Here is a 56,658-nt window from a genome sequence, read left to right as displayed (position 1 = left end):
CCTATATCGAGCTGCCGGCACGCGGCTTTCCGATCTGGCCGTCGGGCGACTGGCAGCGTATTCGCGCGGTCACCGTAGGCTACGGACATGGGATCGCAGTCACCCCGCTTCACCTTGCGAGCGCCTATGCCGCGATGGTCAACGGCGGCATCTGGCGTCCTGCAACGCTGCACATGGTGAAGCCGGGCGAAGCCCCGCGCGGTCGCCGCGTGTTCAAGGAGTCTACTTCGTCACGCATGCGGCAGCTTTTACGGCTGATCTCTAAATACGGGACCGGCCGCAGTGCCGACGCGACGGGCTACCGCGTCGGGGGCAAGACCGGATCGGCGGAAAAGCCGGGTGCGGGCGGATATCAGCGCAGCAATCTCGTCTCGACCTTTGCCGCCGCTTTCCCGATGGACCGCCCTCGCTACGTCGTCGTCGCAATGCTTGACGAGCCGCGCGGCACGGTTGCGAGTTCCTACCAGCGGACCGCCGCATGGAATGCCGCGCCGATCGTCGGTCGGCTGGTACCGCGGGTCGGACCGATGCTCGGTGTGCGGCCCGACGAACACCGCGACGTCGACATTTCCGACCTGCGCGCGATTGTGCCGGAAGCCAGCGAATGAAGCTGACGCGCCTCTGCGAAATGGCGGGTGTTCCTGCGCCCGCAAGCGATGCCGAAGTGTCCGGCTTCGCGATCGACCACCGCAAGGTTGCGCCGGGCACCGTGTTTGGCGCGTTTCAGGGGCTGAGCGTCAATGGCGAAGACTTCGTCGCCGATGCGGTGAAGGCCGGCGCGGCGGCGATCGTCGCGCGTCCGGAGGTCAAGGTCGATGGCGCCCCGCATATCGCCGACGCCGCGCCTCGGCGCGCTTTCGCCGTGCTGGCCGCCCGTTATTACGCACCATTTCCGAAGCACATCGTCGCTGTCACCGGCACCAACGGCAAGACATCGACCGTGGAAATGACGCGGCAGATCTGGCGCATGAGCGGGGAGCGCGCGGCCAGCATCGGTACGCTCGGTGTCACGACGCCCGACGAGAGCGTCTCCACCGGCCTTACGACGCCCGATATCGTCACGTTCCTCTCGAACATGAGCGGGCTGGCACGCGAGGGCGTGACGCACGTGGCCTACGAAGCCTCGAGCCACGGCCTGTCCCAATACCGCAACGAAGGCGTTCCGGTATCCGCGGGCGCTTTCACCAATTTTAGCCGAGACCACCTCGATTACCATGCAGACATGGAAGACTATTTCGCGGCGAAGATGCGGCTCTTCACCGAGGTTCTGCAGCCCGGCGCAACCGCCGTAATCTGGGCCGATAGCGGTGATTGGGCAAAGCGCGCGACCGAGATTGCACAGGATCGCGGGCTAACGATCTTCTCGGTCGGCGAAAGCGGCTCGGACCTGAAACTTACCGCGCGCAATGCCACGCAGCTCGGACAGGAACTGACGATCGAGTGCGGCGAAAGCGAAGTCAGCTTCCGTTTGCCGCTCATTGGCGAGTACCAGGTGGCGAACGCCTTGACTGCAGCGGGCCTCGCGCTCGCGACCGGGACCGAGCCGCCGCGCGTGTTCGATGCCGCGGCGCGGCTGCAGCCGGTGCGCGGGCGGCTCGAGCGGGCCGTCATCACCGCGAACGGCGCGCCGGTCTATGTCGACTACGCACATACGCCCGACGCTCTCGAAGCGGCGATCGCAGCCCTGCGCCCGCACGTAGCGGGCCGGCTCATCACCGTATTCGGCGCTGGAGGCGACCGCGACCGGGGCAAGCGCGCTCCTATGGGCGAGGCGGCGGCGCGCGCATCCGACCTCGTCATCGTAACCGACGACAACCCGCGCGGCGAAGAGCCGGCAGCGATCCGCGCGGAAGTGATGCAGGGCGCGCCCGAGGCACGGGAAATCGGCGGACGGCGCGAAGCCATCGCCGCGGCCATCGCCGAAGCGAACGCGGACGACATCGTCCTCGTCGCGGGCAAGGGTCATGAGCAAGGACAGATTATCGGCGCGGGCGAGAACGCCCGCATCCTGCCGTTCGACGATGTCGAGGTAGCACGCGAGTGCGCGGCGGCCGGGGGAGACAGAGCATGATTGCATACGAAGCGCTGCGCGAGTGGCCGGCCGATCCGCGAAGGGAGCTTCCCTTGGCGCTGTGGACGTCAATGGCGATTGCCGAAGCCACCGGCGGTTCGGCCAGTACGGAATTCGAAGTGGCAGGGGTCGAAACCGACAGCCGCTACGTGCGCGAGGGCGACCTGTTCGTGGCGCTGAAGGGCGAAGCGATGGACGGCCACCGCTTCATCGACAAGGCGTTCGAGAACGGCGCGATTGCCGCGCTGACCGATCGCGAAGTGCCTTACCCGCATATTCGCGTCGCCGACACGAGCGAGGCGCTTGCCGCGCTGGGCCGGGCGGCTCGCGAGCGGGCGCAGGCGAAGTTCATCGGCGTGACCGGATCGGTCGGCAAGACCGGCGTGAAGGAAGCGATCTTCGCCGCCCTAGAACGCAGCAGCCGCGGCGCGGCGCACCGTTCCATCAAGAGCTACAACAATCACGTCGGTGTACCGCTGTCGCTTGCCCGGATGCCGGCGCGCAGTCGTTTCGGCGTATTCGAGATGGGTATGAACCACGCGGGCGAGATCGCCGGGCTGACCCGTCACGTTCGCCCGGATGTCGCGGTGATCACCACCATCGCCCCCGCGCATATCGAGAACCTCGGCAGCGAAGAGGCGATCGCCGATGCCAAGGCGGAGATCTTCGAAGGCGTGAAAGCAGGCGGCACCGCGGTTATTCCTGCCGACAGTCCGCATTTCGAGCGCCTCAAGGTCGCTGCCGAAAAGCAAGGCTGCAAGATTATGTCCTTCGGGCGCGCCGCGCACGCCGACATGCGCGTTCTCGACGTCATCCCTTCGGCCAACGGCGGGTCGCTGATGACGGCCCAGTTCGGCAATGGCCGGCTCGTCTACACCGTCGCTGAACCGGGTGAGCACTGGGTGCTGAACTCGCTCGCGGTAATGGCCGCGGTGCTTGCAGCGGGCGGGGACCTCGCGGCGGCAGGTATCGCACTTGCAGAGATGGGCGGCCTCGCCGGACGCGGAGCGCGTCACCGGATCGCCGCACCGGGCGGCAAGGCGCTGGTGATCGACGAAAGCTACAACGCCAACCCCGCGTCCATGCGCGCAACACTCGGCCAGCTAGGCCAGACGCCAGCCTCGCGGCGGATCGCGGTGCTTGGGAGCATGAAGGAACTGGGTGATTTCGCGCCGCGCTTTCATGCAGGGCTGGCAGGGCCGCTTTCGGAAGCGAAAGTCGATTATGCCATCCTCGTGGGCGAGGAAATGCGCAGTCTGGCGAGCGAACTCAGGCAGATATTGGGGAAATCCGGACAGGACGCGCTTCACAAGGTGCCGCGCTTTGTTCATTGCAGTAATCCTGCCGAGGCCTTGGACAGCCTCGCGGATTACGGGGTCGTGGGAGGCGATGCGATCCTCGTCAAGGGATCGAACTCCATCGGTCTCGGGAAAGTGGTCGCAGAACTTATCCGCCGGGATAATTGAATGCTGTATTTTATAGCCGAATGGATGGAATTCGAGGGTGTCTTCAACCTCGTGCGCTACCAGACGGCCCGTGCCGGGGCGACGCTGCTGACGGCGCTCATCATCGGGCTTTTCATCGGACCGCGTTTCATCTCCATGCTGCGTATCCGGCAGGGTAAGGGCCAGCCGATCCGCGAGGACGGGCCGCAGACCCACCTTTCCAAGCGCGGTACGCCGACGATGGGCGGGTTGATGATCCTCGTGTCGCTGGTCCTCGGTTTGCTGATCTGGATGGATTTGCGCAATCCATTCGTTTGGGCGTGCCTCGCCGTGACCGTAGGTTTCGGCATCATCGGCTTCCTCGACGATTACGACAAGGTATCGAAGAACAGCCATAAGGGCGTATCGGGCAGGACCCGCCTGCTGCTCGAGTTCATCGTGGCGGGCGTCGCGGCGTTCATCGTGGTCGGCCAGATCAACACCTACCTCTACGTGCCGTTCGTGTCCGACCAGGCAATTCCGCTCGGGCCGTTCTACTATGTTTTTGCCGCCGTCGTCATCGTCGGGGCCGGCAATGCGGTGAACCTGACGGACGGGCTGGACGGGCTCGCGATCATGCCGGTCATCATTGCGTCGGGCACTTTCGCGATCATCGCCTATCTCGTAGGCCGCGTAGACTACAGCGAGTATCTCGGCATTCCGCATGTCCCGGGCGCGGGCGAGCTGGCGATTTTCTGCGCCGCGATCATGGGAGCGGGGCTCGCCTTCCTGTGGTTCAACGCTCCGCCTGCCGCCGTGTTCATGGGCGATACCGGCAGCCTAGCCCTGGGCGGGGCTCTTGGCGCGATCGCCGTCGCCAGCCATCATGAGGTCGTGCTCGCCATTGTCGGCGGGCTGTTCGTGTTCGAGGCGCTCAGCGTTATCATCCAGGTGTTCTGGTTCAAGCGTACCGGCAAGCGCATCTTCCGCATGGCGCCGATCCATCACCATTTCGAGCAGCTCGGATGGAGCGAGAGCACGGTCGTCGTCCGTTTCTGGATCGTGTCGATCGTGCTGGCGCTGATCGGACTGTCGACGCTCAAGCTGAGATGATTACCTCGCCCGCCTGGAAGGGGAAGCGCTACGCAGTGCTCGGTCTTGCGCGGTCGGGTAGAGCAACGGTCCGCGCGCTATTGGCGAGCGGGGCGGAGGTGCTGGCGTGGGACAGCGACGCGGGAAAGCGGGAAGCATTCGCGGGGCAGGTCGAACTGGCCGATCCGGTGGAAGCGGATTTGAGCGGGTTTGCGGGCGTGATCGTCAGTCCTGGCGTGCCGCTCAATACCCATCCGATCAAGCCGCATGCCGACAGCTACGGCGTGCCGGTCATCGGCGACATCGAGCTTTTCGCGCAGGCGAGGGCGGATTTGCCGCCACACAAGGTCGTCGGCATCACCGGCACCAACGGCAAGTCGACCACCACCGCGCTGGTCCACCACATCCTCAAGACCGCAGGCGTGCCGACCACCATGGGCGGCAACATCGGTCTGCCGATCCTCGAGCAGGAGCCGCTCCCGGAAGGCGGGGTATATGTGCTGGAGCTGTCGAGCTACCAGATCGACCTCACCTATTCGCTCGATTGCGATGTGGCGGTGCTGCTGAACATTACGCCCGATCATCTCGATCGGTACGATGGGGACTTCGAGAAGTATGCGGCGAGCAAAGCGCGGCTGTTCGAGATGCAGACCGGCGAAAAGTGTGCTGTCTGCCGCGCTCAAGACTGGTGGCATGGCCAGAAAGTGGGCGAGAAAGCTGGCGGGAAATATCTCGAAGTGTTCGATGATGTCTTCCACCAATGGCAGGATGTTCCGAGTGCGATCGGAATTCAGGAGCAATCTCGCTGGCACGCTCTGCAAGGCCCGCATAACTTGGAAAATGCTGAAGCGGCTATCGCTACGGGGTTTTTACTCGATTTGTCGGCGCAGCAAATCCGTCAAGGCCTTGAGACCTACCCCGGCCTTCCGCACCGCATGGAGCGGGTCGCCGAAATCTGCGGGGTCGCCTACGTCAACGACAGCAAGGGCACCAACACCGCCGCTTCCGCCCCCGCACTCGCGGCGTTCGACAACATCCACTGGATCCTCGGCGGGCTCGCCAAGGAGCCGGGCTTGGGCGAGTGCGAGGCGCAGCTCGGTCATGTCAAAGCCGCCTATACCATTGGCGAAGCGGGCGAGATGTTCGCGCAGGCCTTGGAGGGTGCACAAGTGCACCTAGACGGGGTCGAGCGATGTCTAACGCTGGATAAAGCGATCAAAAGCGCGGCTGCGAATGCCGAAAGCGGCGATACCGTTTTACTCTCGCCGGCCTGCGCCAGTTTCGACCAGTTCCGCGATTTCGAAGAACGCGGGGATCGCTTCCGCAGCCTCGTCCAAGAGCTTTCCGAAAGACCCGCCGCATGAGCGAAACCGGCGTCTTCATCCCGCACCACGCCCGCCGTCTCAACGAGCGCGCGACGCAGCGGTCGAGCTTCCTGTCCGAAGCGAAGATCTGGTGGCGCGAGATCGACCGCGTGCTGCTGATCCTGATCCTCGTCCTGATGACCATCGGGACCATTGCGGTCGCAGCGGCCTCTCCCGCCAGCGCGCGGCGACTATCGACCGCAAGCGAGCAGCTTCCCGACCTCTATTTCTTCTACAAGCATATCGCGTGGCAGATCGTCGGGGTTGCCGTCATGATCGGCGCCTCGATGCTCACGTTGGAGAATGCGCGGCGGGCGGGCCTCGTCCTGTGCGTCGTGATGCTGTTCTTCCTGACGCTGGTGCCGTTCATCGGTTCGGACGTGAACGGGGCGCGGCGCTGGATCGACATAGGGATGCGCTTTCAGCCGTCCGAATTCCTGAAGCCCGGCTTCGCCATCGCGCTCGCGTGGATATTTTCCTGGCGGATGCGCGATCCCAACCTGCCCGTGCTGGCGACGGCGACGGCGCTGCTGGGCTTCGTCGTATTCTTCATTGCCCTCCAGCCCAATTTCGGTTCGGCGATGCTGCTGGGGGGCATCTGGTTCGTAATGGTGCTTCTGTCCGGATTGTCGGTCGCGCGGCTCGGTTCCGTCGTCGGCGGAGGCATCGCGCTCATCACCGCGACCTATTTCCTCTACGACAACGCGCGGCACCGGATCGACAGCTTTCTGGGTGGCGGAACGGCTTTCGACCAGGTGGACCTCGCGCAGCGCACGCTTCTGGCAGGTGGGTGGACGGGAACCGGCTTCTGGCTCGGCCTGAAAAAGATGAACCTGCCTGAAGCGCATACCGACTACATTTTCTCCGTGATCGGCGAGGAATTTGGCCTTCTCGTATGCGCGGTGGTCGTATGCCTTTATCTCGCCATCGGACTGCGTATTCTTGTGCGCATGATCGATGAGGACAATTACTTCACCATGCTCGCCGCGACCGGGCTGACCACGCTGCTGATTGGGCAGGCGTTCATCAATATGCTCGTGAACCTGCGGCTGTTTCCGTCCAAGGGTATGACGCTGCCGCTGGTAAGCTACGGCGGGTCCTCGACCATCGCCGTCTGCCTTGCCGTAGGACTGCTGCTCGCCATCACCCGCCGCAATCCGTTCCTGAAGCGCCGCACGGCGGGTCTGGCGCAGATGCTCGGCATGGGCGAGGAGCGGCGCGAACCGAAGGTGGAGCACCGTGCTGGAACCTACCGCCAGGGGGGCGAAGCATGACCGGCTCGAACAGGCATTACGTTCTCGCGGCAGGCGGTACGGGCGGCCATCTGATCCCCGCCTTCGCGCTGGCAAGCGAGCTGGAGCGGCGCGGGCATCATGTCGCACTGGTCACGGACGAGCGCGGGGCGAACATTCCAGGAAAGCCCGACTTCCTGCCCGCGCATATCATCCCGGCGGGCCGCTTCGGCAAGAACCCGCTCAAATGGCTTGAAGGATTGCGTGCAGTGCTGGAAGGCCGCGCGATGGCCCTGCGCCTGTTCAAGAACTTCGCACCCAGCGCGGTCATCGGCTTCGGCGGATATCCGGCGTTTCCAGCGCTGCTCGCCGCCCGGAAGGCGCGCATCCCGAGCCTCATTCACGAACAGAACGCCGTGCTCGGCCGGGTGAACCGCCTGCTGGCGCGGCAGGTCGATGCGATCGCGACCGCCTATCCCGACGTGAAGCGTCTTAAGCCCAAATACGCGGAGAAAGTCCACCTCGTCGGCAATCCCGTACGCGCGAATGTGATGGCGCTCCGCGACGAGCCCTTTCCGCACCTGTCGGAAGACGGTCTGCTGCGCGTGCTTGTCACCGGCGGTAGCCAAGGCGCACGCATCCTGTCCGAGGTCGTGCCCGACGGAATGGCGATGCTGCCGCCCGCGCTGCGCCAGCGGCTTCAGATCACGCAGCAGTGCCGCCCGGAAGACCTGGAGCAGGTTCGCCGCCGCTACAGCGAGCACGACATTCCGGCCGAACTCGCGAGCTACTTCGATGACATGGACGAGCGCCTCGCCGACACGCACCTGTACATCGGGCGCGCCGGTGCCTCGACCATCGCGGAACTTACCGCCGTAGGCCGGCCCGCCATCCTCGTGCCGCTCGCTATTGCGACCGACGATCATCAGGCTGCGAACACGCAGGAGATCGTCGCGGCGGGCGGGGCGCGCAGCATTCGCGAGACGCGCTTTACCGCGAAGGAACTCGCCAAGCAGATCAAGGCGCTCGCCGAACAGCCGCAGGCGCTGGCCACGGCGGCCCATGCCGCGTGGAATTGCGGACGGCCCCATGCCGTGAGCGACCTCGCCGATCTCGTCGAAAGCTTCGGCGGCGCGGACATGATGGACGTCATCAAGGTCGGCGGGAACAACGCGCGCGGCGCCTCGCAGGGCGCGGCGGTGGCTCAGGGAGCCGCGACATGAGAGGCGTTTCCACCGATATCGGCGTCATTCACTTCATCGGTATCGGCGGCATTGGCATGTCCGGCATCGCCGAGGTCATGCACAATCTCGGCTACAGTGTGCAGGGCTCCGACATGCAGGAAAGTGCCACGGTCGAGCGGCTCCGCGAACGCGGCATCGCGGTGAAGATCGGGCACGAGCGCGAGAACGTGGAAGGCGCGGCGGTTGTCGTGACCTCGACCGCGGTCAGGCGGACCAATCCCGAAGTTGCCCACGCGCTCGAAAACCGTATCCCGGTCGTGCGCCGCGCTGAAATGCTCGCCGAGCTGATGCGTCTGAAGCGCACGGTCGCGGTCGCGGGCACGCACGGCAAGACCACGACGACCAGCATGATCGCAGCGCTGCTCGATGCGGGCGGGATCGATCCCACGGTCATCAACGGCGGGGTCATCAACCAGTACGGCTCCAACGCGCGGATGGGCGACAGCGACTGGATGGTCGTCGAAGCCGACGAGAGCGACGGCAGCTTCCTGCGCCTCGACGGACAGATCGCGGTCGTCACCAACATCGATCCCGAACACCTCGACCATTACGGCGATTTCGAAGGGGTGAAGGACGCCTTCGTCGAATTTATCGAGAATGTGCCCTTCTACGGCGTGGCGGTGCTGTGCATCGACCACCCCGAGGTGCAAACGGTCATCTCCAAGGTCCGCGACCGGCGCGTGCTGACTTACGGTTTCTCGGCGCAGGCCGATCTGCGCGGCGAAAACATCCGCACGCAGGACGGGGGCAACCTGTTCGACGTTACCCTGCGCGAACGGGACGGCACCGTGCGCCAGATCAACAATATTCACCTGCCCATGCCGGGGCGGCATAATGTGCAGAATGCGCTCGCCGCCGTGGCGGTCGCGCTCGAAATGAACTGCGACACCAACATCATCCGCAACGGGTTCGCGAAGTTCGGCGGCGTGAAGCGGCGTTTCACCAAGGTTGGCGAGATTGCGCTTCCCGGCGGGCACGCGACGGTGATAGACGACTACGCCCATCATCCGGTCGAGATCCGCGCAGTCCTCTCCGCGGCGCGCGAGGCAGCGGGGAGCACTGCGAACAAGGGGCGCGTCATCGCTGTCATGCAGCCGCACCGCTACACGCGGCTTAACGATCTGATGTCCGACTTCCAGACCGCCTTCAACGACGCCGATATCGTCCATGTCCTGCCGGTCTACGAAGCGGGCGAAGACCCGATCGAAGGCGCAAATGCGGAGGCGCTCGTTACCGGGCTCAAAGACCGTGGTCACCGCGACGCCGATGCGCTTGCCGGACCCGAAGAACTGACCGAAGCGCTCGCGGAAGAAGTCGAGCCGGGCGACCTCGTCGTCTGCCTCGGCGCGGGCGATATCACGAAGATCGCAGCAGGTCTGGCGGACGCGGTCAGCGCCGCGCGGGCGAATGCTGCGAAGGCGGCGGAATGACGATGAACCAGCCGGACGACTGGGCCATGTACGATCACGGAGCCGCCCCGTTCTCCCACATCGAGGAAGACGGCGAGGAACTGTACCTCAATCAGGACGATGCGCGCGGCGACATCACGCTCAACGCGCCGCTGTCGAAGCTCGTCTGGTTCAAGTCGGGCGGCGCGGCGGATTACCTGTTCGAGCCGGAAGATACGGACGATCTGCGCTCGCTCATCTCGCTTGTCGCAGGGCAGATGCCGGTCATGGCGCTGGGGCTGGGGTCCAACCTGATCATCCGGGACGGCGGCGTTCCGGGCGTGGTCGTGCGGCTCGGTAAACCCTTTTCCTATGCGAAGCGGGAAGGGGAAGAGGGCGACGCGGCGCTTACCCTGAATTGCGGCGGCGGGACGCCGGGTATCCTCGTCGCCAGCGCGGCGCGCGATGCGGGGATCGCGGGGCTCGAATTCCTGCGCGGTATTCCCGGCACGGTCGGCGGCTTCGTGCGCATGAACGGCGGCGCCTACGGACGCGAGGTGGCCGACATACTGATCGACTGCGAGGTCGTGATGCCGGACGGTACGCTGACGCGCCTTCCGGTCGAGGATCTTGGTTATAGCTACCGTCATTCGGCCCTGCCCGAAGGCGCGGTGGTCGTCTCCGCGCGGTTCCGGGGCGAGCCAGGCGATCCCGAGGAAATCGGTGCGGAAATGGACCGGATCGCAAAGGCGCGCGAGGAGTCGCAGCCGCTGCGCACCAAGACCGGCGGCTCGACCTTCAAGAACCCGCCGAACATGAAGGCGTGGCAGCTGGTCGACGAAGCCGGTTGCCGCGGCCTCATGAACGGCGATGCGATGGTGAGCGAGAAGCACACCAACTTCCTCATCAACACCGGCGATGCCTCGAGCGCAGAGATCGAAGGGCTGGGCGAGGAAGTACGCGCCCGGGTCTACGCCAAGTCGGGAATCGAACTCGAATGGGAAATCCAGCGAGTAGGACGGGTATGAAAAGTCTCCCCAAACTCCACGTCGCGGTCCTGATGGGCGGCTGGGCGAACGAGCGGCCCGTGTCGCTCATGTCCGGGAAGGGCGTCGCCGATGCGCTCGAAAGCAAGGGCCACCGCGTCACCCGCATCGACATGGACCGCGAGGTCGCCGCACGCATTGCCGAGGCGAAACCCGACGTCGTGTTCAACGCGCTGCACGGGGTGCCGGGCGAGGACGGGACGGTGCAAGGCATGCTCGACCTGATGGGCGTTCCCTATACGCATTCGGGCCTCGCAACCTCGGTCATCGCGATTGACAAGGAACTGACGAAGCAGGCGCTAGTGCCCAAGGGCATTCCGATGCCGGGCGGGCGGATCGTGAAAAGCAGCGAGCTTTACGAAGGCGACCCGTTGCCGCGCCCCTATGTGCTCAAGCCGGTGAACGAAGGTTCGAGCGTCGGAGTGGCGATCGTCACCGACGAGAGCAATTACGGCAATCCCATTTCGCCCGAAGCGAAGGGCCCGTGGCAGGATTTCGAAAGCTTGCTTGCCGAACCGTTCATTCGCGGACGCGAATTAACGAGCGCGGTGATCGACGGGGAGGACGGTCCGCACGCACTCGCGGTCACCGAACTGAAGGTCAAATCCGGCTTCTACGATTTCGAGAACAAGTACACCGATGGCAAGACCGAGCATATCTGCCCCGCCGACCTGCCGGAGAACATCGAGAAGCTGTGCCTCGAATACGCGGTCCGCGCGCACAAGGTGCTGGGCTGCAAGGGCACGAGCCGCACGGATTTCCGCTGGGACGACGAACGCGGAGAGGAGGGGCTCTTCGTGCTCGAAACCAATACGCAGCCGGGCATGACACCGCTCAGCCTCGTGCCCGAACAGGCGCGCTATGCGGGCATGGAATATGCCGATCTGGTCGAGACGATCATCACGGCTGCCTTGCGCGACCACAAGGCCCGGGACTCCGATGGCTAGGATCAAGCGTGGCGGAAAGGGCGTTAGGCGCTCGGCGGCGGCACAGAGCCGAAGCACCCGCGCGCGTAACGCAAAGGCGCGGACGAGCAGCTTCCTCGACGGGGCGGTTGCCATGCTGCCCTTCACCGACGAGCAGCTTCACCGCATCTTCCTGGCGGTCATTCTCGGCGGCGCGGCGGCGCTCGCGTGGTTCGTCGCGAGCCTTGCAGGCATTCCTGCAATGGCGCACCAGCAGATCGCCTATCTCGCCGCGGACGCTGGCTTCGAAGTGCGCCACGTGACAGTGTCGGGGACCGAACGGATGAACGAGCTGCGTGTCTACGAGCGGGCGCTGGCGGAACGCGATCGCCCGATGCCGCTGGTCGATCTCGAAGGTCTGCGCGCCGAGCTGCTGGAACTGCCGTGGGTGGCCGATGCTCGCGTTTCAACTCAGCTTCCCGATACGCTGGCGGTCGACATCGTGGAGCGCCGCCCGCACGCGGTGCTGCAGAAGCCGGGGCGGCTGATGCTGATCGACGGCGGAGGGCATGAGCTCGAGCCCGTCGCGGAGCAGGATGCCGAGGAGATGCTGCTCATCACCGGGCCGGGCGCGAAGATGCAGGTGGTGCGGCTGACGCGGCTGCTCGATGCCGCCCCTGCGCTTAAGGAAAAGGTGCGCGAAGCCGAATGGGTCGGCAACCGGCGCTGGAACCTGACCTTCCGTACCGACCAGGTGCTGGCTCTTCCCGAAGGCGACAGCGAGGCGGCAAGTGCGCTCGTTTCCTTCGCGCGGATGGACGGGGCGAGCCGGCTCATCGGAGGGAAGGTCGCGGCAATCGACATGCGCGTGCCCGACCGGGTTTATTTCAGATGCCCCAAATGCCGCGAAGAGGAACTCGCGGCAATGGGCCAGGACTAAGGGGCGGCGGGGCTAAATCAGGATGGCAACACCACGGTTTCGGCGCGTAATCGGCGCCGTCAATATCGGATCGTTCCGTATCTCGGCGATGATTCTCGGCGTAACCGAGACGAAGGAAATGGTCGTGCTCGGCTCGAGCCACCGCGCGAGCCAGGGGATCAGGCGCGGCTACATCACCGACATGCGCGCCGCGACCTACGCGATCCGTGACGCAGTCGAGCGGGCGGAGAAGAACGCCGGAACGAGCGTATCGGGCGTATGGATCGCGTGTGCCGGGGCGGGTCTGGGTAGCCGCGTGTCCAAGGTCGAGATACCGATCGACGGCCGCCGCATCGAAGAAGACGATATCGAGCACCTCCTTTACGCGGCGCGCGATCACATCCAGCCGGACGGACGCATGGTGCTTCACGCGCAGCCCGCGCATTACACGCTCGACGGCGCGCATGGCGTGACCGATCCGACCGGTCTTCATGCGGAATCCTTGGGCGTCGATGTCCACGTCATGCTGGCCGACGGAGCGCCGGTAAAGAACCTCATTGAAGCGGTGCAGAGCGCCCATCTCGACGTGGAAGGGGTCGTCGCTTCTCCGCTCGCCGCAAGCTATGCCTGCCTTACGCGCGAACAGCGCGAACTGGGCGTGGCGCTCATCGAGGTGGGCGGCGACGTCACCAACATCTCGGTTCATGCAGGCGGAATGTTGCTCGGCATGAAAGCGCTTCAGCGCGGGTCCGCCGACATTACCGATGCGATCGCTTCCTCCTTCGGCATCCGGCGCTTTCAGGCGGAGCGGCTGAAATGCGTGTCAGGCTCGGCCATCGCGACGCCCAGCGACCACCGCGAGATGATTCCGGTCGGCGGACCGGGCGACGACGAGAAGGCCGTGTTCGCCCGCGGGGCGGACGACAAGAACCGAATCGCCCGCGCCGAGCTCGTTTCGGTCGTCACCGGGCGGCTCGCGCAGCTGACCGATGAGATCGGCAAGGCACTGAAGGAAATGGGTTTCGCGGGCAGCAAGGCCGGGCAGGTCGTCATTACCGGCGGCGGCGCGGAACTCGCGGGCATCGCCGAATATGCGCAGAGCGCACTCGGCCATCCGGTGCGGATCGGCAAGCCGCCCGCGCTGACCGGGCTTCCTGAAGCGCACGCGACGCCGGGCTTCGCCACGCTTGCCGGTCTGTGCCTCTATGCCGCCGACGATCCGGTCGACATCCGCTCCATCGGCCCGCGCTACCAGCCTACGGCGCGTTACAGCGGAACGGTGAAATTCACCCGCGTTCTGAAGGCGCTGAAGGAATATTTCTAGTCTGCGCCACCCAGAACGGACGGGGGGTGGCGCGCTTTGTGGATAATGCTTAATAGCCTTTGCACGTAAATTGCGCTTCGGGCAGAATAAAGCGCACGAATTTGGACGAGGGTTCGCGGGGGTCTTCATCGCAGCACCTCGAACTTGGAAATATCACCCCTCGGAAGGGAAACTGGAATGAGTATCAATATCGGCCCCGCACCGTCTGACGACATGCGTCCCAAAATCCTCGTCGTCGGCGTCGGCGGAGCGGGCGGCAACGCCATCGCCAACATGATGGATTCCGAGATCGAGGGCGTCGAGTTCATCGTCGCCAATACCGACGCGCAGGCACTCGCGAATTCGACCGCGGAAAACCGCATCCAGCTCGGCCCGGAAATCACCGGCGGCCTCGGCGCAGGGGCGCGTCCCGAAGTGGGCAAGGCCGCGGCGGAAGAGACTGTCGGCGATATCGAAGCCGCGCTCGAAGGCGTGAACATGTGCTTCATCGCGGCCGGGATGGGCGGCGGCACCGGTACGGGCGCAGCGCCGGTCATCGCGGAAGCGGCGCGGCGCAAGGGCGTGCTGACCGTCGGCGTCGTGACGAAGCCGTTTATGTTCGAAGGCAGCCGACGGATGCGCGCTGCCGAAAGCGGCATCGACGAGCTTCAGGCGCATGTCGATACGCTGATCGTCATTCCGAACCAGAACCTGTTCCTCGTCGCGAAAGCCGACACGACCTTCAAGGAAGCGTTCCAGCTTGCCGACGAGGTGCTGCAGCAGGGCGTACGCTCGATCACCGACCTGATGGTGATGCCGGGCCTTATCAACCTCGACTTCGCCGACGTGCGCTCCGTCATGCAGGAAATGGGCAAGGCGATGATGGGCACGGGTGAGGCAGAGGGCGAGAACCGCGCGCTTGAAGCGGCGGAACGCGCCATCGCCAACCCGCTGCTCGACGGTGTTTCCATGCAGGGCGCGAAGGGTGTCATCATCTCGATCATCGGCGGCGAAGACATGCGCCTGCTCGAAGTGGACGAGGCTGCAAACCACATCCGCGAACTCGTCGACGACGATGCCAACATCATCTGGGGCAGCGCGTTCAATCCCGATCTCGAAGGGAAGATCCGCGTATCGGTCGTGGCGACCGGCATAGATCACGATGCCGCTGCGCCGGTGCCTTCGCCCTCGACCAAGCCGTTCGCATTGTCCGACGCCAAGCCACCGAAACGGCCGGTCCTCGAACTGTCCAAGCAGGACGATGAGGAAAGCGACGACGACACGCTCGACCTGACGACTGCCTACGGTAGCAGCGGCGACGACGAACGCGGCGAATCCAGCCTGTCCGAGCCGGTGATGTCCGATCCGCTCGGCGCGCGCGACCTCGATGACGAGGACGAAGAGGATTACGAGGATGTCGACGGTATCGTGGATCCGCTCGCCGGACTGCGTAACGACGACGAAGACGATTTCGACAGCTCGCAGCTCGGCGACGCCGCACGCGACAAGGAGCATGCGAACGTAGGCGAAGGCGGCGGCTTCGGCAGCGACGACGACGACGATACGCTGGACCTGACCGATCCCGTCTCGCACGACGACGGCGGCAGCCGCGGTTACGGCAACCGGCAGGATTCCTTCTCGCTCGATGACGAGCAGCCGGAAAGCCCGCTCCGATCCAAACCGGCGCGGCGCGGCGGTTCCGAAGGCGGCATGGGCGGAAGCGGCGGCGGTGCGCCTGCAGGCGGCGCCTCGGCCGGTGGTTCCACCCTGTTCGAGCGGATGGCCAACCTCTCCCGAGGTTCGGCGAGCGACGATGACGATGATGACGACGACGAGAACGGCTCGGCGCTCAACATCCCGCGCTTCCTTGGGCGGCAGAACAACCAGTAAGCTCAAACCTGGCTCGTCTCGGCTTTCGGGTAATGAGCGGTTAAGCGTGTCTGGCTAGCCATTCTGCCTCCATGACACGAAAGCCAAACGACTGATGCATATGGCGAAACTCTCGCTTTCGGCGCCGCACTACCTGCGCTCTCTGCTCATGGCGGCGGGCGCGGCGGCGGCTCTTTGCCTGCCATCCGCACCGGGCTCGGCGCAGTCGGGCCGGGCGGTCGTGCAGGCGCTTCCGACCGAGGAAGTCGCCGATCTGAACGAGGCGCTGCGCCGCCTCGCGACCAATCCGCGCGACGTACGCGCCCTGATCGAGGCCGGGTCCGCCTCGCTGGAACTGGGCGATCTAGAAGCAGCGATCGGCTTCTTCGGGCGTGCCAGCGATCTCGACGGCAACAATCCCGATGTGCTGAACGGCCTCGGCACAGCCTATCTCAGGACCCAGCGCCCGCTCGAAGCTTTGCAGCGCTACGCGCGCGCCGAATCGGCAGGAGCGGACGTCGCGCTGATCGCGGCGGACCGCGGACTTGCGCTCGACCTGCTCGGCGACAATCTCGCGGCGCAGGACCAGTACCGGCTCGCGCTGACCCGCGGCGACGATCCGGCAGTGCGGCAGCGTCTTGCGCTCAGCTACGCCATTTCGGGCAAGCGCGATGCGTTCGAGGAAGTGTTGCTGCCGCTGCTGCAGGCGCAGGATAATGCGGCCTTTCGTACGCGGGCGTTCGGCCTCGCGATCATGGGCGACGAAGCCGAAGCGCTGTCGATTGCCCGCGCCGTCATGCCGGCGCGGCTGGCCGAGCGGATGGAGCCATACCTGCGCTCGATGAGCAAGCTGACGCCGGTCCAGCAGGCGAGCGCCGCGAACATGGGCACGTTCCCCGCGGCAAACGAGATCGGCACGGTAAACCGGCGTTTTGCAGAGGCGCGGCAGGAACGTGCTGCGGTCACTGCGCCTGCGCCCGCTCCGCAGCGCACAGGGAGGCTCGCCCCGCAGCGGGCGGATACGCGGCTTGCGCCCAGCGGTACGCCGTTGGGGCGCACCACGGAGCGGCCTTCGGCGACGATCGGGGTGATCGAGAGCCGGCCCGGCGTTGTAGAGCCTTCGCCGCAGCCGTCCGGTCCGCAGAGCTTGCTGCCCGCGCGCGTTGCGAACGCTTCCGCAGCGCCGCTTCCGGCTACCGAACCTGCACCTAGGCAGCGCGTCAACATGGCAGAAGTCTTCGCCGATCTCGATACGCTGCCCAGCAGCAGCGAAGCCCGCGCCCCGGGAGCGGTCGATATCGCCTCGATCACGCCCGCGCGCGAGATGCCGGCGCCGAAGCCGGTTCAGGCCAAACCCGCACCGCAAAAGCCGGCACCGGCGGAAAAAGCCGCGCCCGCGCAGCCCGCCCGCATCTGGGTGCAGGTCGCGACCGGCCAGGACCGCAAGGCGCTGGCTTTCGACTGGCGCAGGCTCGTGAAGAAGGGCGGCGATACGCTGGAGGGCAAGGGACCGTTCGTCGCGCGGTGGGGCGGGACGAACCGCCTCCTTGCCGGACCCTTCAGCAGCCGCGATGCCGCCAAGGGCGCGATCGCCGCGCTGAAGGAAAAAGGCATCGACAGCTTCCGCCACGACAGCAGCGAAGGCGCGGTCGTCGAAAAGCTGGACTAGGCGCGCCGGTGTGGAAAAACGCGTTTTGCACAAGCTTTTAACAAGCGAGAGCACTTCTCCCCAGCGGCCACCACGTCGGAGTTTGCGTTAACCATTTGCCTCGCGGCATTGCTGCCCGAGTGATGAATGGACGGGAATCAACTCGATGAGCGCGACCTTGCGCAGTATCGCGATGGGCGACGGCACCGCGCCGGTCGACATGCTGGCGGCGTTGTTCGAGGCGCGCGGCTGGCCGTGCAGCGCTGACTCCGCGGAAGAGATTTCGGGCGAGATACAGGGCAGCTGGGCGACCTATCAGGTGCGCTGTGTGTGGCGCGCGGAAGACCGCGTGTTGCAGCTGCTTTGCCTGCCCGACATTCGCATAGCGAAGGAGAAGCGCGCACCCGCGACGGAGCTGCTCGCGCTTATCAACGAACAGATGTGGCTCGGCCATTTCGATATCTGGTCGGACGGGGGAATGCTGCTCTATCGGCATGGCGCGATGCTGGGTGACGACGGCCTCCTGACCCTTTCGCAGGCGCAGGCGCTGGTCGAAGCGGCGATCGAGGAATGCGACCGTTTCTACCCGGCGTTCCAGTTCGTGCTGTGGAGCGACAAGTCCGCGCGCGAGGCGCTCGACAGCGCGCTGATCGACGCCGCCGGAGAAGCGTGACAGGCGCGGACACGTTGCAACGGCGCGTTCGGACCACTAGGTCGCACGCCATGACATATAATTCATTCATGTTCGTCGGCTGCGGCAATATGGGCGGAGCCATGCTCGATGGCTGGCTCGCCGCCGGTCAGCCCGCTTCCACCTTCACCATCAGCGACCCCTACCGCGAGGATGCGCCGGACGGCGTGACGCTGGTAGACAAGCTGCCGGAGAAGACGTTCGACGCCGTTCTCCTCGGCATCAAGCCGCATATGCTCGGCGATCTTGCGGACGACATCGCGAAGGTCATCGGCCCCGAGACGGTCGTGTTCTCGGTCCTTGCCGGCACGCAGCTCGAAACGCTGGACGAGCATTTTCCGAGCAGCGCCGCGCGTGTGCGCGTGATGCCCAACCTCGCGGTCAAGATCGGCAAGGCGCCGCTCGCTCTTGTCGAAAGCGGACTGGACGAAGCCGGGCGCAAGCGCGCGACCGAGTTCTTCAGCGGTATCGGATCGTGCGAATGGCTGCCCGACGAAAGCCAGTTCGACCTTGTGACGGCCCTGTCGGGGTCGGGTCCGGGCTTCGTCTACCGCTTCATCGATGCGCTGGCATCGGGCGCAGCGGCGCAGGGGCTGGACGAAGCGCAAGCGCAGCGTCTCGCGGTGCAAATGGTGGAGGGCGCAGCCGCGCTCGCCGCGCAGTCCGAACATTCGCCGGCAGAGCTTGCCCGCCGCGTCGCCAGTCCGGGCGGCATGACCCAGAAGGGGCTCGACGTGTTAGACGAGAACAACGCGCTGAAATCGCTAGTCGAAAACTGCCTCGTCGCCGCTCGCGACCGAGGCGCTGAAATGGCCAAGGAAGCCCGCAGAAAAGGCTAACTGTTCATTAAGCGTTCCGGGCAAAGTGTTATACCGGTTTTGCTTGAATTATCGGCCCCATATGCCGATATTGGCCAGACAAGGCCCGGAGCTTTCCGGTCCATAACCCAAGGAGTGAATATACATGGCGGATTGGAAGGACACCCAGCGGCCGAGGACCGGCTTCGGCTCGGTTCCACGCACGGGCGATCCCGTTGCTCGCCGCGAGACCTTCGACGCGGGGCTGCGCGCCCATATGCTGTCGATCTACAATTACATGGCATCCGGTGTGCTGCTGACGGGCATCGTCGCCCTGCTCACGGCCCAGTCCGGCCTTGCCTACAGCTTCGCGAGCGGTCCGCTGATGTGGATCGTGGCGCTGTCGCCGCTCGCCTTCGTGTTCGCAATGAGCTTCGGCGCGAACAAGTTCAGCAGGGCAACGCTGCAGATGATGTTCTGGGGCTTTGCGATCGTGATGGGTCTGTCGCTCTCGACGATCTTCCTCGTCTATACGCAGGAAAGCATCGCGACGACGTTCTTCGCGACGGCTGGCGCCTTCGCCGGTCTGAGCCTGTGGGGCTACACCACGAAGAAGGACCTGTCGGGCTTCGGCACGTTCTTGGTGATGGGCGTCATCGGTCTGCTTATCGCGATGGTCATCAACATCTTCGTCGGGTCGAGCACGCTGGCGCTTGCCATCAGCTTCCTCGGAGTGCTGATCTTCGCCGGTCTGACCGCCTACGATACGCAGCGTCTGAAGCGCGAGTACGACTATCTGCGCGGTACCGAGTTTGCCGGCAAGGCGATCATCCTCGGCGCGCTGTCGCTGTACCTCGACTTCATCAACATGTTCCTCTTCCTGCTGCGCTTCATGGGTAGCCGCGAATAAGGAACTCGGCGGGCCGCGCCTTTACTGAAGCAGCCAACCGCAGAAGAATGTTTTTTGAGCGTGCCCGGAGTGCAATTGCACTTCGGGCACTTTTCTTGCGCGCGCAATGCGTTAAGGCATGGTCCTTCACCGCAGGCTCAGAATTGATGAGGCATCCTGCGAGAAATTACGAAATCCGGAAGGGGTGCGGGGAATGATCCGCCTGACATATTCGAAACTTCGCGGCATCGCCGCAGCCACGACCATCGCGGCTCTCGCCGCTTGCGCGACACCGCCGCCGCCGCCCCCTCCGCCGCCGCCCCCGCCGCCGGTGCGGATCGATACGCCGCCCATGCCGCAGCCGCCTCGCGGCGCTTCTGCCTATTTCCAGGTGCCCTCGGCAACCGGCGACGGTTTCCGCAACACGGTCAACGCCTACATCTCGAGCGAGCAGAAGCTGTGGAACGTACGCTCCGCCTTCAACGTCGCGACGCTGAACTGCCAGGATCCGAAGTACGCGGCGCTGCTGCCGAACTACACGAACTTCCTCGAGCGTAACGAGAAGGTGCTGGCGGCGACCAACAAGGCTCTGACAGGCGAGTTCCGCGAGCGGTACGGCAGGGATTTTCGCGCCCCGCAGGACCGGTACATGACGGCGGTCTACAATTATTTCGCGCTGCCGATGACGCTCGACGCGTTCTGCGACACGGCGCTGGACCTCTCTACCGAGGCGCTGACGGTTCCGAGCGAGGAACTGGAATTGTTCGCGCTACGCGCCTTGCCGCGCATGGAGCAGGACTTCTTCGAATTCTACGGCGAGTACGAGCAGTACCAGCGCGATCTGGCAGAGTGGGAATCGCTCTATTCGCCTTATACCCGGCTTCAGCCGATCGACCTGCCGCCGCCGTCTTCGGTGGTGCAGCCGCTTCCCACGGAAGGCCGGATCGAAGTCCCCGGCGAAGCGGTCGTTCAGCCGACCGGCGAGTAGCACAAAGGCGGTAGCGGCGCTGGCGTTCGCGCGTCCGGCCCGCTAGACCGGCCCGATGCATTTTCTCGACCAGGCCAAGATCTATCTCAAGTCGGGCGCCGGCGGCCCCGGCGCGGTCAGTTTTCGGCGCGAGAAATACGTCGAATACGGCGGTCCCGACGGCGGCAACGGCGGCAAGGGCGGCGACATCGTGTTCGAAGCGGTGCAGGGGCTCAACACGCTCATCGACTTTCGCTACTCGCAGCACTTCAAGGCGAACCGCGGCGGGCACGGCATGGGCCGCGACCGGACCGGGGCGGGGGCGAAGGATCTCGTCATTGAGGTGCCCGTCGGCACGCAGGTCCTGTCCGAAGACAAGGAAGAGATCCTCGCCGATTTCACCGAGGTCGGCCAGCGCGAGGTGTTCCTCCACGGCGGCATGGGCGGGCGCGGCAACGCCAGCTACAAGACCTCCACCAACCGCGCACCGCGCCAGCATCAGCCGGGCGAACCGGGCGAGGAGATGTGGGTCTGGCTGCGGCTGAAGCTATTGGCGGACGTCGGGCTGCTCGGCCTCCCGAACGCGGGAAAGTCGACCTTCATCAACCAGGTATCGAACGCGAAGGCTAAAGTCGGCCACTATGCCTTCACGACCCTCGTACCGAAACTCGGAGTCGTGCGGCACAAGGGACGCGAGTTCGTTCTTGCCGACATTCCCGGACTGATCGAAGGGGCCGCGGACGGAGCCGGGATCGGCGACCGCTTCCTCGGGCATATCGAGCGGTGCCGCGTCCTCATCCACTTGATCGACATCGCGGGCCAGGACCCGGCCGAAGCCATGACCGTGGTCGAGGACGAGCTTTCCGCATACGGCGAAGGTCTGGCGGACAAGCCGCGCCTCGTCGCGCTCAACAAGATGGATCTCGCGGATCAGGAACTCGGCGAGGGTTTTGCCGAGGAACTGAAGGCCGCCGGTGCGGACGAGGTTTTCCGCGTCTCCGGCGCGAGCGGCGAGGGTATCGAGGCGCTTCTCGACGCAGTGCTGCAATACCTGCCCGACCGCACTTCCAGCGAAACCAAAGCGGCCGAAGTCGAAGACGAAAGCGATATCGCGGCGGACTGGTCGCCGATTTGAACTCTCGCCTTGACTTCACCGGCTCGGGTATCAACTAAGCGGCCATGAAGATCGATAAACTGGCAGATTTCAGCGATCCGTCGCTATGTCACCGGCTCGTCGTCAAGATTGGCAGCGCGCTTCTGGTGGACGATGACGGGGAAATCCGCACCGAGTGGCTGCGGACCGTGATCGAGGACGTGCGCGAGGCGCGCGACCGCGGGCAGGAGGTCGTAATCGTATCCTCCGGCTCCATAGCGATCGGCGCGAAGAAGCTCGGATTTTTCGGCAAGCGGCGTAGCCTCTCCGAAGCGCAGGCGTCGGCGGCTGTTGGGCAGATCACGCTCGCCTCGACCTGGTCGGACCTTCTGGCCGAACAGGGCATGACGGCGGCGCAGATGCTGCTGACGCTCGACGATTTCGAAGGGCGGCGGCGCTACCTCAATGCCTCGTCCACCTTCGGCCGGCTCCTCAAGTCTTCCGTCGTTCCGGTAGTGAACGAGAACGATTCCATCGCAACGGGCGAGATCCGCTTCGGCGACAACGACCGGCTGGCCGCACGCGTGGCGCAGTCGTGCAGTGCCGACGGCGTCATTCTGCTGACCGATGTGGACGGGCTCTACGACAAGCACCCGAACGAGCCCGACGCCACCCGGCTTGAGAAGGTCCACGGCGTCACCGAGGAAATCCAGGCAATGGCCGATAGCGAATCGGGCAGCGACGTCGGGACGGGCGGCATGACCGCGAAGCTTCTCGCCGCGCAGATCGCCGAACGTGCTGGCATTGCGCTCGCCATCGTCGATGGTTCGCACCGCAAGCCGCTGACCTATGCGGCGGAGAATACTTCCGGCACGCTGTTCCTGCCCAAGCGGGACGACAGCGCCTACAAGGCGTGGATCGGCGGGCGCATGCGCTTCAACGGCTCGATCACCGTCGACGACGGCTGCGCCAGCGCGCTTCACGACGGCCGCAGTCTGCTTGCCGCCGGCATCGTCAAAGTGGACGGCGATTTCGAGCGCGGCGACGTCATCACCATCCACGATCTCGTCGGGCGGATGATCGCCAAGGGCATGACCGAATACGACGCCGAAGATTGCGACGCGATCAAGGGCAAGCAGAACAGCAAGCAGGAAGCGATACTCGGCCACACGCCGCGCTCTGCTGTCATACACCGCGACCAGCTGGTCCTGCTCTGATGCTCGCGCTGACCGGCGGCACCGGGTTCGTCGGCCAGATGGTTCTCGACATTCTGAAAGAGTGGGGCTGCGCGGTTCGCGCGCTTACCCGCCGCCCGCAGGCGCGCGCATTTCCGGGCCTCGAATGGGTCGAAGGCAGCCTGTCGGACACGAGCGCGCTGGGCCGCCTGTGCGACGGTGCAGACGCCGTGCTGCATATCGCCGGGCTGACGAGCACGCTCGATCTGGCGAAGTTCGAAGCGGTTAATGTCGGCGGTACGCAGCACATGATCGAGGCCGCGCACGCGCGCGGTATCGAACGCTTCGTTTTCGTTAGCTCGCTTGCGGCTCGCGAACCGCGCCTGTCGGTTTACGGCAATTCGAAAGCCGTTGCCGAAGATGAGGTGCGCGCAAGCTCGCTCGACTGGACGATCGTCCGCCCGCCGGCGGTCTACGGTCCGCGCGATACCGAATTGCGCGAGTTGTTCCGCGCCGCGAAGGGCGGCTTGGTACCCGTTCCGAAGCTGGGAAGAGCGTCGCTTATCCATGTCCGCGATCTGGCGCGACTGCTCGTCGATCTGGCGATGTCCGACAAAGGCATTGGCGATACCTACGAACCCGACGACGGGAAAAAGGGCGGCTACACGCATTCCGAAATGGTTGCCGCCATCGCCGATGGGATGGGACGCAAGGCGCGCGCGCTACCGATGCCTAATGCGCTGATCAAGCTGGCCGCCCGCGCCGACGAGCGGTTTCGCAAGGAGAACGCGAAGCTCACCCGCGACCGGGCGTCCTACATGCTGCATGCCGACTGGGTCTCTCGGCCTGCGATGAAGCCGCCGCCGAAGCTATGGTCGCCAGAAATTACGGCACAGGAAGGGATGGCGCAGACTGCCGCCTGGTACCGGAAAGAGGGTCTGCTCTAGAAGTAGGGCTGGTCGGCGCGGTCGCTGCCCGGCTCGTGAATACCGCATTCGGTCTTGTCCCAGCCCTTCCAGCGTCCCGAGCGCGGGTCGTCGCCCGGCGCGACCTTGTGCGTGCAGGGGGCGCAGCCGATCGAGGGATAGCCCTTCTCGACCAGCGGATGCCGCGGCAGATCGTGCTCTTCGAAATAGGCGGCGATCCGCGCCGCGTCCCAGTCGATCAGCGGATTGATCTTGAGCCGTCCCTGCGCATCCGACGTATCGACTTCGAAGCGGGGCAGATTGGCCCGCGTCGCGCTCTGGAACGCCTTCCGCCCAGTCAGCGTCGCATCGTATCCGGACAGCGCTTTCGTCAGCGGCTTGACCTTGCGGATTTCGCAGCAGCCGTCGGGATCATAGGACCAGCGCAGACCGCTTTCGTCCTTCGCCTCGAGTTCTTCCGCGTCGGGCGTCAGATTGATGAGGTTCGTCAGGCCGAGATGTGCGACGAGTTCGTCGCGGTAGGCGAGCGTTTCGGGAAAGTGCTTGCCCGTTTCGAGGAACAGGACCGGCAGGTTCGGTGCGACTTTGCTGATGAGGTGAAGGAGAACCGCGCTTTCGGCTCCGAAGCTCGACACGGTGGCGAGTTCGCCGACGATATCGTCTTCGATGAGGTTGGCGAGAAGTTCGCTCGTTTCCTGCCCGCGAAACATCCGGTTGAGCCGCTCCGCGTCGCGGTCGTTGAACCGCGGACCCGTATCGATCCGGTCGATCTCGCGCGCGGCAAACGGCTTGTTCACGCCGCGTCCCCGTGCCGCAGGTTCCAGATCGGCGTGCGGCTGTCTGCCGCCGCCTGGTAGACATGCGGGAAGCGGTTCAGCGCCGCCTCGACATCGCTTTCATTGAGCGGCCGCTCGGGCGCAAAGGCATCGAAGCCGCAGCGGCGCATATAGGCGATCTGGTCGACCAGGACGTCGCCGACCGCGCGGATTTCTCCGTCATATCCCGATTCGCGCAGAATCCGCGCCGCCGAATAGCCGCGCCCGTCACCGAAGCTCGGGAAGTTGACCTCGACCAGCCTGATGCGCTCCAGATGCCGCAGCAGTTCGCGCGTATCGTCGCCCGGCTCGATCCTGACGGCGCTCGCGTTACTTTGCGCAAGGAAGCTGTCGACGGTTACGCTCGCGTGATCGACCAGCTCGTCGTCGCGGTAGCGAAGCTGAACCTCGTCGTGGCCCTGTCCGAGTCCGCCTTCCGCGGGATATTGCGGATCAGCCATAAAGCGCCTCCTTGAACGGGGTCATGCCGATCCGCCGGTAGGTATCGATGAACCGCTCGCCCTCTACGCGGGACGACAGGTAGAGGTCGGAGACGGTCTCGATCGCATCAACCACGCCGTCCTCGGTAAAGCCGGGGCCGGTGATCTTCGCGAGCGATGTGTCTTCCGCCTCGCTTCCGCCGAGCAGGAGCTGGTAGTTTTCCGTGCCCTTCCGGTCCACGCCGAGAATGCCGATATGGCCCGCGTGGTGATGCCCGCAGGCGTTGATGCAGCCGGAAATCTTGAGTTTGAGTTCGCCCAGTGTCTCTTCCTTGCCGTTGTCGGCGAAGCGCTGCGAAATCTTCTGCGCGAGCGGAATGGAACGCGCATTGGCGAGGCTGCAGTAGTCGAGGCCGGGGCAGGCGATGATATCCCCGATCCGGTCGAGGTTGGGCGTGCCAAGCCCGGCTTCGTCGAGCGCGGTCCACAGCTTGTGAAGGTCGCTCTTGCGAACGTGCGGCAGGACGATGTTTTGCGTGTGCATGACGCGCAGTTCGTCGAAGCTGTAGTCGCGCGCGAGGTCTGCCATGAGGTGCATCTGCTCCGCCGTCGCGTCGCCCGGAATGCCGCCAACGGGCTTCAGGCTGACGACCGCGCTGACGTAGCCGTCTGCCTTGTGCGCATGCGTGTTGCGGTCGACCCACAGCGCGAAATCGGGATCGCTCCGGTCGATTTCGTCGTCCGCTCCGGCAGCGGCAAAGGCAGGGTCCTCGAAGAAGGTGCGGATGCGCTCGAGTTCGGCGAAGGGCGGCTCGACGCCTTGGTCCAGCAGGTGCGCGAATTCCTCGTCGACTTCCTTGGCATAGGCGTCCGCGCCCATCTCGTGGACGAGTATCTTGATGCGCGCCTTGTACTTGTTGTCGCGCCGTCCGTAGCGGTTGTAAACGCGCAGGCACGCCTCCGCATAGCTGACGAGCCGGTCAAGCGGGACGAAGTCCTTGATGCACGGTGCGATCATCGGAGTGCGGCCCATGCCGCCGCCGACGTAGAACGCCGCGCCCATTTCTCCGTCCTTCTCGACGATCTGGATGCCGATGTCGTGCAGCTTCATCGCCGCCCGGTCGCGATCGGACGCAATTACGCAGATCTTGAACTTGCGCGGCAGGTAAGCGAATTCGGGGTGAAAGCTCGACCATTGGCGCAGCAATTCGGCGTAGGGCCGGGGGTCCGTAACCTCGTCGGCTGCAGCGCCGGCGAAATGGTCGGACGAGATATTGCGGATGCAGTTGCCGCTGGTCTGGATGGCGTGCATCTCGACCTTGGCGAGATCTGCCAGGATGTCCGCTGCCTCTTCCAGCTTGATCCAGTTGTACTGGATGTTCTGCCGCGTTGTGAAATGGCCGTAGCCACGGTCGTACTTGTCCGCGATGTCGGCAAGCGCGTGCATCTGGCGGCTGCTGAGCGTGCCGTAGGGGATAGCGACGCGCAGCATATAGGCGTGGAGCTGCAGGTAGAGGCCGTTCATCAGCCGCAGCGGCTTGAACTGGTCCTCCGACAGCTTGCCGTCCAGGCGGCGCTGCGCCTGGTCGCGGAATTCCGCGACGCGCGCATCCACCATGGCCTGGTCATATTGGTCGTAGAGATACATCAGATCACCCAGTCGAGCGCCGCCGGATCGGCGGGCTTCATTGTAAGGTCGGGGCGGACGGTCGGGCCGAGCGCGCGGACACGGTCCTTGATATGCGCAGGCCGGACGCCGTTCGCGTCCTTTTCCGCTTCGATCGCGTAGGGCACGTTAACCCGGCGGGCGGCTTCCTCGCGCGCAAGGATCTCTTCCGCCTTGTCGCCGACGTCCGCTGCCTCGTTGACGTGTCTGGACCAGCTCTGGCCGTCCCACCACACGACCGCGCCGCTCTTCAGATCGTTGCCTGTCAGAATAATCACTGCGCTGCCTCCAGTGCCGCATTGCAAAGCGCCGCATCGGTGCGCGCCGTAACTTCGCCGATGACGATAAGAGCCGGACTTACGACCCGCTCGCGCTCCACCAGATCGGGCAGACCGGCGAGCGGGCTGCGCAGCACGCGCATGTCGGGCCGCGCACCGTTTTCGATGACGGCGACCGGCATGTCGGGAGCAAGCCCGTCGCCCATCAGCTTCTCCGCGATCTGCGGGGCGGTCTTGACGCCCATGTAGATGACGAGCGTGCGGCCCGTACCGGCAAGGCCTGCCCAGTTCTGTTCCGACAGGCCCTTGCACTGGCCCGCCACGAAGCTGACGATGCTGGATGCGTCCCGGTGGGTGAGCGCGATCTGCGCTGCCGCCGCCGCGCCGTTCGCGGCGCTGATGCCCGGTACGACGGTGACCGGAACGCCCGCGGCGCGCGCCGCTTCGGCTTCCTCGCCGCCGCGGCCGAAGATGAAAGGATCGCCGCCCTTGAGACGCACGACATCGCGGCCGGCCCGTGCTTCGCGGACCAGCAGCGCGTTGATCTCCTCTTGCGGTAGCGTGTGCCGTGCGCGCTGCTTCGCGACCGAAACCAGGCGCGCACTAGCGTTCGCCATGTCGAGAATGCGCTTGTCGACGAGGCCGTCGTGCACGATGACATCGGCGGTTTCGATCAGCCGCGCGGCGCGCAGCGTCAGCAGGTCGGGATCGCCCGGACCTGCGCCGACGAGATGGATAGTGCCCATTTTCATGCGCTAGGAGATGCGGGAGACCGGCCCTACCTGCCAGCGAGAATGCATATCGCGGGCGTTAGGAAAGCTTCTGGAAACTGCCGTTTGCGAGCGCGTAGCGCAGCTTTACCCGCTCGCTTCGTCCGATTTCGGCGGGTTTTCTGCCGCCACGCGCTGTGCGATTGCCGCGACGAGCTGGTCGAACTGCTCGTTTCCGCGGAGGTTGAGGTCGCGCTGCGGGAAGGGAATTTCCACCTCGTGTTCCTTGAACAGCCACCACAGGTTCTTCAGCACGGCGCTACGTACATTCCCAACACCCTCTTCCGGGTCCTGGATCCAGCACTGGATCACGAAATTGACCGAGCTGTCACCGTAGGCGCTCATCCATGCGGTCGGCGGGGGGACTTTCAAAACGCGGTCGACCTTGCCTGCTGCTTCCAGCATCAGCTTTTCCGCCAGATTGAGATCCGCATTGTAGCTGACGCCGACTTCGACCTGCATCCGCACGTTCTTGGAGGAATAGGACCAGTTCTCGACCTGGTTGATCATCAGGTTCTCGTTCGGGATCAGGTACTCGCGCTGGTCGCGGGTGGTGACCGATACGGCACGGATGCCGATCTTGCGGATTTGCCCGAAGCTCTCGTTGCCCGCCATGTCGGTGACCGCGATCACGTCGCCCGGTTTGATCGAGCGGTCCATCAGGAGGATGATCCCGGCGATCAGATTACCGAAGGTTTTCTGCAAACCGAAACCGATGGCGAGGCCGAATGCGCCGGAGAACACTGCCAGCGCGGTCAGGTCGATGCCGAGCAGGTCGATCGTCATCAGGGCGGCGACGGCCCAGATGCCGATGGTGACCACCTTCTCGATCAGCAGGCTCTGCGTCATGTCCAGCCGCGTGATCCTGCGGATCGCGGATTTGGCCATGCGGTTGATGATCCAGGCGATGGCCAGGATCACGCTGAAGATGATGAGGACGACGATCCCGTCCCACAGCGATACGCGCGTGTCGCCGAAGCTTATCGCCAGCGCATCGAAGCTTCCGACGATGGAGCCGACGGTATCGCTCTGGGACGATACGGCATCCCTGAGCCCGTCGGCAGCCGTCACTGCGCTTTCCGGCGCACGTTCCGCCATGCTCCACGCCTGTTCGAGCGGCGCGGGGGTGCTCTCTCCTTCCGGCAGGTCGGCGGGGGGACTGGGGGCGGTCATACTTGCTCCATGGCGGCGAAACCTCTTTCGAGGTCCGCGATCAGGTCGGCCGGGTCTTCGAGGCCGATGGCGAGGCGGATACCCAATTTGTCCGCTTCATTACAGCCCGCCGGCGGCCAAGGCGTGGCGGTGCGCATTCCGACCGGATCGAAAGGCAGGGCTAGGCTTTCGTAGCCGCCCCAGCTGAACCCGATACCGAACAGGTCGAGCGTGTCGATCAGAGCGGCGCGGTGTGCGTCACTGCGTCCTTTAAGAACGAAACTGAACAGCCCGCAGCCGCCGCTGAAATCGCGCTTCCAGAGTTCGTGTCCTTGCGATCCAGGCAGCATCGGGCACAGGACGTGGGCGACTTCCTCGCGCTTCGACAGCCACCGCGCGACCGCGAGCGCCGTCTCCGCCGTACGCTCCAGCCGCAGCGGCATGGTCCGAAGCCCGCGCAGGGCAAGCGCCGCATCGTCGGGCGATACGTGCTGGCCGAGCTGTTGTGCGGTGAGCCGCAATCGGCGGTAGTGCCGCTCGTTCGCCGCGCTGACGCTGCCCATCAAGAGATCCGAGTGCCCGCCGACATGCTTGGTCAGCGACATGATCGTAATGTCGCAGCCGTGCGACAATGCCGGAAAGCCGAGCGGCGTCGCCCAGGTGTTGTCGATCAGGCTGACCGCGCCCTTGTCCCGCGTAATCTTCGCGAGCGCCGGAATGTCGCAAATCTCCATCGTCAGGCTGCCGGGCACTTCAAGCAGGACGGCGCGCGTGTTCTCGCAGAACCGGTCCGCGAAACCGTCGAGATCGAGCGGGTCGAAGAAACGCGTCTCGATGCCGTAGCGCTTGAACAGGCCGGTCGCCATGCCGCGGCTGGGGTCGTAGGCGTTGTCGGTCACGAGCAGCACGTCGCCGGGCGACAACACGCTCATCAGGGCGTTCGAGATCGCCGCAACGCCGCTCGGGTAAAGGACCGTTCCGAATGCGCCGGGTTCGAGCCGGGTCAGCGCGTCGGCCAGCGCCCACTGCGTCGGCGATCCGCGGCGGCCGTAGAAGAATTGCCCGTCGCGGTTGTGCCGCTTCGCTTCTTCCAGCGCGGCACAATCGGCGTGGAGGTGCGTGCTGCCGCGGTAGATCGGCGGATTGACGATGTGCTTCGCCCAGTCGCCGCTTCGTCCGGCGGACACCGCTTCGGTGTGCGGGTCCAGCTTCGTATCCCTATTCGCGTCCGACAAGTCCCGTTCCGCCCGTGTTTTCCATTGGGGCTACCTTAGCCGGTTTGCCGCGCGAATGAAGGGCTGGACCCCCAATTTTCGTCAGGCGGCGGCGGAGGTCTCGCGCGGCGTGCCCGGATCGCTCGCCCATTCGAGCCAGCTTCCGTCGTATAGCTTCGCGTCGTCGTTGCCGAGCAGATGGAGCGCGAACAGCAGGATCGACGCCGTGACGCCGCTGCCGCAGGTGGTGACGACCGGACCGTCGGGATCGATGCCAGCTTCTCGGAATGCGCGCGCAAGTTCCTCGCGGCTTCGGAACGTGCCGTCCTCGTTCAGCAGGTCGCGGAAGAACAGGTTGCGCGAGCCGGGAATGTGCCCGCTCGGCAGGCCGTGCGCGTCGGGCGGGGCGGTTCCGGCGAAGCGCGCTGCGTCACGCGCATCGATGACCTGTTCGGCCTCGCTGTCGATATTGGCGAGCATCTCTGCCTTGCTGCGGACCTTTGCGCCCTGTTCAGGGACCGGGAAGTCGCGGCGCGAAGTCTCCGGCATTCCACTTTCGAGCGCGCCGCCGCTCTGCTTCCAAGCGGCAAGCCCGCCATCAAGGACCGACGCTTCGAGGCCATACAGTTGCATGATGAACCATGCGCGGAACGCCGGTTTGATGATGCTGTCGTCATAGAGGACGACGCTGGTTTCCGAGCCGATGCCGAGAGAGCCCATCCGCTGCGCGAACTGCTCCGCGCTCGGAACGGCCTTCGGTACGGAAGAGGTCACGTCAAAAAAGCTGCCGAGGTCGAGGAAACGCGCACCGGGGATATGCGCGTCCGCGAATTCTGCGCGCGCATCGCGTTCCGCGTCGGGCAGGTGCGAACTCGCATCGAGCACGAATATATCGCCGCCTTCGCTGAGTGCTTTCTTCAGGGTTTCCGCATCGATCAGACTGTCCATGCGCGTTAGGTTAGCCGAAGCCTTGCGTCAGTCCAACGCCCTTTGCGAGAGCGGCGCGAAGCTGCGCGGACCCTCGTCGAGCCGGAAGGGCTGGAGCCGGTCGCTGCCCATGCCGGCCTGTCCGACCACCAGGCTGCGGACGAGCGGCGCGATACCTTGAGCGCTCACCCGAAGCTGGAGGATCGGGACCATCAGCGCCGCGTTGCCCTGCCGGATGGCGTAGACCTGACCGACCGGAAGCACGAGCTTGCCTTCGATCTGGCGGCTTTGGCCCGGCGACAGCCGTTCGACTTTCGCAGCATCGGGAAGCTCGGTCGCGGCATCGGCGATCTGCTGCTCCATCGGCAGCGCATTGTGCGCGGAAACGAGCTTTGCGGCGATCTCGACATCCTTGAGGGCCCGGTCGGTCCGGTTGAGCAGCGTCAGCCGGTAGTCGAGCGTCACATTGGCGAAGCTGAGCGTCAGCTTCACCGCCTCCGCTTTCACCGAAAGCGGCTCGCGTGTTGCGGCGGCTGGTTCCGCAACGGCGTCGGCGCGCTCACGCTTCACCTTAGGCCGCTGGATGACCGGAACGGACGAAGAATTACCGCGCCGCCTTCGGAGCAGGACGGCCGCGCCGACGGCGATCAGCCCGACCAGTGCAAGCAGCCACCAATGCCGCGTGTCTTCCTCGCCATCCGTATCGGGCACGTCGACCGTGCTGGACGCAGGAGCCTCTGCGTTCGGCGACGGAGTGGAGACCGCCGGCGCGTCAGCTGTTTCGGTAGGCACGCTCTCTTGCGGCGAAACCTGGCTCGGCGCTGGAGAGCCGGTTTGCGCAGCGGTGGGTGCGGTCCTTTCCTCCGGCTGCACCGGCGGGCGTAACGTCGGCGTCGGGCGCGGCGAAGGCGTGGGGGTCGCGGTGGGCACCGTCAGCGGCGTTTGCGTGACTTGCGGCTGCGGAGCCGGGCGCCGAACGGGCGCCGGCGTCGGCGTTGCGATGACCCGCGGGCGAACGGGCGCGGCCGCTTCCGGGTCGACCGGACCTTGCGCTTCCTCGGTTTCGTCGGGCGAGGGGGGCAGCTGGAAATCGCGGACCGATTGCGCAGAGGCCGATGTTCCGGCCGCAATCGCGGCGAGGCCTACGCTGGAAACAAGATAGGTAAAGCGGTTCATCGCGTCGTGAAGGGGCTTTGCAAATGGCGGGGAAGACCGCGTCCTATGCGAAGCATGTCTTAATCCCGGCTGAGTGATCGATCGTTCGGCGCGCCGGTAGCGGGAAAGGGCACTCGCTCCAAGCGCCCGCTTGCGCGGCCAGTCTATTCGGGGCAGATGCGCGGCATGAGCGACACACCGTCCCCCAAGTTCCTCGGCCAGAACAGCCCGCTGCCGTCTTCGCCCGAAGAAGCGGCCCTCGATTATGTACCCAATCCGCGTGAGGGTTCGCTGTATCTCGTGCGGTTCGCCGCACCAGAATTTACCTCACTATGCCCTGTTACCGGACAGCCCGATTTTGCGCATCTGGTAATCGACTATGCGCCCGAGAAAACCATCGTCGAATCCAAGAGCCTGAAGCTCTTCCTCGGCAGTTTCCGCAACCACTGCGGCTTTCACGAGGATGTCACGGTCGGCATCGGACAGCGGCTGGTGGAAGAAATGCAGCCGCGCTGGCTCCGCATCGGCGGCTACTGGTATCCGCGCGGCGGCATTCCGATCGACGTGTTCTGGCAAAGCGGCACGCCTCCCGAAGGTCTGTGGGTTCCCGATCAGGGCGTGCAATCCTACCGGGGCCGCGGCTAGACCGGGACCTATTGCGCCGTTGTCCGGTTTATCAATCGAACATTCGAGGGATATTGCATGACCGATCACGACCACGCCGAAACCGCGAAGCACACGCATCGTCCGCTGCAAAGCCGCCTCGCATGGCTTTCGCTCATTCTGGCCCTGCTGCTGCCGGTGTGGTTCGCGATCGCGGCGCTCGGTACGAAGTTCGGCCTGTGGAGCTTTCGGGTCGGCCTCGGCACCATGACGCGCGAGATCGGCACGTGGATGCTGATCATCGTCTCCGCCCTGGCAATTATCGCGTTCCTCTGGGCGCTGGTGAAGAAGCCGCGCGGCCGCTGGATCGTGTCGCTTCTCGCACTGGCAATCCCGGTGGGCATTTTCGCAATGCTCGCCTCGGTCAGCCGATCGGCCGAAGGCAATCCGATCCACGACGTCGCCACGAACCCGGCGGACCCGCCGCAGTTCTCCGACCGCATGCGTCAACTGCGCGGCCCCGAAGCGAACCCGGTCGCCGACTACGGCGTAGCGCAGGACGACCTCGACGGGCAGACGCTGGCGCGGGTCAATCGGCAGCTTTATCCGACCATGTCGCCGCTCGTGACGACGGTTTCGCCGTCCGAGGCTTTGCCGCTCGTCCAGGCGGTGATGCTGGAAGAGGGGTACGATAACGTCGTCAGCGATCCGTCCGCCGGACGGGTCGAAGGAACCGCCGAGACCTTCTGGTACGGGTTCGAGGACGACGTCGTCGCCCGCGTTCGTGCGGTACAGGGCGGCGGTTCGGTCATCGACCTGCGCTCGGTAAGCCGTGTCGGGCAAAGCGACCTCGGCAAGAATGCGGAGCGCGTGCGTGACCTCAAACAGGCGATCGAGACTAAGCTCGGTTCGTGAATTGTGCTTGCGCCAGCAGGCTTCGCTGGACGACCGTGAGTACGCACAGGGCGGCGAAAACGTAGGCGAGCACTGCGAACCACGCCGGAAACAGCGTCATAGCGATGAAGAAGAGGATCGTCTCGGTCCCTTCAGCAAGGCCGGTCGAGTAGAAGAAGCTCTTCGAGCCGTGCGCGGCGGTTTCCTCCCCGCGCTTCGCTGCGATGGCGGCGTAGGCAAGGAAGCTCGTGCCGGTGAGTACGAACGCGGCGACCAGTATGAGCGCCGGTATTGTGTGCGCCGGATCGGCGATGCCGAAGGCAAGGGGGATCGAAACGTAGAAGGCGAAGTCGGCTACGATGTCGAAATAGCCGCCGAGATCGCTCGGCCCGTTTGCCCGCGCAACTGCGCCGTCCAATCCGTCAGTCAGGCGGTTCAGCGCGATAAGCACCAGACCGAGCGTGTAGTGCGAGAACGCGATAGCGACCGCTCCGCTCAAGCCGATGGCGAGGCCCACCGCGGTCACTACGTTCGCGGTAGCGCCTTTGCCGGCCAGCCAAGCCCCGAGCCGGTTCAGCGGCGGATCGATCAGCGGGCGCAGTTTCGCATCGAACATGGGGCTGGCTCTAGCCGAAGGTGACGAGGCCGACCATCGCGCCGGTCATCAGCGTTGCCGCATTGCCTGCAATCCAGCTCTTCACGCCTAGGCCCGCGGCCTCCGCCCGGCGTTCCGGACACAGGGTTCCGATGGTCGAAACGAGCAGTCCGATGCTGGCGAGATTGGCGACGCCGCACAGCGCATAAGTGACGATTAGCAGGCTGCGCGGATCGAAGGTTCCCGCGTCCAGCGCGGCGAGTTCGAGATAGGCGACATATTCGTTCAGGATCGACTTCGTACCCATGAGCGCGCCCGCGTCGACGGCTTGGCCCCACGGAACGCCGATCAGCCACATGACCGGCGCGAACAGCCAGCCGAACAGGCGCTTCACCGACAGTTCCTCGCCCCCGACCAGCGGCAGGACTGCGAGGATCTGGTCGGCCAAAGCGACCAGCGCGAAAATTACGATGATGACTGCGATCACCGCGAGGAACAGCTGCAACCCGTCCATAGTGCCGCGGATGATCGCGTCGATCGTACCTTCGTAGCGGAGGCCGGGCTCGTCACGGTCTTCCTCAGTTGTGCCTTCGCCCGGCACCATGATCTTCGCGATGAGTAGAGCGGCGGGCAACGAGATCAGCGAGGCGGAAATCATGTGACCCACCGCATCGGGCACGGTTTCCGACAGGGTCTGCGCGTAGAGGATCAGGATCGCGCCCGAAATGGTCGACATCGCGAGAACCATGACCGCGAAGAGTTCCGCGCGGCTCATCTTCGCGAAATAGGCGCGGATCGCCAGCGGGCTTTCCACCACGCCGAGGAAGATGTTCGCCCCTCCGGCAAGGCCGACGACCCCGCTCACGCCCAATGTCCGGCGCAGCATGAACGACAGGCCGCGCACCAGCCAATGGAGCACGCCCCAATGCCACAGCACTGCGGCAAGCGCGGAAAAGACGATGACGAGCGGCAGGATCTGAAACGCGATGATGACCGGCGCGTCCACGCCGTCCCGCAGCGCGAAAGGCAGTTCGGCCCCGCCGAGATAGCCGAACATGTAGCTTGAGCCTTCCAACGTGGCCCGCTCGATCGCGCGCACCCCTTCGTTCGCGTAGCCCATCAGCCGCCACACGAAGGGCACGCGCAGGATGACGAGCGCGAGGACCAGTTGCAGCAGCAGCGCTCCGCCGATCCAGCGCCAGCTTGGGCGGACCTTGCGGTCCTCCGACAGTGCCCATGCGAAAAGCAGCAGAGCGGCAATGCCGAGCAGTCCCTGGAAATGCGCGAGGCTCATCCCCGCCGCCACGCGTGATACTTGGCCACCCATTCGAGCAGCCATTCCGGCTTGTTCTTCTGCTTCCACTCGCCCGCGGCATATTTGTTCGCCTCGGCCATCGTCGGGTAGGTGTGGATGGTCGAGAGTATCTTGTTGAGGCCCAGGCCGTGCTTCATCGCGAGGACGAACTCGGCCAGCATCTCCCCGGCGTTTGCGCCCACTATGGTCGCTCCGAGGATCGTGTCCTTGCCGGGCACGGTCAGCACCTTCACAAAGCCCCTCGTCTCGCTTTCGGCGATCGCGCGGTCGAGATCGTCGAGGTCGTAGCGCGTCACTTCGTAAGCCGTGTCCTGCTCGCGCGCGTCCTTCTCGTTCAGCCCCACGCGGGCAATTTCCGGATCTAGGAAGGTGGTCGCGGGAATGACCCGGTAGTCGGCCTTGAACCGCTTGAACGTGCCGAACAGCGCGTTCACGCTGGCGTACCACGCCTGATGCGAAGCGGCGTGCGTAAGCTGGAACGGGCCGGCAACATCGCCCGCGGCGTAGATGTTCGGAAACTTGGTCGCGAGGAACGCGTCGGTCGCGGTCGTGCCCTCGGTATCGATGCGGAGGTCCTCCAGGCCGAAACCCGAAAGCCGCGCCTTCCGCCCGACCGCGACTATAAGCACGTCGTAGGGCAGGGCGCGCTCTTCGTTTACGCCCGCGACGACAAGCGCCTTACCTTCTGCGGCGTTCTCGACCCGCACCGCCTCGTGCTCGGTCAGGACCTCGACACCCGCATCCGCAAGTTTGCTGCGTGCCAGTTCGGAGACCTCGTCGTCTTCCCTTGCGAGCAGCCGGTCCGCCATCTCGACCAAAGTCACGCCGCTACCGAGCCGCGCGAGCGCCTGCGACAATTCGCAGCCGATCGGGCCGCCGCCCATGATGACGACGCGGCGGGGCGGAGCGTCGAATTTCGCGAGGCCGTCCCACAGCGTCTCGCTGGTCAGATAGCCCGAGCTTTCCATACCCGGAAGCGAAGGCACGACCGGCGCTGCGCCCGTCGCGAGAATGATCGAGCGGGCCGTAAGCCGCTGCGTCTCTCCGTCGTTTCGCGCAATCTCGACCGTCCACGGATCGCGCAGCGTGGCGTAACCGTTGACGACATCGACGCCGAGTCCCTCGAACCGTTCGACGCTGTCGTGCGGTTCGATGGCCTTGATGACGTTCCGCACCCGCTCCATCGTCCGGCCGAAAGGCACGTGCGGCTCGTGCGCTGTGATACCGTAGCGGTCCGCGTGGCGCATCGCATCGGCGACCTTCGCGCTCTTGATCAGTGCCTTCGAGGGAACGCAGCCGGTATTGAGGCAGTCGCCGCCCATTGCGTTCGCTTCGACCAGCGTGACCTTCGCCTTCACCAGCGCGGCGATATAGGCGGAGACGAGGCCTGCCGAACCGGCTCCGATCACGATCAGGTTGCGGTCGAACGTCTTCGGCTTCGTAAAGCCCCGATAGACCTTGCGCCGCCTGACGAAGCCCATCACCGCCTTGCCGATCCACGGTAGCGCGGCCAGCGCGGCGAAGGACGCGATCAGCGCAGGCGTGAAGATTTGTCCGACCGTATCGACCTGCGAAAGCTGCGTTCCGGCATTCACGTAGACGATCGTGCCGAGCAACATGCCGAGCTGGCTCGCCCAGAAATACGTCCACACCTTTATCGGCGTCAGGCCCATCAGCATGTTGACGATGAAGAACGGGAAGACCGGAACGAGCCGCAGCGAGAACAGATAGAGCGCGCCGTCGCGCTTCACGCCCTCGTTCACCGCGCGCAGACGCTGGCCGAATTTCTCCTGCACCCAGTCGCGCAGGATGAAGCGAGCGGACAGGAACGCCAGCGTTGCCCCGATAGTCGAGGCGAAGGAGACGACGACGACGCCGACCACGAGCCCGAACAGGTAGCCGGCCGCCAGCGTAAGGATCGCCGCTCCGGGAAGCGACAAGGCAGTCGCCGCGACATAGACGAGGAAGAACGCGGCAATGACGAGCGCCGGGTTTTCGGCATAGCGCGCATCGAAGCTGTCGCGCTGCGCCTTGATGAACTCGAGGCTCAGATACTCGGTCCCGCCCAACCAGAAAAACGCACCAATCGCGACCGCGATCACGGCAAGCAGCAGCAGTTTTTTCACGCGTGATCCCTCATCCGGTTCGCGGCACGGTTACAGGCAATGCGAGGAAAGGGAAATGGTGCCGGCTGCAGGAGTCGAACCCGCGGCCTGATGATTACAAATCAACTGCTCTACCAACTGAGCTAAGCCGGCACCGCGATGCGCGCTTTATTCAATATGCGCCGAAAGTCCAGCCTTCCGTGCGCGCAATCTGCTCGGTCGTGTCCGGCGGGTTCCAGCGCTGCGGCTCGTGTGCGACCTTCCGGAGCCACGCGGCGCTCAGAAGCGCGTCGGACGAATGGTCGTCGATCGGGCCTTCGCCGTGGACCGGAGGCGAGCCGAGTATCTCTAGAGCCTCGTTTAAGGCCTCGTAGCTGCGAATCTTGCTCGCAGAGGCGCTGCGGCCGGCCTCCCGAGCCGCGAGGGTCGTGTAGATCTCGACGATGACGGAGCCTTTGTCAGGCAGCGGATCGACCGGCCAGATAGGGAGCTTGCCGCCGAGGTGGTGGAGGATGCGCATCCCGGTAAGGCTCGACTTGCCGACCTGCGCCGCGCCGACCAGATTGAAGTTGGAGTAGGGTTTGCAGCCCATCGCCGCCTGCGCGTGTTCTGTCACGCGGAAGCGGCCGCGGCCGTGCTCTGCGTCGTCGCAGCGAAACTGAGCGCCCTCGCGCCCGCCGTGACGCCGGAAATAGGGTGCGAGCGCGTCATCGTCGACGAAGCTGCTTGCGGCGAAGTGCGGATCGTCCGCGCATAGCCGGTCGACCAGCGCCCAGAGTGATCGAGCATCGGCTGGGCTATCGGCGTAGCCGGGAAAGTAGGCTCCGCAATCGGCGAAGGGCAGGGCAATGCCAAGGTCCATTCCGACCAGCGTATCTGCCGGCAAATCTTCTTGGAGGAACATCAGCACCTCGGCGCGTGACCACCCCCGCTTCAACGGCTCTACGAGCACCGGCGGCCCGCCGTCTCCGTCCGCCAGCGCGAGCGCAATGCCCTTGTGCCGCTCGCCCGCCGCGCCCGACCAGTCGACTGCGAGGAAATGCAGGAAGCGCCCGGTCACCCGCGTTCGCGCCGCAGCTTGTCCCAATATTCGAGTCGCTCCTTCACCTTGCGCTCGAAGCCGCGGTCGACCGGCTTGTAATAGGTTTGCGGCTCCATCCCGTCGGGCCAGTAATTGTCGCCCGAGAACCCTTCGTCCGAATTATGATCATAGGCGTAGTCCTTGCCGTAACCGATGTCCTTCATCAGCTTCGTTGGGGCGTTGAGGATGTTCGCGGGCGGCATCAGACTGCCGGTTTCCTTCGCGCTTTTCCAGGCGGCTTTCTGCGCCTTGTAGGCAGCGTTCGACTTGGGCGCGGTCGCGACGTAGATGCACGCCTGCGCGATGGCGAGTTCGCCTTCGGGGCTGCCGAGAAACTCGTAAGCATCCTTCGCGGCGAGACACTGGTGCAGCGCTTCCGGATCGGCGAGGCCGATGTCCTCGACTGCCATGCGCACGAGGCGGCGAAGGAGATACAGTGGCTCTTCGCCTGCGGTCAGCATCCGCGCGAGGTAATAGAGCGAGGCCTGCGGATCGGACCCTCGCACGGCTTTGTGAAGCGCGGAAATGAGGTTGTAATGCCCGTCGCGGTCCTTGTCGTACACCGCCACCCGGCGCTGCAGGAACGCGCCGAGTTCCGCCGGACCGAGTGGTTTGTCCAGCTTCGCGTTATAAAGCGTCTCCGCCTGGTTCAGCAGGAAGCGCCCATCACCGTCGGCGCTTGCGACGAGTGCCGCACGGGCATCGCCGGTCAGCGGAAGCGCGCCTTCCAGCGCCTCCGCACGGGTCAGTAACTCGCCCAGCGCCTCACCGTTCAGCCGCTCGAGGATGAGGACCTGCGCGCGGCTGAGAAGCGCGGCGTTCAGCGCGAAGCTGGGGTTCTCCGTAGTAGCGCCGACCAGCGTTACCGTGCCGCGCTCCACGAAGGGGAGGAAGCCATCCTGCTGCGCGCGGTTGAAGCGGTGGATCTCGTCCACGAAGAGCAGCGTGCGCTGGCCCGCTTCGGCCAATCGGTCGGCTTCCGCGAAAGCCTTTTTGAGGTCGGCGACGCCGGAAAAGACCGCGCTGATTGCGGCGAAACGCATTCCGACGCTTTTCGCCAGCAGGCGCGCGATGGTGGTCTTGCCGGTACCGGGCGGTCCCCACAGGATCATGCTCGAAAGCTTGCCTGCCGATACCATGCGTCCGATCGCGCCTTCGGGTCCAGTCAGATGTTCCTGTCCGATGACTTCGGCGAGCGCGCGCGGGCGCAGCCGATCGGCCAGCGGCGCATCGTCCCGCGCCGCCTTCGCGTCCTGCGGTGTCTCCAGTTCGTCGCCAAAAAGGTCGGCCATGCGCCCTATCTAGGAGCGTGCGGCGAAATTGCCATTCGTCCGCGCTGCGCTATCATGCGCGGCGGGTCGCGTCGCAGGGGGAGAATGATGATGAACGAACTCGCACGCGCAAAAACGCCTTGGCACCTATGGGTTGTCGGTATCATGTCGCTGCTATGGAACGGTTTCGGCGCGAACGACTACACGCAGACGCAGCTCAGCAATCTCGATTACATGCGCACGATGATGGACGGGATGGGCGTGACGCCCGAGGCTGCGCTCGCCTATTTCCAGAGCTTTCCGGCATGGGTCGATGCCTTCTGGGCGTTCGGCGTCTGGGGTTCGCTGGCAGGTTCGGTGCTTCTGCTACTGCGAAGCAGATGGGCGATCATCGCATTCGGATCGTCGCTGATCGGCCTTGCCGGAACGACCATATACCAGGCGATTAGCGAGACGCCCGCCTGGGCCAGTAGCGGTATGGCCGAGATAATGAGCATCGTGATCTGGGCGATCGTGACATTCCTGCTCATCTATGCGATCAGTATGCGCCAGAAGGGCGTTCTGCGCTGACTTATCCGCGCCGCGCCTCGATCAGTCTCAGGTAAGTGTCCGCGACCGCTTGGTTGATGGCGTCCCAGCTGAAACGGCGGGCCTTCTCTTCGCCGGCCGCGCCGTGGCGAGCGCGCAGATCGTCGTTGGTGCAATAGGGCGCGAGCGCTTCACTGAACTCGTAAGGGTCGCCCGGCGGTACGAGCCGGCCGGTTTCCCAGTCCTCGACGAGGCTGGCGCTGCCGGTGGAGGCGGAGGCGACTACGGGCAGGCCGCTTGCCATCGCTTCCAGGGTCACGTTGCCGAAGGTTTCGGTAATACTGGGATTGAAGAAAACGTCGGCACTGGCGAGCGCCCGGCCGAGGTCGCGTCCGGTCTGGAAGCCTACGAAGATGCCGCCGGGAAGCGCACGTTCGAACCAGCTTCGCGCCGGGCCATCACCGATGACCAGAACCTTGTGCGGCGCACGGCGACGGCGCAGCTGGATGATCGTCTCGGCGAAGAGGTCGAGCCCCTTCTCCATGACGAGCCGGCCGAGGAAGGCGATCGCAACGTCGCCGTGTTCGATGCCGAGACTGCGCCGCCACTCGAGGTCACGGCGATCCGGACCGAAAATGTCGCGGTCCACTCCCCGCGTCCACAGCGAGATGTCAGCGTTCATGCCTTGACGCCTGAGCGTATCGATCATGCTTTGCGACGGCGCCACCAGCGCGTCACAGCGCCCGTAGAACCGCCTGAGGCCCGCTTCGATGACCGGCTCCAGAAAGCCCATTTTATAATAGCGGGGATAGGTTTCGAAGCGCGTGTGGACCGATGCAAGGACCGGCAGGTCGTTCTTCCGCGCCCAGGTCACTGCCGCATGTCCTACCGGATCGGGCGAGGACACGTGGACGACGTTGGGCGCAAAGGCGCGCAGATCCGCCAGATTGTCCTTCGATAGGCGCAGCGGCATCCGGTATTCGCCGCGGCCCTTCACTGGCATGGGAATGGAGGGAACGGATACGAGATCGCCCGTCGGGGGAAAGTCCGGGCTGTCGACCGTCGGCGCGTAGACGCGCACCGCTGCGCCTTGCCGCAGCAGGTATTCGACCAGCCGGTTCAGGGCCTGGTTCGCCCCGTCGCGGGTGTAGTTGTAGTTGCCGCTGAACAGGGCGATGCGGAGGCTACGCGGGTCCATATCGACTGCGCCATAGGATAGCCGCTGCGGCTTGGCGAGAGCAGTTTGGCCGTCAGCCGATACCACGATCGGCGGAAACAAACGCCGCGCCATTGACTTGAGTCCAATGAACTCTATTGCCGCCAGCGGGCCACGCGGTCCCAACGCCGCGCGTGCTCTCTGCAAGGAGAGAATACATGACTGACCTTACGCCGCCCGACGCGCCGAAACCCGCGCGTCCGCATTTTTCTTCCGGTCCCTGCGCCAAGCCGCCGGGCTGGTCCCTCGAAAAGCTAAGCACCGATTCGCTCGGCCGCTCGCATCGCTCCAAGCTGGGCAAGGCGCGGCTGAAGCTGTGCATCGACCTCATCCGCGAAGTGTTGCAGGTGCCCGACGATTACCGCATCGGTATCGTGCCCGCATCCGATACCGGCGCGGTCGAGATGGCGATGTGGAGCCTGCTGGGAGAGCGGGGCGTCACCACGCTCGCGTGGGAAAGCTTCGGCGAAGGCTGGGTGACCGATGCGGTCAAGCAGCTCAAGATCGACCCCACCGTCCTGCGCGCCGATTACGGTGAGCTACCCGACCTCAGTCAGGTCGACTGGTCGAACGACGTCATTTTCACCTGGAACGGCACGACCTCCGGCGTGAAAGTCCCGAACGGCGACTGGATCGCGGCGGACCGCGAAGGCCTTTCCATCGCCGATGCGACCAGCGCGGTATTCGCGCAGGACATCGCGTGGGACAAGGTCGACGTGCTGACTTTCAGCTGGCAGAAAGTGCTCGGCGGAGAGGGCGCGCACGGCGTCCTCATTCTCGGCCCCCGCGCGGTCGAGCGGCTGGAAAGCTACACTCCCGCATGGCCGCTCCCCAAGATCTTCCGTCTTACCAAAGGCGGCAAGCTGATCGAGGGCATCTTCAGCGGGGAGACGATCAACACCCCGTCCATGCTGGCAGTCGAGGACGCGATCTTCGCGCTCGAATGGGGCAAATCCATCGGCGGGCTATCCGCGATGAAAGCCCGCGCGGATGCGAACGCCGCGGCGCTAGACAAACTGGTGCAGGATCGCGAGTGGCTTGGTCATCTTGCCGCCGATCCGGCGATCCGCTCGAACACGAGTGTCTGCCTGACGGTGGACGGAGCGGACACGGACGTCATCAAGGCGATGGCCGGACTGCTCGAGAAGCACGATGCCGCCTACGACATCGCCGGATACCGCGACGCGCCTGCCGGCCTTCGGATATGGTGCGGATCGACCGTGGATGCCGAAGACATCGAAGCGCTCGGCCCGTGGCTCGACTGGGCCTACGAGAGTGCGAAGTCCTGACCCTTACGCGGGCCTGCCGAGCGGCTGGGCTCTGACGTTCCCTTATCAATTCCGGCAAGCGCACGGACAGGCGCGGTGTCGATGGAGATTACCATGTCGAAACCCAAAGTTCTCATTTCCGACAAGATGGACCCGAATGCCGCGCGTATCTTCGAGGAGCGCGGCTGCGACGTCGACGTCATCACCGGCGAAAGCCCGGACGAGCTGAAGGCCCGCATCGGCGAATACGACGGCCTTGCGATCCGGTCCTCGACCACTGTGACGCCGGAAATCCTCAATGCAGCAACGAACCTGAAGGTTATCGGTCGCGCCGGGATCGGGGTCGACAACGTCGATATTCCCTACGCCAGCGGCAAGGGCGTCGTCGTGATGAACACCCCTTTTGGCAATTCGATCACGACCGCCGAACACGCGATCGCCATGATCATGGCGCTGGCGCGGCAAATCCCGGCGGCCAACGAACAGACGCAGAAGGGCGAATGGCCCAAGAGCGCCTTCATGGGTGTCGAAGTCACCGGCAAGAAGCTCGGTTTGATAGGGGCGGGCAACATCGGCTCCATCGTCGCGAGCCGCGCGCTCGGACTGAAGATGAAGGTCATCGCCTATGATCCGTTCCTGACGGCAGAGCGCGCGGTCGAGATCGGGGCCGAGAAAGTCGATCTCGACACGCTGCTGGCACGCGCGGACTTCATCAGCCTGCATACCCCGCTGACCGACGATACGCGCAACATCCTGAGCCGCGAGAACCTCGCGAAGACGAAGGAAGGCGTGCGTATCGTGAACTGCGCGCGCGGCGGTTTGATCGACGAGGAAGCGCTGAAGGAGGCTCTCGAAAGCGGCCATGTCGCAGGCGCGGCGCTCGATGTGTTCAAGACCGAACCGGCGAAGGAAAGCCCGCTGTTCGGCACGAAGAACTTCATCTGCACGCCCCACCTCGGCGCATCCACGACCGAGGCACAGGTCAACGTCGCGCTGCAGGTTGCCGAGCAAATGGCCGATTATCTCGTCAACGGCGGCGTGACCAATGCGCTCAACATGCCTTCTCTGAGCGCAGAGGAAGCTCCGAAGCTCGCGCCCTACATGGGCCTGGCGCAGAAGCTGGGTTCGCTCGTCGGGCAGCTCGCGCACGGCAACCTGACCAAGATCAGTATAGAGCGCGAAGGCGCGGCGGCGCAGCTTAACGGCAAGCCCATCACCGGCGCGGTGCTGGCCGGGTTCATGCGCCGCTATTCGGACAGCGTGAACATGGTCAATGCGCCGTATCTCGCGAAGGAGCGCGGTCTCGACGTGCGCGAAATCCGGCACGACCGCGAGGGTGTGTACCATACGCTGATCCGCGTGACGGTGCAGACCGATGCAGGCGAACGTTCGGTTGCGGGCACATTGTTCGGCAATGAAGCGCCGCGTCTCGTCAACATCTTCGGGGTCGGGATCGAAGCCGAACTCGACGGGCCGATGCTTTACATCGTCAACAAGGACGTTCCGGGGTTCATTGGCCGGATCGGAACGCTGCTCGGCGAGAACGGCATCAACATCGGTAACTTCAACCTTGGCCGGCGCATCGCGGGCGACGAAGCGGTGCTGCTGCTTTCGGTCGACCATCCGATCGGCGAGGAGGTGGTGCAGCAGGCGTGCCAGCTCGACGGCGTGAAAGTCGTGACCCCGCTTCAGTTTTAAGCGGAGCGCGGCTAGGGCAGCGCCGATGGAGCACGAAACCGACGACCTGCTGCCCGAAGGGCTCGAAGACCGCCTGCCGCGTGAGGCAGCGGCGGCCACGCGCGCAATGCGCAGCGTACTTGGCGCGATGGACGCTCACGGGTATGACCGGGTGCGTCCGCCGCTGATCGAGTTCGAACAATCGCTTAGCCAGCGAATGCAGGGCGTCAGCACGCGGCGCATGGTGCGCTTCACCGATCCGGCGAGCCTTCGCACGCTCGCGCTGCGCAGCGACATGACGGTGCAGGTGGGCCGCATTTCCGCGACGTCGCTGGCGGGTGCACCGCGCCCGCTGCGGCTTTGCTACGCAGGCGAGGTCGCCTTGCTGCGCGCGGACCAGCTCGCCCCGGAACGCCAGCGTCTCCAGATGGGCGCCGAGCTGATCGGTAGCGACAGCGTCGCCGCGGCGAGCGAGATCGTGCGGGTTGCGCTCGATGCTTTGGAGCAGGCCGGCGCGCGCGCCATCTCGGTCGACTTCACGCTTCCGGACATCGTGGACGTGCTGGCGGCGGAGGCATTGCCGCTGAAGGCCGAATATGTGGCCGACGTGCGCCGCGAACTCGATACGAAGGACGCGGGCGGGCTTGCCGCCATACCCGGCGGGGATGCCTATCTGCCCCTTCTCTACGCGACCGGCCCCTTCGGCGAAGCGATCGAACACCTTGCTGAACTCGATGCCGGCGGCGCGCTTGCATCACGCATCGCTGGTCTGCGCGAAGTAGCTTCGGGGATCAGGGAACGCGCGCGTCTGACTCTCGACCCGAGCGAGCGGCACGGGTTCGAATATCAAAGCTGGTTCGGCTTCACCCTGTATGCCGAGAACGGCCGCGGGGCGCTGGGGCGGGGCGGAAGCTACGCGATTGTCGGGAAAGACGAGCCTGCCATGGGTTTCTCGCTCTATCTCGACCAGCTGCTCGACGTGCTCGACGAGCCGGCGGAGGAGGCGAACAAACTGTTCTGCCCGGTCGGCCACGACGCGGAGCGCGCCGCGGCGCTACGGGCCGAAGGCTGGCGCACCGTCGCCGCCCTGTCGGACAGCGACGATGCACGCGCGCTCGGCTGCACGCACCGCCTGAACGGCGGCGCGGTCGAACAGCTCTAGGTTCAGTTAACCTCGGACGGTTTTGGGCCGATCCGACCGTCCGCACTGTCGAGTGCGTCGATCTTCGCCATCTGATCGTCCGTCAGCTCGAACTTCAAGGCGCTGAAGTTGGCTTCGATGTGCTCGCGGCTCGAGGCCTTGGGAATGACGGCCAGCCCGTGCTGAATGTGCCAGCGGATGACGACCGCCGCCGCATTCTGGCCGGTCTCGTCCGCGATCGATTTGATCGCATCGTTGTTCATGGTGTCGCCCTGTCCGAGCGGTGACCAGCTTTGCGTGATGATGCCGAGATCGTCATGCACCTTGCGCAGTTCGCGCTGCTGGAAGCTGGGGTGCAGTTCGATCTGGTTGAGCGCGGGCGTGACGCCGGTCTCGTCGATCAGGCGTTTTAGGTCCTGCTCCCGGAAATTCGACACGCCGATCGACTTCGCTTTGCCTTCGTCGCGCAGTTCGATCATCGCCTTCCATGTTTCGACGAACTTGTCGTTCTCCGGGCAGGGCCAATGGATCAGCAGCATGTCGACATAGTCGCGGTCGAGCCGCGCCAAGCATTTGGAAAACGCACTTTTCGTACGCTCGTAACCCTGGCTCTCGTTCCAAATTTTGGTGGTGAGGAAGATGTCGCTCCAGTCGCCGATACCTTCGCCCACGCCGCGCTCGTTCTGGTAGACGGCGGCCGTATCGATCAGCCAGTAGCCGACGTCGATCGCGGTGGAGACGGCCTCTGCGGCGTCGTCATCCTCGATCTGATAGGTGCCGAACCCGAGTTGCGGGATCTGGCGGTCGTCGTTCATGGTGAGGGTAGGGTAGTTTTCGTCGCGCATGGGATGCCTTTTCGTTGGTGTTCGCATGACCAACGCCCGTGTGCCGCGATCTATCCAGCGTGCGCTAAACCCTTAAGCCGCGTCCGGCTTCCATTGGTCGCGCTTGACCATGATCGCCTTGAACAGGTCGGAGGATTTCCAGCCTTCGAGCCATTTCGCAAGATCGGGCAATGGCTGGGCCGCGAACCACTCGCGGTCGGTATGGGCGAACTGGCGCACGAAGGGAAAGATCGCCGCGTCGGCAAGGCCGCGCCTGTCTCCGCAAAGACATGCCTGATTGGCGAGCCGGTCCTGCAAACGCATGAGGATCGCGCGTGCTGCGGCGCGGTGCTCCTCCGGATCGCTGTCGTGACGCGTCGCGTATTTGTAGCGGTCGAGATGGTGCTTGAACGGCCCGTCGTTAGCGGCGATCAGCCCTTCGTCGGTGCGTTTGAGCCATCCCTCAGCATCATTCTGTTCAAGCGACCAGCGCATGATGTCGAGGCTCTCTTCGAGCACTGTGCCGTCAGGCAGAACCATGACCGGCACGGTCCCCTTAGGCGATGCTTCGAGCAGCGCGTCCGGCTTGTCGCGCAGCACCACCTCGCGCACCTCGTGCGACGTCTCGCTAATGTGAAGCGCCATGCGTGCGCGCATCGCGTAGGGACAGCGGCGAAAGCTGTAGAGGATCGGCTCAGCCATCCTGCGCCGCCGCCTTCCGGCCAGGTTTCGCGCCGACGTGCCGCGTCCCGCGCATCCTCGCCATTTCCGCCTGTCGCTGCCGCTCTGCATAGCGGGCGCGCTGCTCGTCCGATTTCTCGTCGATGCAAGCGGGGCACGAGACGCCCTCGACATAGGCTTCGGACGCCATGCCCTCCGCATCGACCGGGCGGCGGCAGGCGCGGCAGAGTTCGTAGCTGCCTTCGCCGAGCCCGTGCGTCACGCTCACCCGCTCGTCGAAGACGAAGCATTCGCCTTCCCACCGGCTCTCTTCCGCCGGGACGTGTTCGAGGTAGGAGAGGATGCCGCCCTTCAGGTGGTAGACGTCCTCGATCCCTTCCTGTCGCAGTAACGCGGTCGCTTTTTCGCAGCGGATGCCGCCGGTGCAGAACATGGCAACCTTGGGCGCCTTGCCGAGCGTTTCGCGGCGCTCGCGAAACCAGCGTGGGAAATCGCCGAAGCTTTCGGTCGCTGGATCGATCGCGCCCGCGAACGTGCCGATAGCGACTTCGTAATCGTTGCGCGTATCGATGACGATCGTTTCCGGATCGTCGATCAGCGCGTTCCAATCCTCCGGCGCGACGTAGCGGCCCACGCTGCCGACCGGGTCGATGTCCGCTTCGCCCATCGTGACGATCTCGCGTTTCAGACGAACCTTCATCCGGTTGAAGGGCATCTTCGAGGCGCGCGAGAACTTGACCTCGATCTCTTCGCAGCCCGGCAGCGTACGGATATGCCGCAGCACCGCTTCGATCCCTGCATCCGGTCCGGCGATCGTGCCGTTGATGCCTTCGCTGGCGAGCAGGATAGTGCCTTTCACGCCGTTTTCGTCGCACATCGACAGAAGAGCCGGCTTCAATTGCGCAGGATCGTCGAAAGCGGCAAAGCGGTAGAGTGCCGCGACGCGGAAGGGCTGGGTCTCGTTCATCACGCGCTCGCACATAGGGTCGCCGCCGCGGCTTCGCAAATCCGCAGATTTGGCCGCACCCGCGCTTGCCCTGCCGCTAGGCAGCGACTAATCCCCGCCCGTTCGTTTTCCTCCAGACTGCCGGAAAGAAAAGACATGGCCAATGTGACCGTCATCGGTGCCCAATGGGGCGATGAAGGAAAGGGCAAGATCGTCGACTGGCTCGCCAGCCGCGCCGACGCCGTGGTGCGCTTCCAGGGCGGACATAACGCCGGGCATACACTGGTGGTGGACGGAACGACCTACAAGATCAGCCTCGTGCCGTCCGGCATCGTGACCGGCACGCTGTCGATCATCGGTAACGGCGTCGTGCTCGATCCGTGGGCGCTGAAGGCCGAGGTCGAGAAGCTCGAAGGGCAGGGCGTCACGATTACCGACGACAACCTCGCCGTGGCGGACAATTGCCCCCTAATCCTCCCGCTCCACCGCGACCTCGACGGGCTGCGCGAAGCGGCGGCAGGCAGCGGCAAGATCGGCACGACCGGGCGCGGCATCGGCCCCGCATACGAGGACAAGGTGGGCCGCCGCGCGATCCGCGTTTGCGATCTGGCACATCTCGATGCGCTCGAACCGCAGCTCGACCGGCTCTGCGCACATCACGATGCACTGCGCGCCGGCTTCGAGCAGGAACCCGTGGACCGCGAGGCCCTGCTTGCCGAGCTCCGCGAAATTGCGCCCTTCGTCCTCAAATATGCGCAGCCCGTGTGGAAGCGGCTGAAGAAGGTACGCAAGGCCGGAGCGAAAGTGCTGTTCGAAGGAGCGCAGGGCGTCCTGCTCGACGTCGATCACGGCACCTATCCCTTCGTCACGAGCTCCAACACGGTCAGCGGCAGCGCGGCCTCCGGCAGCGGCCTCGGTCCGAATGCGACCGGCTTCGTGCTCGGTATCGTGAAGGCTTATACAACCCGCGTCGGCTCCGGTCCTTTCCCGACCGAACTCGAGGACGAGATCGGCCAGACGCTGGGCGAGCGCGGCCACGAATTCGGTGTCGTCACGGGGCGCAAGCGGCGGGTCGGCTGGTTCGACGCGGTCCTGGTGCGGCAGACCTGCGCAATCTCCGGGGTGACCGGTATTGCACTCACAAAGATCGACGTGCTCGACGGCTTCGAAAAGGTGAAGATCTGCACCGGCTACCGCCTCAACGGAAAGGTTTACGACTATCTGCCGAGCCACGCGGCGGAGCAGGCGGCGTGCGAACCGATCTACGAGGAAATGGATGGCTGGCAGGGCACCACCGCCGGTGCGCGAAGCTGGGCGGATCTGCCTGCGCAGGCGATCAAGTACATTCAGCGTATACAGGAACTGATCGAAACGCCGGTCGCGCTCGTTTCGACTAGCCCGGAACGTGAAGATACCATTCTTGTTCGCGATCCGTTCGAGGACTGATTAACCAAAGTAATCGCGTCAACGCGCGCTCGGCGTCTTTCGACTGACGCCGGTAGTTTATAGAAGTGGTTAATACCGCCATTCCGGCGGACTATATTTGTTCTTGCGCCGAACCTTTTTTGTTCTACCCCTGTTCACAGGAGCAAACAGGGGACACTTATGCTGTACCAGAAAATCGATCTGGCGATTGCTTCGGTCAAACCTTACCGGCCGGAACTGCGCGAAGCGACGCTTTCACTATTTGCTGACGATTATGCCTACCGCGACAAGCTCGTGAAGGATTGCGAAAGAAGCGGGCTTCGCCTTCTTCATAACGAGGCTGTCTCGGCACTGTTGAGCCGGCCGTCGTTCGATGCGCTGGGCGAAATCGTCGTTGTCCGGGTTGGAGAACTAACGGCGATGCTGACAAGGCGGTTGACCGAGATCGACCGGTTCGCTGCGGATACCGGGAAGCGTCTGTACGTCGTTTGCGAGCCGGCCGCCATCGTAGTGCTTCGCGCCGCGCTACACGGCTTGACGACCGAAGTGCTGGCGCGGCCAAGCCGGTGGGAGCGGATGTTCCGCCTTGGTCAGATACGCGCGGAAATCCGGCAGAACGGGTGCGCTCGATGATCGCCTCCGCGATGCAGACCGGCTCCGCTGCGATCCGCAACCACGCCCGGGCATTTGCCGCTAATGTCAGCGGGACGCCCAAGGCAGGGCCGCTGCCGTCGGCTTCCGTCCTGCGCCGGCTCATCGGCAAGCGGAAAGCCCGCAGCGATCTGTTCGGGGCGGACGTGTTCGGCGATCCGGCGTGGGACATGCTGCTCGAACTTGCTTTAAGCGAAGCGGAAGGCCGGCGAATTTCGGTGTCGTCGCTGTGCATCGCATCGGGCGTTCCGGTCACGACTGCTCTGCGAAAGATCGGTCTGCTCGAAGAAAGGGGACTGATCGTGCGAGCGGCGGACGGGACGGATCGCCGCCGCGCGATGCTAAGACTTACGCGCCGGAGTAGGGAGGGGATTGCAGATTACTTCGCCGCGCCCGAAGGCAGCCGCCGCGACATGTTCTGACGATCAAACTTGCGTGCAGAGCCGGACGGTCAATCCGCCGCCCGGAGCCGGTGTATCCTCGCCGCCAACGAGGAAGCGTTCGGCATCGGCGCGCGCGCGGCTCAGGATCGCCTCCGGGACATTCGGATCGTGGATGATTACGTCAGCCTCGCCGAGCAGCCGCGCCTCGCGCAGTGTCAGGTCTTCCGGATCGTCGCTGCGAAGATTGATAGTATGCGTTTCACTGCCCGCGATGGCGGCATCGTCCGCAAGCCAGCCATCGACAGCCTCGTGCGAGCCTTCGCGCATGATGTCGAGTGCGCCGCCTTCGGCCAGCGCACCGTCTAACATGCGCCGCCGGTCGTCCGGTGCCGGGTAACGTGCGCGCAGTTTCTCGCGAGCGTCGGATAGAGCGGTGGCGAGTGTGCCGAGGCTCTGCGGGATGATCCGCTCCAGGCGCAACCTCAGATGCTTGGCGAGACCCGCCGATGCGCCGCCGGTGGAGACCGCGATCAGCACCGGACTACGCTCGAGAATGCTCGGTGTCGTGAAGTCGCAAAGCTCCGGACGGTCGGCGACGTTGACGAGCAGACCGGCGCGCTTCAGCCGCAGCGCCGCGGCCTTCGCCTGCCGCTCGTCGTCGAGCGCCACGAAGGCGAGCCGCGCGTGATGCGCTTCGGCCTCGCTCACCGGGATCCCGCCCGCGCGCCGTACCAGCCGCGCCTTCGCCTCGCCCATCGCGCCTTCGCCCACTACCACGACTTTCGCGCCGTCGATCCGGTGGAAGAGGGGCAGCGAATGGATCATGCTGTCAACGTGCCTAGGCCAGCCATTCGGGCACGCGTTCCGCGTCCATGATAGCACTCGCCTCGATCCGGTCGGCGACGACGGCGAAGCGATCGCCGTCGACCAGCACTTCGGCCACGAACCCGCGCGAATTGTAGCTCGACGCCATGGTCGCGCCGTAAGCCCCCGCAGTGCGGAAGACGGCCAGATCGCCAGAGGCTAGCGCATCGCATTCGCGGTCGGTGGCGAAGGTGTCGCCGGTTTCGCAGATCGGGCCGACGATGTTTGCGGTCATCCGCTGTCCATCGGGCGCGACCGCGTCAAAATCGTGCCAGGCGCCGTAGAGGGCGGGGCGGGCGAGATCGTTCATCGCTGCATCAACGATGACGAAGGGCGGGCCGTTGCCGCCGCGCTTCACCCGGATGACGCGGGTGAGCAGAACGCCCGCATTGCCGGCAATGACCCGCCCCGGCTCGAATGCGAGCTTCACGTTCCAGTCCGCCGTCACGCGCTCGACCAGCGCGCCGTATTCCGCCGGGCTGGGCGGCGTCATGCCTGCCTTGTAAGGCACGCCGAGACCTCCGCCGAGATCGACGTGGGTGATGGTGTGGCCGTCACTGCGCAGGTCCGCGACCAGCTTGCCGACCTTGGCGAAAGCACTTTCAAGCGGCTCCAGATCGAGCAGCTGACTGCCGATATGGATCGCAACGCCCCGCAGGTCGAGCCCGTCCAGACCCGCAAGCTCGCGGTAGGTTTCACGCGCGCGGATAAGCGGAATGCCGAACTTGTTTTCCGCCTTTCCGGTCGAGATTTTTGCGTGCGTCTTCGCATCGACGTCCGGGTTGATGCGCAGCACGGCCGGTGCGCGCGTCCCGCGCGATCGGGCCAGCTCGGCCAGCTCGCGGCCTTCCTCGCTCGATTCGATGTTGAACTGGCCGATGCCTTCGTCGAGCCCGAGCGCCAGTTCCGCATCGGTTTTCCCGACACCCGAAAAGACGATCTTCTCCGGCGCAAAACCGGCGGCGAGCGCGCGCTTCAGTTCCCCGCCCGAAACCACGTCCGCGCCGAACCCCTGCTGCTGCAGGACGCGCAATACGGCGAGATTGGGGTTCGACTTGACGGCGAACGCGATCAGCGGGTCGTCAAGACCGCTCAGCGCCTCGCTGAAGACCTGCGCGTGCCGTTCCAGCGTGGCGCGCGAATAGACGTAGACGGGCGTGCCGACCTCGTCCGCGATCCGCGCCAGCGGCACGTCTTCGGCGTGCAGTTCGCCGTTTTTCAGGTGAAAATGGTCCATCAGCTATCCGTTGCCGCGAGGCGGCGCATTATCATTCCGGCGGCAGGTCGAAGGGGTCGTCTTCGCGTTCTTCAGAGCGACGGCGCAGTTCCACGCTTCGCTCCGGCGCGGCCTGCGGAGGCAGTTCCAGCAGTTCTTCCGCATCGCTCGGTGTCGTCGACCCGTAGGCGGGCGGAGGCAGCGTCTCGCCGGGTTCGGGCTCCAGCGGCGTCTTGGAGGCGCAGGCGGATAGCACGAACAGCGCAGCACACGCCGCGGCGGTCTTCGCATGTACAGTCAGGCGCAAGTTCACAGTTCGAGATCCACTTCCTTCGCCGCTTCGGCAACGCGCGCTCTTACCTGCTGCGGCGCCGTCCCGCCATAGGAGCTTCGCGAATGGGCGGACGCGTCGACCGACAGGGCAGCAAACACCCGCTCGTCGATCCGCTCGTCGATCGCTTGCAGCTGCTCTAGCGTCAGCGCGTCGAGGGCCTTGCCCTCGCGCTCCGCCAGCTTCACCGCAGCTCCGGTAATATGATGTGCCTCGCGGAAGGGAATATCCGCTTCGCGCACCAGCCAGTCGGCGAGGTCCGTTGCGGTCGCATAGCCAAGTTCTGCCGCCTGCCGCATCCGTGCAGTATCGAAGGTGCTGTCCGCGACCATGCCGGTCATCGCTGCAATCGCGAGGTCGAGCAGGCCCGCAGCCTCGAACACCGGCGGCTTGTCGTCCTGCATGTCCTTCGAATAGGCGAGCGGCAGACCCTTCATCGTCACCATCAGAGCCGTCGCGCAGCCGATGATCCGGCCCGCGTGACCCCGCACCAGTTCGGCAGCGTCGGGATTCTTCTTCTGCGGCATGATCGAACTGCCGGTGGACAGCGTATCGGGCATCTTGACGAAGCCGAAGGGCTGGCTCGCCCAGATGATCATCTCCTCCGCCAGCCGTGAAAGGTGCAGCGCGCACTGGCTCGCCGTCATCAGGTAATCGAGCGCAAAGTCACGGTCCGATACGGCATCGAGGCTGTTGCGGGTCGGCGCGGCGAATCCAAGCGCTTCCGCCGTAGCCTGCCGGTCGATGGGAAAGCCGGTTCCGGCCAGCGCCGCGCTGCCCAGCGGACATTCGTCCGTTCGCTTCCGTGCATCGGAAAAGCGCGAGATGTCGCGCTTCGTCATCTCGTAATAGGCCATGAGGTGATGGCCGAGCGTTACCGGCTGCGCGGTCTGCAAATGGGTGAAACCAGGCATGATCGCATCGACGTTCTCATGCGCCCGCGTTACCAGTGCGCGTTGAAGCGAGAGCAGACCGGCCTCCGCCCGTACCATTGCTTCGCGCACCCAGAGCCGGAAATCGGTCGCCACCTGGTCGTTCCGGCTGCGCGCCGTGTGGAGGCGTCCTGCAGCGGGTCCGATCAACTCGGTCAGCCGCGCCTCCACCGTCATGTGAATGTCTTCGAGATCCCAGTCCTCCGGCACGCCGTCGGCTTCGTATTCCGCCGCCACCCGGTCGAGACCGTCCGCGATCATCTTCGCATCTTCGGGCGAAACGATTGTCTGCGCGGCGAGCATCGCTACATGGGCTTTCGAAGCCGCGATGTCCTGCCGCCACAGCGCCTTGTCGAAGGGTATGGAGGCGTTTATCTCGCGCATGATGGCGCTTGGCCCCGCGGCGAAGCGCCCACCCCACATCTGGTTGGAGCCGTCCTTGCCGTTCACTTTCCGCTCGCTCATGTCGCCGCGTTTCGCCCTGCTGCCGGTGCTGCTTCTCGCAGCGTGCGATAGGGCGGCGGACGAGGGCGCGCAACAACAGGGCGCATTGCCGCAGGAAAAGGCAGACTTGGCCGCAGACATCGCGGAAAACCTGAACCCGGGTCTTTCGGGCGAGATCGACCGCAGCCAGGCAGGTGCGCTGATGCCGACGGTGGAATTGTCGCAGCCTGATGGAAGCACGCTCAATACGGGCGCGCTGCAGGGTACACCGGTGCTCGTCAACCTGTGGGCGACGTGGTGCGCGCCGTGCGTGGTGGAGATGCCGATGCTCGACCGGCTCGCCCAAACCTACGACGGACGGCTACGCGTCGTTACGGTCAGTCAGGATTTGCGCGGAGGCGAGGTGGTCGCGCCGTTCTTCGACCAGTATGACTTCGCCAAGCTGGAACCGTGGCTCGATCCTGACGGCGACTATCCCGAAGCCCTCGGAGGAGAGGGCGTATTACCGATGACGGTTCTGTACGACGCGAGCGGGCGCGAGGTCTGGCGCGTGGTCGGCGGATACGAGTGGACGGGTCCCGAAGCGCGCCGCGCGATCGACGCGGCGCTGGCCGGGTAGGCCTGACGTCCTCGACCGTGTAAGCGAAAACTGGTGGGCGATGACAGGCTCGAACTGCCGACCCTCTCGGTGTAAACAGGGGGTACCCACGGCAAACTGTCAGGCGCTCCCCTTCCAGGACAAGCGTTTTCCCAATCTGAGCCGTTTTTGTTCGCGTTTCGTTACCAGCTCGTGTACATCGGTACATAGCAATTGGGCGACCCGGTGATCGCATACCGAGCCGCCCTTCAACGAGCGAAGGAGCCGCCCGATGAAACCTGACGTTACACTATTAGAGGATACTCGCCCACCCGTTAAAGGCATCATGGAGCGCTTGGCTGAGCAGAAGCGCAACAAGCCGAAGGGCGCGATCTATTACGTCAGCGCTGGCCACGAAGGGCCAATCAAGATCGGCTTCGCGGGCTGCTCTAGCGGATTGAGTGAGCGGCTTCGCGGACTTCAGACCGCTTGCCCATATCACTTAGTCGCGCTTGCTGCTCGCGAAGGCAGCGTATTCGATGAGGGCCAGTTGCATGAGCGGTTCGCTAAAAGCCGGTTGCGCGGGGAATGGTTCATGCGAACCCCGCAGCTAATGAAGCACATCGAGGCTACGCAGCGCCGGAAGGATTGTCAGAAGATGATGCGGTTCATCAGCGATTTCTGCCTGCCGGAGCAGATCGTGATCCGCGGTATTCGTGGCGGACCCGACGAGAGGCGACAGATGGCGATGTTTGGCCCGTATGCCGATCCGCCTGAGGTCAGGATCGTATGACCCCCACAATGCACCGCAAGCAGGCAGAGGCGCTTGGCTGGCAACCGAGGAAGGCAGCGTAATGGCACTCAGCTTGGCAGCTTCAGCGCGATCAGCGTCACCGCCTTGGAGGTTGCGCGATATGGCCAAAGAGCATCCGATCAGTGTTCCATGCGCGGACTGCGGACAGGACGTTGCCAGATACGAAGAGCAAACCGGCTTTACTGCTGTCTGCACTTACTGCGCTCTAGAAGACGGGACGTTACCGCTTGAAGAGATAGATTGCGCAGACCCTCGCACCTTGCATCAGATCGCAATGGATGAGCGACAGCGGTTAGCCACCCACCTCAACACTCTAGGTTCGTAAGGAGAGGCCAGTGCCTGACCTATCACGCGATGAAAAGTATGAATAGGGGTCAGGTGTGGCGCCTGACCCCGTTTCATTCCACCTTTGGCTG

At 64.7% G+C, this 56,658-nt stretch carries 54 protein-coding genes and 1 tRNA gene (1 of these 55 only partly in view); 32 read left to right on the top strand and 23 right to left on the bottom strand.

Annotated elements, in window-relative coordinates:
* From HUV48_RS12835 to HUV48_RS12735, 21 genes are all read left to right on the top strand, one after another.
* Positions 1-608, top strand: partial view of a peptidoglycan D,D-transpeptidase FtsI family protein gene (locus HUV48_RS12835; RefSeq protein ID WP_176268201.1) — the end only. The gene continues 1,138 nt to the left of window position 1, outside the view; 608 of the gene's 1,746 nt are visible here — the last part of the coding sequence; its start codon lies off the left edge, out of view; its stop codon occupies positions 606-608.
* Positions 605-2,071 (top strand): UDP-N-acetylmuramoyl-L-alanyl-D-glutamate--2,6-diaminopimelate ligase, encoded by a 1,467-nt coding sequence (locus HUV48_RS12830; RefSeq protein ID WP_176268200.1) that lies wholly within the window; start codon positions 605-607, stop codon positions 2,069-2,071. The genes HUV48_RS12835 and HUV48_RS12830 overlap by 4 nt, the downstream gene beginning before the upstream one ends.
* On the top strand, positions 2,068-3,537 hold the full coding sequence (locus HUV48_RS12825; RefSeq protein WP_176268199.1) for a UDP-N-acetylmuramoyl-tripeptide--D-alanyl-D-alanine ligase: 1,470 nt from the start codon (positions 2,068-2,070) through the stop codon (positions 3,535-3,537). The genes HUV48_RS12830 and HUV48_RS12825 overlap by 4 nt, the downstream gene beginning before the upstream one ends.
* Entirely contained in the window at positions 3,538-4,608 is a 1,071-nt protein-coding gene (mraY, locus tag HUV48_RS12820; protein ID WP_176268198.1) for a phospho-N-acetylmuramoyl-pentapeptide-transferase, read from the top strand. It abuts the gene before it with no gap.
* Positions 4,605-5,951, top strand: coding sequence for a UDP-N-acetylmuramoyl-L-alanine--D-glutamate ligase (murD, locus tag HUV48_RS12815; RefSeq protein WP_176268197.1), 1,347 nt, complete (start codon positions 4,605-4,607; stop codon positions 5,949-5,951). Before mraY ends, murD begins: the two co-directional genes overlap by 4 nt.
* Complete coding sequence (locus tag HUV48_RS12810; RefSeq protein ID WP_176268196.1) at positions 5,948-7,225, top strand: FtsW/RodA/SpoVE family cell cycle protein; 1,278 nt, start codon at positions 5,948-5,950, stop codon at positions 7,223-7,225. The genes murD and HUV48_RS12810 overlap by 4 nt, the downstream gene beginning before the upstream one ends.
* Entirely contained in the window at positions 7,222-8,406 is a 1,185-nt protein-coding gene (gene murG / locus HUV48_RS12805) for an undecaprenyldiphospho-muramoylpentapeptide beta-N-acetylglucosaminyltransferase (protein ID WP_176268195.1), read from the top strand. The genes HUV48_RS12810 and murG overlap by 4 nt, the downstream gene beginning before the upstream one ends.
* On the top strand, positions 8,403-9,857 hold the full coding sequence (murC, locus tag HUV48_RS12800) for a UDP-N-acetylmuramate--L-alanine ligase (RefSeq protein WP_176268194.1): 1,455 nt from the start codon (positions 8,403-8,405) through the stop codon (positions 9,855-9,857). Before murG ends, murC begins: the two co-directional genes overlap by 4 nt.
* Before the next feature lie 2 nt (positions 9,858-9,859).
* Positions 9,860-10,843, top strand: a complete 984-nt coding sequence (murB, locus tag HUV48_RS12795) for a UDP-N-acetylmuramate dehydrogenase (RefSeq protein ID WP_404799939.1) — start codon at positions 9,860-9,862, stop codon at positions 10,841-10,843.
* On the top strand, positions 10,840-11,808 hold the full coding sequence (locus tag HUV48_RS12790; RefSeq protein ID WP_176268192.1) for a D-alanine--D-alanine ligase: 969 nt from the start codon (positions 10,840-10,842) through the stop codon (positions 11,806-11,808). Before murB ends, HUV48_RS12790 begins: the two co-directional genes overlap by 4 nt.
* A complete protein-coding gene (locus HUV48_RS12785) occupies positions 11,801-12,706 on the top strand; it encodes a cell division protein FtsQ/DivIB (protein WP_176268191.1) in 906 nt (301 codons plus the stop codon). The genes HUV48_RS12790 and HUV48_RS12785 overlap by 8 nt, the downstream gene beginning before the upstream one ends.
* A 22-nt stretch (positions 12,707-12,728) precedes the next feature.
* Positions 12,729-14,009 (top strand): cell division protein FtsA, encoded by a 1,281-nt coding sequence (gene ftsA / locus HUV48_RS12780; RefSeq protein ID WP_176268190.1) that lies wholly within the window; start codon positions 12,729-12,731, stop codon positions 14,007-14,009.
* Between the two features lie 177 nt (positions 14,010-14,186).
* Positions 14,187-15,878 carry a cell division protein FtsZ gene (gene ftsZ / locus HUV48_RS12775; RefSeq protein ID WP_176268189.1) on the top strand — a complete coding sequence of 564 codons (1,692 nt, stop codon included), beginning with the start codon at positions 14,187-14,189 and terminating at the stop codon, positions 15,876-15,878.
* Between the two features lie 100 nt (positions 15,879-15,978).
* Entirely contained in the window at positions 15,979-17,526 is a 1,548-nt protein-coding gene (locus HUV48_RS12770; protein WP_176268188.1) for an SPOR domain-containing protein, read from the top strand.
* Between the two features lie 145 nt (positions 17,527-17,671).
* Positions 17,672-18,178: a type III secretion system chaperone family protein gene (locus tag HUV48_RS12765; protein ID WP_176268187.1), complete on the top strand. Its 507-nt coding sequence runs from the start codon at positions 17,672-17,674 to the stop codon at positions 18,176-18,178.
* A 50-nt stretch (positions 18,179-18,228) separates the two neighbouring features.
* Positions 18,229-19,035, top strand: coding sequence for a pyrroline-5-carboxylate reductase (proC, locus tag HUV48_RS12760; RefSeq protein ID WP_176268186.1), 807 nt, complete (start codon positions 18,229-18,231; stop codon positions 19,033-19,035).
* Positions 19,036-19,159: 124 nt separating this feature from the next.
* The gene (locus HUV48_RS12755; RefSeq protein ID WP_176268185.1) at positions 19,160-19,903 is read left to right on the top strand and encodes a Bax inhibitor-1/YccA family protein; all 744 of its coding nucleotides are present in this window, start codon (positions 19,160-19,162) and stop codon (positions 19,901-19,903) included.
* 193 nt (positions 19,904-20,096) lie between these two features.
* Positions 20,097-20,870: a hypothetical protein gene (locus HUV48_RS12750; RefSeq protein WP_176268184.1), complete on the top strand. Its 774-nt coding sequence runs from the start codon at positions 20,097-20,099 to the stop codon at positions 20,868-20,870.
* Positions 20,871-20,925: 55 nt separating this feature from the next.
* Positions 20,926-21,984: a GTPase ObgE gene (obgE, locus tag HUV48_RS12745; RefSeq protein ID WP_176268183.1), complete on the top strand. Its 1,059-nt coding sequence runs from the start codon at positions 20,926-20,928 to the stop codon at positions 21,982-21,984.
* 44 nt (positions 21,985-22,028) lie between these two features.
* Complete coding sequence (gene proB / locus HUV48_RS12740; protein ID WP_176268182.1) at positions 22,029-23,159, top strand: glutamate 5-kinase; 1,131 nt, start codon at positions 22,029-22,031, stop codon at positions 23,157-23,159.
* Positions 23,159-24,064, top strand: coding sequence for an NAD-dependent epimerase/dehydratase family protein (locus HUV48_RS12735; RefSeq protein WP_176268181.1), 906 nt, complete (start codon positions 23,159-23,161; stop codon positions 24,062-24,064). Before proB ends, HUV48_RS12735 begins: the two co-directional genes overlap by 1 nt.
* Here the strand turns inward: HUV48_RS12735 and HUV48_RS12730 are convergent.
* The 9 genes from HUV48_RS12730 to HUV48_RS12690 all read right to left on the bottom strand — a co-directional run bounded on the left by HUV48_RS12730 (position 24,061) and on the right by HUV48_RS12690 (position 32,481).
* Entirely contained in the window at positions 24,061-24,840 is a 780-nt protein-coding gene (locus tag HUV48_RS12730) for a phosphoadenylyl-sulfate reductase (protein WP_318656105.1), read from the bottom strand. The two genes, HUV48_RS12735 and HUV48_RS12730, sit on opposite strands and share 4 nt — an antisense overlap.
* Positions 24,837-25,319: a DUF934 domain-containing protein gene (locus HUV48_RS12725; protein WP_176268180.1), complete on the bottom strand. Its 483-nt coding sequence runs from the start codon at positions 25,317-25,319 to the stop codon at positions 24,837-24,839. Before HUV48_RS12725 ends, HUV48_RS12730 begins: the two co-directional genes overlap by 4 nt.
* Positions 25,312-26,946, bottom strand: a complete 1,635-nt coding sequence (locus HUV48_RS12720) for a nitrite/sulfite reductase (protein ID WP_176268179.1) — start codon at positions 26,944-26,946, stop codon at positions 25,312-25,314. Before HUV48_RS12720 ends, HUV48_RS12725 begins: the two co-directional genes overlap by 8 nt.
* Positions 26,946-27,242, bottom strand: coding sequence for a DUF2849 domain-containing protein (locus tag HUV48_RS12715; protein WP_176268178.1), 297 nt, complete (start codon positions 27,240-27,242; stop codon positions 26,946-26,948). Before HUV48_RS12715 ends, HUV48_RS12720 begins: the two co-directional genes overlap by 1 nt.
* Complete coding sequence (gene cobA / locus HUV48_RS12710; RefSeq protein ID WP_176268177.1) at positions 27,239-27,994, bottom strand: uroporphyrinogen-III C-methyltransferase; 756 nt, start codon at positions 27,992-27,994, stop codon at positions 27,239-27,241. Before cobA ends, HUV48_RS12715 begins: the two co-directional genes overlap by 4 nt.
* A gap of 105 nt (positions 27,995-28,099) precedes the next feature.
* Positions 28,100-29,185, bottom strand: a complete 1,086-nt coding sequence (locus tag HUV48_RS12705; protein ID WP_176268176.1) for a mechanosensitive ion channel family protein — start codon at positions 29,183-29,185, stop codon at positions 28,100-28,102.
* Positions 29,182-30,399: a cystathionine beta-lyase gene (gene metC / locus HUV48_RS12700; protein ID WP_217906822.1), complete on the bottom strand. Its 1,218-nt coding sequence runs from the start codon at positions 30,397-30,399 to the stop codon at positions 29,182-29,184. The genes HUV48_RS12705 and metC overlap by 4 nt, the downstream gene beginning before the upstream one ends.
* A gap of 81 nt (positions 30,400-30,480) precedes the next feature.
* Positions 30,481-31,326 (bottom strand): sulfurtransferase, encoded by an 846-nt coding sequence (locus HUV48_RS12695; RefSeq protein WP_176268175.1) that lies wholly within the window; start codon positions 31,324-31,326, stop codon positions 30,481-30,483.
* Between the two features lie 27 nt (positions 31,327-31,353).
* A complete protein-coding gene (locus HUV48_RS12690) occupies positions 31,354-32,481 on the bottom strand; it encodes a hypothetical protein (protein ID WP_176268174.1) in 1,128 nt (375 codons plus the stop codon).
* A 165-nt stretch (positions 32,482-32,646) separates the two neighbouring features.
* On the opposite strand from HUV48_RS12690, the gene queF reads away from it, so the two are divergent.
* Together queF and HUV48_RS12680 are read left to right on the top strand one after the other, a co-directional pair.
* Positions 32,647-33,105: a preQ(1) synthase gene (gene queF, locus HUV48_RS12685; RefSeq protein ID WP_176268173.1), complete on the top strand. Its 459-nt coding sequence runs from the start codon at positions 32,647-32,649 to the stop codon at positions 33,103-33,105.
* A gap of 57 nt (positions 33,106-33,162) precedes the next feature.
* Complete coding sequence (locus HUV48_RS12680) at positions 33,163-33,978, top strand: DUF1499 domain-containing protein (protein ID WP_176268172.1); 816 nt, start codon at positions 33,163-33,165, stop codon at positions 33,976-33,978.
* Here the strand turns inward: HUV48_RS12680 and HUV48_RS12675 are convergent.
* From HUV48_RS12675 to HUV48_RS12650, 6 genes are all read right to left on the bottom strand, one after another.
* Positions 33,962-34,573, bottom strand: coding sequence for a CDP-alcohol phosphatidyltransferase family protein (locus HUV48_RS12675; protein WP_176268171.1), 612 nt, complete (start codon positions 34,571-34,573; stop codon positions 33,962-33,964). The genes HUV48_RS12680 and HUV48_RS12675 overlap by 17 nt on opposite strands.
* Positions 34,574-34,583: 10 nt before the next feature.
* The gene (locus HUV48_RS12670; RefSeq protein ID WP_225871701.1) at positions 34,584-35,879 is read right to left on the bottom strand and encodes a NupC/NupG family nucleoside CNT transporter; all 1,296 of its coding nucleotides are present in this window, start codon (positions 35,877-35,879) and stop codon (positions 34,584-34,586) included.
* A complete protein-coding gene (locus HUV48_RS12665; protein ID WP_176268170.1) occupies positions 35,843-37,993 on the bottom strand; it encodes a dihydrolipoyl dehydrogenase family protein in 2,151 nt (716 codons plus the stop codon). The genes HUV48_RS12670 and HUV48_RS12665 overlap by 37 nt, the downstream gene beginning before the upstream one ends.
* Positions 37,994-38,049: 56 nt before the next feature.
* Positions 38,050-38,125 (bottom strand) — tRNA-Thr (locus HUV48_RS12660).
* A 19-nt stretch (positions 38,126-38,144) separates the two neighbouring features.
* Positions 38,145-39,059, bottom strand: a complete 915-nt coding sequence (locus HUV48_RS12655; protein WP_217906821.1) for a hypothetical protein — start codon at positions 39,057-39,059, stop codon at positions 38,145-38,147.
* Positions 39,029-40,345, bottom strand: coding sequence for a replication-associated recombination protein A (locus tag HUV48_RS12650; RefSeq protein WP_176268169.1), 1,317 nt, complete (start codon positions 40,343-40,345; stop codon positions 39,029-39,031). Before HUV48_RS12650 ends, HUV48_RS12655 begins: the two co-directional genes overlap by 31 nt.
* A 90-nt stretch (positions 40,346-40,435) precedes the next feature.
* Here HUV48_RS12650 and HUV48_RS12645 point away from each other — a divergent pair, with 90 nt between their 5' ends.
* Positions 40,436-40,894 carry a hypothetical protein gene (locus HUV48_RS12645; RefSeq protein ID WP_176268168.1) on the top strand — a complete coding sequence of 153 codons (459 nt, stop codon included), beginning with the start codon at positions 40,436-40,438 and terminating at the stop codon, positions 40,892-40,894.
* 1 nt (position 40,895) lies between these two features.
* On the opposite strand, the gene HUV48_RS12640 is transcribed toward HUV48_RS12645, so the two are convergent.
* Positions 40,896-42,050: a glycosyltransferase family 4 protein gene (locus HUV48_RS12640; protein WP_176268248.1), complete on the bottom strand. Its 1,155-nt coding sequence runs from the start codon at positions 42,048-42,050 to the stop codon at positions 40,896-40,898.
* Positions 42,051-42,226: 176 nt separating this feature from the next.
* Between HUV48_RS12640 and HUV48_RS12635 the strand changes: the two genes are divergently transcribed.
* From HUV48_RS12635 to HUV48_RS12625, 3 genes are all read left to right on the top strand, one after another.
* Positions 42,227-43,357, top strand: coding sequence for a phosphoserine transaminase (locus HUV48_RS12635; protein ID WP_176268167.1), 1,131 nt, complete (start codon positions 42,227-42,229; stop codon positions 43,355-43,357).
* A gap of 93 nt (positions 43,358-43,450) precedes the next feature.
* Positions 43,451-45,034, top strand: a complete 1,584-nt coding sequence (gene serA, locus HUV48_RS12630; protein WP_176268166.1) for a phosphoglycerate dehydrogenase — start codon at positions 43,451-43,453, stop codon at positions 45,032-45,034.
* A gap of 25 nt (positions 45,035-45,059) precedes the next feature.
* A complete protein-coding gene (locus tag HUV48_RS12625; RefSeq protein WP_176268165.1) occupies positions 45,060-46,175 on the top strand; it encodes an ATP phosphoribosyltransferase regulatory subunit in 1,116 nt (371 codons plus the stop codon).
* A 2-nt stretch (positions 46,176-46,177) separates the two neighbouring features.
* Here the strand turns inward: HUV48_RS12625 and HUV48_RS12620 are convergent, their stop codons facing one another.
* From HUV48_RS12620 to trhO, 3 genes are all read right to left on the bottom strand, one after another.
* Entirely contained in the window at positions 46,178-46,999 is an 822-nt protein-coding gene (locus HUV48_RS12620) for an aldo/keto reductase (protein ID WP_176268164.1), read from the bottom strand.
* Positions 47,000-47,071: 72 nt separating this feature from the next.
* Positions 47,072-47,680 carry a glutathione S-transferase gene (locus HUV48_RS12615; RefSeq protein WP_176268163.1) on the bottom strand — a complete coding sequence of 203 codons (609 nt, stop codon included), beginning with the start codon at positions 47,678-47,680 and terminating at the stop codon, positions 47,072-47,074.
* Positions 47,673-48,626: an oxygen-dependent tRNA uridine(34) hydroxylase TrhO gene (trhO, locus tag HUV48_RS12610; RefSeq protein WP_176268247.1), complete on the bottom strand. Its 954-nt coding sequence runs from the start codon at positions 48,624-48,626 to the stop codon at positions 47,673-47,675. The genes HUV48_RS12615 and trhO overlap by 8 nt, the downstream gene beginning before the upstream one ends.
* A 135-nt stretch (positions 48,627-48,761) precedes the next feature.
* Here trhO and HUV48_RS12605 point away from each other — a divergent pair, with 135 nt between their 5' ends.
* From HUV48_RS12605 to HUV48_RS12595, 3 genes are all read left to right on the top strand, one after another.
* On the top strand, positions 48,762-50,051 hold the full coding sequence (locus HUV48_RS12605) for an adenylosuccinate synthase (protein WP_176268162.1): 1,290 nt from the start codon (positions 48,762-48,764) through the stop codon (positions 50,049-50,051).
* Between the two features lie 159 nt (positions 50,052-50,210).
* Complete coding sequence (locus HUV48_RS12600) at positions 50,211-50,663, top strand: hypothetical protein (protein WP_176268161.1); 453 nt, start codon at positions 50,211-50,213, stop codon at positions 50,661-50,663.
* The gene (locus tag HUV48_RS12595) at positions 50,660-51,103 is read left to right on the top strand and encodes a helix-turn-helix domain-containing protein (protein WP_176268160.1); all 444 of its coding nucleotides are present in this window, start codon (positions 50,660-50,662) and stop codon (positions 51,101-51,103) included. Before HUV48_RS12600 ends, HUV48_RS12595 begins: the two co-directional genes overlap by 4 nt.
* A 3-nt stretch (positions 51,104-51,106) precedes the next feature.
* Here HUV48_RS12595 and HUV48_RS12590 read toward each other — a convergent pair whose 3' ends face one another.
* The 4 genes from HUV48_RS12590 to argH are packed head-to-tail and all read right to left on the bottom strand — an operon-like array spanning position 51,107 to position 54,830.
* Complete coding sequence (locus tag HUV48_RS12590) at positions 51,107-51,889, bottom strand: precorrin-2 dehydrogenase/sirohydrochlorin ferrochelatase family protein (protein WP_176268159.1); 783 nt, start codon at positions 51,887-51,889, stop codon at positions 51,107-51,109.
* A gap of 13 nt (positions 51,890-51,902) precedes the next feature.
* Positions 51,903-53,165 carry a diaminopimelate decarboxylase gene (lysA, locus tag HUV48_RS12585; RefSeq protein ID WP_176268158.1) on the bottom strand — a complete coding sequence of 421 codons (1,263 nt, stop codon included), beginning with the start codon at positions 53,163-53,165 and terminating at the stop codon, positions 51,903-51,905.
* A 31-nt stretch (positions 53,166-53,196) separates the two neighbouring features.
* Positions 53,197-53,457 (bottom strand): hypothetical protein, encoded by a 261-nt coding sequence (locus tag HUV48_RS12580; RefSeq protein WP_318656104.1) that lies wholly within the window; start codon positions 53,455-53,457, stop codon positions 53,197-53,199.
* Complete coding sequence (gene argH / locus HUV48_RS12575) at positions 53,454-54,830, bottom strand: argininosuccinate lyase (RefSeq protein ID WP_176268245.1); 1,377 nt, start codon at positions 54,828-54,830, stop codon at positions 53,454-53,456. Before argH ends, HUV48_RS12580 begins: the two co-directional genes overlap by 4 nt.
* A 40-nt stretch (positions 54,831-54,870) precedes the next feature.
* Here argH and HUV48_RS12570 point away from each other — a divergent pair, with 40 nt between their 5' ends.
* Positions 54,871-55,470 carry a TlpA family protein disulfide reductase gene (locus tag HUV48_RS12570; protein ID WP_176268157.1) on the top strand — a complete coding sequence of 200 codons (600 nt, stop codon included), beginning with the start codon at positions 54,871-54,873 and terminating at the stop codon, positions 55,468-55,470.
* 250 nt (positions 55,471-55,720) lie between these two features.
* Positions 55,721-56,221 (top strand): GIY-YIG nuclease family protein, encoded by a 501-nt coding sequence (locus tag HUV48_RS12565; protein ID WP_176268156.1) that lies wholly within the window; start codon positions 55,721-55,723, stop codon positions 56,219-56,221.
* The last annotated feature ends 437 nt before the right edge of the window (positions 56,222-56,658 follow it).

The sequence above is a fragment of the Qipengyuania atrilutea genome (assembly GCF_013370205.1).
GTDB lineage: Bacteria > Pseudomonadota > Alphaproteobacteria > Sphingomonadales > Sphingomonadaceae > Actirhodobacter > Actirhodobacter atriluteus.
This window is presented reverse-complemented; position numbering and strand designations above follow the sequence as displayed.

Coding starts and splice junctions, on each gene's coding strand:
- proC (WP_176268186.1), top strand. CDS start 18,229: ATGACATATAATTCATTCATGTTCGTCGGCTGCGGCAATATGGGCGGA.
- serA (WP_176268166.1), top strand. CDS start 43,451: ATGTCGAAACCCAAAGTTCTCATTTCCGACAAGATGGACCCGAATGCC.
- HUV48_RS12725 (WP_176268180.1), bottom strand. CDS start 25,319: ATGGCTGATCCGCAATATCCCGCGGAAGGCGGACTCGGACAGGGCCAC.
- queF (WP_176268173.1), top strand. CDS start 32,647: ATGAGCGACACACCGTCCCCCAAGTTCCTCGGCCAGAACAGCCCGCTG.
- murG (WP_176268195.1), top strand. CDS start 7,222: ATGACCGGCTCGAACAGGCATTACGTTCTCGCGGCAGGCGGTACGGGC.
- HUV48_RS12735 (WP_176268181.1), top strand. CDS start 23,159: ATGCTCGCGCTGACCGGCGGCACCGGGTTCGTCGGCCAGATGGTTCTC.
- HUV48_RS12605 (WP_176268162.1), top strand. CDS start 48,762: ATGGCCAATGTGACCGTCATCGGTGCCCAATGGGGCGATGAAGGAAAG.
- murC (WP_176268194.1), top strand. CDS start 8,403: ATGAGAGGCGTTTCCACCGATATCGGCGTCATTCACTTCATCGGTATC.
- HUV48_RS12635 (WP_176268167.1), top strand. CDS start 42,227: ATGACTGACCTTACGCCGCCCGACGCGCCGAAACCCGCGCGTCCGCAT.
- ftsA (WP_176268190.1), top strand. CDS start 12,729: ATGGCAACACCACGGTTTCGGCGCGTAATCGGCGCCGTCAATATCGGA.
- HUV48_RS12620 (WP_176268164.1), bottom strand. CDS start 46,999: ATGCGCGACGAAAACTACCCTACCCTCACCATGAACGACGACCGCCAG.
- HUV48_RS12785 (WP_176268191.1), top strand. CDS start 11,801: ATGGCTAGGATCAAGCGTGGCGGAAAGGGCGTTAGGCGCTCGGCGGCG.
- HUV48_RS12625 (WP_176268165.1), top strand. CDS start 45,060: ATGGAGCACGAAACCGACGACCTGCTGCCCGAAGGGCTCGAAGACCGC.
- HUV48_RS12755 (WP_176268185.1), top strand. CDS start 19,160: ATGGCGGATTGGAAGGACACCCAGCGGCCGAGGACCGGCTTCGGCTCG.
- lysA (WP_176268158.1), bottom strand. CDS start 53,165: ATGGACCATTTTCACCTGAAAAACGGCGAACTGCACGCCGAAGACGTG.
- HUV48_RS12675 (WP_176268171.1), bottom strand. CDS start 34,573: ATGTTCGATGCGAAACTGCGCCCGCTGATCGATCCGCCGCTGAACCGG.
- ftsZ (WP_176268189.1), top strand. CDS start 14,187: ATGAGTATCAATATCGGCCCCGCACCGTCTGACGACATGCGTCCCAAA.
- HUV48_RS12640 (WP_176268248.1), bottom strand. CDS start 42,050: ATGGACCCGCGTAGCCTCCGCATCGCCCTGTTCAGCGGCAACTACAAC.
- HUV48_RS12680 (WP_176268172.1), top strand. CDS start 33,163: ATGACCGATCACGACCACGCCGAAACCGCGAAGCACACGCATCGTCCG.
- HUV48_RS12790 (WP_176268192.1), top strand. CDS start 10,840: ATGAAAAGTCTCCCCAAACTCCACGTCGCGGTCCTGATGGGCGGCTGG.
- murB (WP_404799939.1), top strand. CDS start 9,860: ATGAACCAGCCGGACGACTGGGCCATGTACGATCACGGAGCCGCCCCG.
- trhO (WP_176268247.1), bottom strand. CDS start 48,626: ATGAACGAGACCCAGCCCTTCCGCGTCGCGGCACTCTACCGCTTTGCC.
- HUV48_RS12600 (WP_176268161.1), top strand. CDS start 50,211: ATGCTGTACCAGAAAATCGATCTGGCGATTGCTTCGGTCAAACCTTAC.
- HUV48_RS12810 (WP_176268196.1), top strand. CDS start 5,948: ATGAGCGAAACCGGCGTCTTCATCCCGCACCACGCCCGCCGTCTCAAC.
- HUV48_RS12695 (WP_176268175.1), bottom strand. CDS start 31,326: ATGGACAGTCTGATCGATGCGGAAACCCTGAAGAAAGCACTCAGCGAA.
- argH (WP_176268245.1), bottom strand. CDS start 54,830: ATGTGGGGTGGGCGCTTCGCCGCGGGGCCAAGCGCCATCATGCGCGAG.
- HUV48_RS12705 (WP_176268176.1), bottom strand. CDS start 29,185: ATGACCGCCCCCAGTCCCCCCGCCGACCTGCCGGAAGGAGAGAGCACC.
- HUV48_RS12565 (WP_176268156.1), top strand. CDS start 55,721: ATGAAACCTGACGTTACACTATTAGAGGATACTCGCCCACCCGTTAAA.
- mraY (WP_176268198.1), top strand. CDS start 3,538: ATGCTGTATTTTATAGCCGAATGGATGGAATTCGAGGGTGTCTTCAAC.
- HUV48_RS12650 (WP_176268169.1), bottom strand. CDS start 40,345: ATGGCCGACCTTTTTGGCGACGAACTGGAGACACCGCAGGACGCGAAG.
- HUV48_RS12830 (WP_176268200.1), top strand. CDS start 605: ATGAAGCTGACGCGCCTCTGCGAAATGGCGGGTGTTCCTGCGCCCGCA.
- HUV48_RS12570 (WP_176268157.1), top strand. CDS start 54,871: ATGTCGCCGCGTTTCGCCCTGCTGCCGGTGCTGCTTCTCGCAGCGTGC.
- proB (WP_176268182.1), top strand. CDS start 22,029: ATGAAGATCGATAAACTGGCAGATTTCAGCGATCCGTCGCTATGTCAC.
- cobA (WP_176268177.1), bottom strand. CDS start 27,994: ATGAAAATGGGCACTATCCATCTCGTCGGCGCAGGTCCGGGCGATCCC.
- HUV48_RS12645 (WP_176268168.1), top strand. CDS start 40,436: ATGAACGAACTCGCACGCGCAAAAACGCCTTGGCACCTATGGGTTGTC.
- HUV48_RS12690 (WP_176268174.1), bottom strand. CDS start 32,481: ATGAACCGCTTTACCTATCTTGTTTCCAGCGTAGGCCTCGCCGCGATT.
- murD (WP_176268197.1), top strand. CDS start 4,605: ATGATTACCTCGCCCGCCTGGAAGGGGAAGCGCTACGCAGTGCTCGGT.
- HUV48_RS12670 (WP_225871701.1), bottom strand. CDS start 35,879: ATGGGTGGCCAAGTATCACGCGTGGCGGCGGGGATGAGCCTCGCGCAT.
- HUV48_RS12750 (WP_176268184.1), top strand. CDS start 20,097: ATGATCCGCCTGACATATTCGAAACTTCGCGGCATCGCCGCAGCCACG.
- HUV48_RS12615 (WP_176268163.1), bottom strand. CDS start 47,680: ATGGCTGAGCCGATCCTCTACAGCTTTCGCCGCTGTCCCTACGCGATG.
- HUV48_RS12720 (WP_176268179.1), bottom strand. CDS start 26,946: ATGTATCTCTACGACCAATATGACCAGGCCATGGTGGATGCGCGCGTC.
- HUV48_RS12770 (WP_176268188.1), top strand. CDS start 15,979: ATGGCGAAACTCTCGCTTTCGGCGCCGCACTACCTGCGCTCTCTGCTC.
- HUV48_RS12590 (WP_176268159.1), bottom strand. CDS start 51,889: ATGATCCATTCGCTGCCCCTCTTCCACCGGATCGACGGCGCGAAAGTC.
- HUV48_RS12595 (WP_176268160.1), top strand. CDS start 50,660: ATGATCGCCTCCGCGATGCAGACCGGCTCCGCTGCGATCCGCAACCAC.
- HUV48_RS12765 (WP_176268187.1), top strand. CDS start 17,672: ATGAGCGCGACCTTGCGCAGTATCGCGATGGGCGACGGCACCGCGCCG.
- obgE (WP_176268183.1), top strand. CDS start 20,926: ATGCATTTTCTCGACCAGGCCAAGATCTATCTCAAGTCGGGCGCCGGC.
- HUV48_RS12825 (WP_176268199.1), top strand. CDS start 2,068: ATGATTGCATACGAAGCGCTGCGCGAGTGGCCGGCCGATCCGCGAAGG.